41 protein-coding genes and 2 pseudogenes (1 of these 43 running past the window's edge) are annotated in these 57,671 nt (G+C 71.6%); 24 read left to right on the top strand and 19 right to left on the bottom strand.

Annotated elements, in window-relative coordinates:
• Both Vgi01_RS25710 and Vgi01_RS25705 read right to left on the bottom strand, forming a co-directional pair.
• A protein-coding gene (locus Vgi01_RS25710) for a hypothetical protein (protein WP_204292784.1) crosses the window boundary here: on the bottom strand, positions 1 to 538 show its 5' end (the start). It extends 545 nt beyond the left edge of the window; the window shows 538 of its 1,083 coding nt (coding positions 1-538); the start codon lies at positions 536 to 538; its stop codon lies beyond the left edge, outside the window.
• Positions 535 to 2,190: a hypothetical protein gene (locus tag Vgi01_RS25705; RefSeq protein ID WP_204292783.1), complete on the bottom strand. Its 1,656-nt coding sequence runs from the start codon at positions 2,188 to 2,190 to the stop codon at positions 535 to 537. Before Vgi01_RS25705 ends, Vgi01_RS25710 begins: the two co-directional genes overlap by 4 nt.
• A gap of 189 nt (positions 2,191 to 2,379) precedes the next feature.
• On the opposite strand from Vgi01_RS25705, the gene Vgi01_RS31515 reads away from it, so the two are divergent.
• Complete coding sequence (locus tag Vgi01_RS31515; RefSeq protein WP_373307035.1) at positions 2,380 to 3,384, top strand: response regulator transcription factor; 1,005 nt, start codon at positions 2,380 to 2,382, stop codon at positions 3,382 to 3,384.
• A 173-nt stretch (positions 3,385 to 3,557) separates the two neighbouring features.
• Positions 3,558 to 4,172, top strand: a complete 615-nt coding sequence (locus tag Vgi01_RS25695; RefSeq protein WP_239089153.1) for a TOPRIM nucleotidyl transferase/hydrolase domain-containing protein — start codon at positions 3,558 to 3,560, stop codon at positions 4,170 to 4,172.
• On the opposite strand, the gene Vgi01_RS25690 is transcribed toward Vgi01_RS25695, so the two are convergent.
• A complete protein-coding gene (locus tag Vgi01_RS25690; RefSeq protein ID WP_204292781.1) occupies positions 4,143 to 4,655 on the bottom strand; it encodes a hypothetical protein in 513 nt (170 codons plus the stop codon). The two genes, Vgi01_RS25695 and Vgi01_RS25690, sit on opposite strands and share 30 nt — an antisense overlap.
• 223 nt (positions 4,656 to 4,878) lie before the next feature.
• On the opposite strand from Vgi01_RS25690, the gene Vgi01_RS25685 reads away from it, so the two are divergent.
• The 4 genes from Vgi01_RS25685 to Vgi01_RS25670 all read left to right on the top strand — a co-directional run bounded on the left by Vgi01_RS25685 (position 4,879) and on the right by Vgi01_RS25670 (position 9,089).
• Positions 4,879 to 6,840 carry a purple acid phosphatase family protein gene (locus Vgi01_RS25685; protein WP_239089152.1) on the top strand — a complete coding sequence of 654 codons (1,962 nt, stop codon included), beginning with the start codon at positions 4,879 to 4,881 and terminating at the stop codon, positions 6,838 to 6,840.
• Between the two features lie 113 nt (positions 6,841 to 6,953).
• A complete protein-coding gene (locus tag Vgi01_RS25680) occupies positions 6,954 to 7,586 on the top strand; it encodes a hypothetical protein (protein WP_204292780.1) in 633 nt (210 codons plus the stop codon).
• A gap of 64 nt (positions 7,587 to 7,650) precedes the next feature.
• Positions 7,651 to 8,307 (top strand): hypothetical protein, encoded by a 657-nt coding sequence (locus tag Vgi01_RS25675; RefSeq protein ID WP_204292779.1) that lies wholly within the window; start codon positions 7,651 to 7,653, stop codon positions 8,305 to 8,307.
• The gene (locus Vgi01_RS25670) at positions 8,304 to 9,089 is read left to right on the top strand and encodes a HoxN/HupN/NixA family nickel/cobalt transporter (protein WP_204292778.1); all 786 of its coding nucleotides are present in this window, start codon (positions 8,304 to 8,306) and stop codon (positions 9,087 to 9,089) included. The genes Vgi01_RS25675 and Vgi01_RS25670 overlap by 4 nt, the downstream gene beginning before the upstream one ends.
• Before the next feature lie 19 nt (positions 9,090 to 9,108).
• Here the strand turns inward: Vgi01_RS25670 and Vgi01_RS25665 are convergent, their stop codons facing one another.
• Positions 9,109 to 9,855, bottom strand: a complete 747-nt coding sequence (locus tag Vgi01_RS25665; RefSeq protein ID WP_102659065.1) for an SDR family oxidoreductase — start codon at positions 9,853 to 9,855, stop codon at positions 9,109 to 9,111.
• Between the two features lie 81 nt (positions 9,856 to 9,936).
• Here Vgi01_RS25665 and Vgi01_RS25660 point away from each other — a divergent pair, with 81 nt between their 5' ends.
• Positions 9,937 to 10,545 (top strand): TetR/AcrR family transcriptional regulator, encoded by a 609-nt coding sequence (locus Vgi01_RS25660; protein ID WP_102659064.1) that lies wholly within the window; start codon positions 9,937 to 9,939, stop codon positions 10,543 to 10,545.
• Between the two features lie 114 nt (positions 10,546 to 10,659).
• Positions 10,660 to 11,238 carry a hypothetical protein gene (locus tag Vgi01_RS25655; protein WP_204292777.1) on the top strand — a complete coding sequence of 193 codons (579 nt, stop codon included), beginning with the start codon at positions 10,660 to 10,662 and terminating at the stop codon, positions 11,236 to 11,238.
• 8 nt (positions 11,239 to 11,246) lie between these two features.
• Here the strand turns inward: Vgi01_RS25655 and Vgi01_RS25650 are convergent, their stop codons facing one another.
• The 6 genes from Vgi01_RS25650 to Vgi01_RS25625 form a co-directional block, all read right to left on the bottom strand.
• Complete coding sequence (locus Vgi01_RS25650; protein ID WP_204292776.1) at positions 11,247 to 12,290, bottom strand: WxL protein peptidoglycan domain-containing protein; 1,044 nt, start codon at positions 12,288 to 12,290, stop codon at positions 11,247 to 11,249.
• Positions 12,291 to 12,355: 65 nt separating this feature from the next.
• Positions 12,356 to 12,988: a hypothetical protein gene (locus Vgi01_RS25645; RefSeq protein WP_204292775.1), complete on the bottom strand. Its 633-nt coding sequence runs from the start codon at positions 12,986 to 12,988 to the stop codon at positions 12,356 to 12,358.
• Positions 12,989 to 13,061: 73 nt separating this feature from the next.
• Positions 13,062 to 17,237 (bottom strand): ExeM/NucH family extracellular endonuclease, encoded by a 4,176-nt coding sequence (locus tag Vgi01_RS25640; RefSeq protein ID WP_239089151.1) that lies wholly within the window; start codon positions 17,235 to 17,237, stop codon positions 13,062 to 13,064.
• A gap of 184 nt (positions 17,238 to 17,421) precedes the next feature.
• A complete protein-coding gene (locus Vgi01_RS25635) occupies positions 17,422 to 18,114 on the bottom strand; it encodes a hypothetical protein (RefSeq protein ID WP_043722296.1) in 693 nt (230 codons plus the stop codon).
• Positions 18,111 to 19,412: a type VII secretion protein EccE gene (gene eccE / locus Vgi01_RS25630; protein WP_204292774.1), complete on the bottom strand. Its 1,302-nt coding sequence runs from the start codon at positions 19,410 to 19,412 to the stop codon at positions 18,111 to 18,113. The genes Vgi01_RS25635 and eccE overlap by 4 nt, the downstream gene beginning before the upstream one ends.
• 295 nt (positions 19,413 to 19,707) lie before the next feature.
• Entirely contained in the window at positions 19,708 to 21,387 is a 1,680-nt protein-coding gene (locus tag Vgi01_RS25625; RefSeq protein WP_204292773.1) for a right-handed parallel beta-helix repeat-containing protein, read from the bottom strand.
• 141 nt (positions 21,388 to 21,528) lie between these two features.
• Here Vgi01_RS25625 and Vgi01_RS25620 point away from each other — a divergent pair, with 141 nt between their 5' ends.
• Genes Vgi01_RS25620 through Vgi01_RS25610 form a run of 3 tightly spaced genes read left to right on the top strand, consistent with a single transcriptional unit; the run spans position 21,529 to position 23,677 of the window.
• A complete protein-coding gene (locus Vgi01_RS25620) occupies positions 21,529 to 21,912 on the top strand; it encodes a YwqJ-related putative deaminase (RefSeq protein WP_102659057.1) in 384 nt (127 codons plus the stop codon).
• Entirely contained in the window at positions 21,909 to 22,394 is a 486-nt protein-coding gene (locus tag Vgi01_RS25615; RefSeq protein ID WP_204292772.1) for an SUKH-3 domain-containing protein, read from the top strand. Before Vgi01_RS25620 ends, Vgi01_RS25615 begins: the two co-directional genes overlap by 4 nt.
• Positions 22,391 to 23,677: an SseB family protein gene (locus tag Vgi01_RS25610; RefSeq protein ID WP_204292771.1), complete on the top strand. Its 1,287-nt coding sequence runs from the start codon at positions 22,391 to 22,393 to the stop codon at positions 23,675 to 23,677. The genes Vgi01_RS25615 and Vgi01_RS25610 overlap by 4 nt, the downstream gene beginning before the upstream one ends.
• An 18-nt stretch (positions 23,678 to 23,695) precedes the next feature.
• Here Vgi01_RS25610 and Vgi01_RS25605 read toward each other — a convergent pair whose 3' ends face one another.
• From Vgi01_RS25605 to eccCa, 5 genes are all read right to left on the bottom strand, one after another.
• Entirely contained in the window at positions 23,696 to 24,157 is a 462-nt protein-coding gene (locus Vgi01_RS25605; RefSeq protein WP_204292770.1) for a hypothetical protein, read from the bottom strand.
• Positions 24,158 to 24,184: 27 nt separating this feature from the next.
• Positions 24,185 to 25,444, bottom strand: a complete 1,260-nt coding sequence (gene mycP, locus Vgi01_RS25600) for a type VII secretion-associated serine protease mycosin (RefSeq protein WP_204292769.1) — start codon at positions 25,442 to 25,444, stop codon at positions 24,185 to 24,187.
• A 110-nt stretch (positions 25,445 to 25,554) separates the two neighbouring features.
• The gene (locus Vgi01_RS25595) at positions 25,555 to 27,285 is read right to left on the bottom strand and encodes a hypothetical protein (protein WP_204292768.1); all 1,731 of its coding nucleotides are present in this window, start codon (positions 27,283 to 27,285) and stop codon (positions 25,555 to 25,557) included.
• A 34-nt stretch (positions 27,286 to 27,319) separates the two neighbouring features.
• Positions 27,320 to 27,937 (bottom strand): hypothetical protein, encoded by a 618-nt coding sequence (locus tag Vgi01_RS25590; protein WP_102659051.1) that lies wholly within the window; start codon positions 27,935 to 27,937, stop codon positions 27,320 to 27,322.
• Positions 27,938 to 28,068: 131 nt separating this feature from the next.
• Positions 28,069 to 32,031 carry a type VII secretion protein EccCa gene (eccCa, locus tag Vgi01_RS25585; protein WP_204292767.1) on the bottom strand — a complete coding sequence of 1,321 codons (3,963 nt, stop codon included), beginning with the start codon at positions 32,029 to 32,031 and terminating at the stop codon, positions 28,069 to 28,071.
• Between the two features lie 172 nt (positions 32,032 to 32,203).
• Here eccCa and eccD point away from each other — a divergent pair, with 172 nt between their 5' ends.
• Positions 32,204 to 33,592 (top strand): type VII secretion integral membrane protein EccD, encoded by a 1,389-nt coding sequence (gene eccD, locus Vgi01_RS25580; RefSeq protein ID WP_102659049.1) that lies wholly within the window; start codon positions 32,204 to 32,206, stop codon positions 33,590 to 33,592.
• Positions 33,593 to 33,601: 9 nt separating this feature from the next.
• On the opposite strand, the gene Vgi01_RS25575 is transcribed toward eccD, so the two are convergent.
• Positions 33,602 to 34,348 carry an SUKH-3 domain-containing protein gene (locus tag Vgi01_RS25575; protein WP_204292766.1) on the bottom strand — a complete coding sequence of 249 codons (747 nt, stop codon included), beginning with the start codon at positions 34,346 to 34,348 and terminating at the stop codon, positions 33,602 to 33,604.
• A 140-nt stretch (positions 34,349 to 34,488) separates the two neighbouring features.
• Between Vgi01_RS25575 and eccB the strand changes: the two genes are divergently transcribed.
• From eccB to Vgi01_RS25560, 3 genes are all read left to right on the top strand, one after another.
• Positions 34,489 to 35,916: a type VII secretion protein EccB gene (gene eccB / locus Vgi01_RS25570; protein WP_102659047.1), complete on the top strand. Its 1,428-nt coding sequence runs from the start codon at positions 34,489 to 34,491 to the stop codon at positions 35,914 to 35,916.
• A gap of 158 nt (positions 35,917 to 36,074) precedes the next feature.
• The gene (locus Vgi01_RS25565) at positions 36,075 to 36,404 is read left to right on the top strand and encodes a WXG100 family type VII secretion target (RefSeq protein ID WP_013736416.1); all 330 of its coding nucleotides are present in this window, start codon (positions 36,075 to 36,077) and stop codon (positions 36,402 to 36,404) included.
• A 14-nt stretch (positions 36,405 to 36,418) separates the two neighbouring features.
• Positions 36,419 to 36,706: a WXG100 family type VII secretion target gene (locus Vgi01_RS25560; protein ID WP_013736415.1), complete on the top strand. Its 288-nt coding sequence runs from the start codon at positions 36,419 to 36,421 to the stop codon at positions 36,704 to 36,706.
• 81 nt (positions 36,707 to 36,787) lie between these two features.
• On the opposite strand, the gene mycP (Vgi01_RS25555) is transcribed toward Vgi01_RS25560, so the two are convergent.
• A complete protein-coding gene (mycP, locus tag Vgi01_RS25555) occupies positions 36,788 to 38,080 on the bottom strand; it encodes a type VII secretion-associated serine protease mycosin (protein WP_275412582.1) in 1,293 nt (430 codons plus the stop codon).
• Between the two features lie 121 nt (positions 38,081 to 38,201).
• On the opposite strand from mycP (Vgi01_RS25555), the gene Vgi01_RS25550 reads away from it, so the two are divergent.
• The 5 genes and pseudogenes from Vgi01_RS25550 to Vgi01_RS31510 all read left to right on the top strand — a co-directional run.
• Positions 38,202 to 38,594, top strand: coding sequence for a YbaB/EbfC family nucleoid-associated protein (locus tag Vgi01_RS25550; protein WP_204292765.1), 393 nt, complete (start codon positions 38,202 to 38,204; stop codon positions 38,592 to 38,594).
• The gene (locus Vgi01_RS25545; RefSeq protein WP_102659045.1) at positions 38,591 to 38,935 is read left to right on the top strand and encodes a hypothetical protein; all 345 of its coding nucleotides are present in this window, start codon (positions 38,591 to 38,593) and stop codon (positions 38,933 to 38,935) included. Before Vgi01_RS25550 ends, Vgi01_RS25545 begins: the two co-directional genes overlap by 4 nt.
• A 45-nt stretch (positions 38,936 to 38,980) precedes the next feature.
• A pseudogene (locus Vgi01_RS31290) lies at positions 38,981 to 42,976 on the top strand (YwqJ-related putative deaminase); the annotation flags it as partial.
• A 1,153-nt stretch (positions 42,977 to 44,129) separates the two neighbouring features.
• Complete coding sequence (locus Vgi01_RS31285) at positions 44,130 to 44,432, top strand: hypothetical protein (RefSeq protein ID WP_081476327.1); 303 nt, start codon at positions 44,130 to 44,132, stop codon at positions 44,430 to 44,432.
• Positions 44,433 to 44,464: 32 nt separating this feature from the next.
• Positions 44,465 to 46,144, top strand: a pseudogene (locus tag Vgi01_RS31510) (toxin glutamine deamidase domain-containing protein); the annotation flags it as partial.
• Between the two features lie 2,955 nt (positions 46,145 to 49,099).
• Here Vgi01_RS31510 and Vgi01_RS31505 read toward each other — a convergent pair.
• Positions 49,100 to 49,495 (bottom strand): leucine-rich repeat domain-containing protein, encoded by a 396-nt coding sequence (locus Vgi01_RS31505; protein WP_353505523.1) that lies wholly within the window; start codon positions 49,493 to 49,495, stop codon positions 49,100 to 49,102.
• 981 nt (positions 49,496 to 50,476) lie between these two features.
• Between Vgi01_RS31505 and Vgi01_RS31500 the strand changes: the two genes are divergently transcribed.
• From Vgi01_RS31500 to Vgi01_RS25530, 3 genes are read left to right on the top strand one after another with little or no spacing between them, the layout of a single operon-like run.
• Positions 50,477 to 54,634: a C2 family cysteine protease gene (locus tag Vgi01_RS31500; protein WP_373307036.1), complete on the top strand. Its 4,158-nt coding sequence runs from the start codon at positions 50,477 to 50,479 to the stop codon at positions 54,632 to 54,634.
• Between the two features lie 32 nt (positions 54,635 to 54,666).
• Positions 54,667 to 55,509 (top strand): DUF6406 domain-containing protein, encoded by an 843-nt coding sequence (locus Vgi01_RS25535; RefSeq protein ID WP_233196894.1) that lies wholly within the window; start codon positions 54,667 to 54,669, stop codon positions 55,507 to 55,509.
• 45 nt (positions 55,510 to 55,554) lie between these two features.
• Positions 55,555 to 56,313 carry a DUF6406 domain-containing protein gene (locus Vgi01_RS25530; RefSeq protein WP_233196893.1) on the top strand — a complete coding sequence of 253 codons (759 nt, stop codon included), beginning with the start codon at positions 55,555 to 55,557 and terminating at the stop codon, positions 56,311 to 56,313.
• Positions 56,314 to 56,373: 60 nt separating this feature from the next.
• Here the strand turns inward: Vgi01_RS25530 and Vgi01_RS25525 are convergent, their stop codons facing one another.
• Positions 56,374 to 56,913 carry a hypothetical protein gene (locus Vgi01_RS25525; RefSeq protein ID WP_102659044.1) on the bottom strand — a complete coding sequence of 180 codons (540 nt, stop codon included), beginning with the start codon at positions 56,911 to 56,913 and terminating at the stop codon, positions 56,374 to 56,376.
• A gap of 69 nt (positions 56,914 to 56,982) precedes the next feature.
• Between Vgi01_RS25525 and Vgi01_RS25520 the strand changes: the two genes are divergently transcribed.
• Complete coding sequence (locus tag Vgi01_RS25520; protein ID WP_204292763.1) at positions 56,983 to 57,234, top strand: SCO4848 family membrane protein; 252 nt, start codon at positions 56,983 to 56,985, stop codon at positions 57,232 to 57,234.
• Positions 57,235 to 57,671: the final 437 nt, after the last annotated feature.

Raw genomic sequence — 57,671 nt, 5'->3', positions numbered from 1 at the left:
TCGCTGTCACCTCGACCTGGTTGATCCGTACCCCGACCGCTGCCAGCGGGCTGAGCGCCGGGGCCGCCCACGGCGGCACGTTGGGGTCCGCCAGCTCGATGATCAGCAGATCGTCGACGCCCATCTCCTGAGCGCCCAGGTCGAACTCGACCCAGGCGTGGGCCTCCACCATCCGCAGCCGCCCACGCCTACGGCAGATCAGCGCGGCGGCCCGGGCCACACCCTGGGCCCGGACCATGATCAACCGGGGCAGCTCCCGCATGCCGCGGCCGGGTACGACGGCGCGGGACCAGGCCGCCTGCGTGGCACCGTCCACGTGCAGATCGACGCGTACCCGGATCGGCCGCCCGCCGCCGCGTACCTTGAGCATGACCGCGCCGCAGTCGCCCTGGACCCGCCCGACGATGGCCGCGCCCCGGGTGAACCGGTCGGCGACCAGCACCTCGGGGTCGCCGCCGCTGGTGAACACGGCGGGCAGCTCGCGCGGCGCAGCCGGCTCGTCGAAGTCGGTGGCGAACCGGGCACCCGTGGCCGTCACCGCTGCCCTCCGGGCCGGTGCAGGTCGGTGCGGGTCAGCACCGGCTCGCGGCGGTTCCACATCCGCTCCACCGCCTCGAACAGCGGATCGGCGTCGCTCTCGATGTGCCGGAGCGCGACCTGTACGGATTTGAGCAGATGGTCGGCGGGCCAGACCTCCCACTGCGGCACCTGTGGGGTGAACAGGTCGGTGGCGCTGCGGTAGAACCACAACCACAGCCGGGCCCGCTCGACCTGCTCAGCGGAGATCAGCTCCTCGCCGCTGCCGAGCGCGCCGATCGCCGAATCCAGGGCCTTCCAGTACGTCTCCGGGTCGTGCACGACCGTGGACAGACCGCACTCGCTCCACTCGGACCAACCCGCCTGGATCACCGGAATGCCGTACGCGGGAAGCTCGTTGCTCACGCTCCCGCGCACCGTGACGCCGAGGTCGACGAGGCTCCACAGTCCGTTCTTGCTGAGATCCCTGCTGGGCTGGAACACCATGTGCCGGTGCCGGGCGTACCGGGCGGCCACCGACTCGAAGAAGCCGGTGCTGTCGTACCGGAACTGGCTCGGATGGTCCTGGAACAGCCACTGCACCTGCGACGCGCCGCTCGCGAACCGGGCCGTCTCCTCGAACCAGTCGGCCAACGTGGGGAAGGACTGGTGATTGGTGCCGGGGGCGTCGGAGACGGCGTGGTTGAACACCGCCACCATCGGACGCGCCGGGTCGAAGCCCAGGCGCGCCGCGAAATGGGTACGCAGCCGTGCCCGCTCCGCGCTGTTGTTGATGTCGACCGAGGCGCTGGCCCCACCCCGCCACCAGCTCGGGCGGCCCAGGTTGACCTTCGAACGCCAGGCCACCAGCTCCGCGTTGCGGCGTACCTGTTCGCGTCGGGACCAGACCCGCTCGGCGAAGAAGGCACCGATCTGCTGGGTGAGCTCGCCCCGGAAGGTGTGCTTACCGGTGTCGGTCTCGGGAAACAGGGCGTACGCCTTCAGGCACCCGGTCTGCTGGGTGTGCACGACCGGCACCCCGGCGCGCCGGGCGGAGTCCACCGCCAGGCCCCAGTGGTCGTAGTCGACGTGGCTGGTCACCAGCGCCACCACCGACTCGTCCCCCAGCAGCGCGTCGTACGCCGACGAGATGGCCCGGGCCAGCGCCTGCCGCCGCTGGTAGCGCGGATCGGCGGTGGGATCCTCGGGCGGGCGGGGACGCTTCGTCACCCGGCAGTAGGTGGCGCTGACGAACTCCGCAAGCGTCTGCTCGCTGATCGCCGGTCCGGGGCGCAGCGGCCTGCCGAACAGCTCCAGCCGTACCTCGCTCGGCGTGGCGGACCGGGCCGGCCCGTCGACCAGGCGGTACAGGTCGATGACCTCGCTCGCGCCGTACGCTTCGGCGAGCCGCCGGACCAGCTGCACGTCGAACTCGGTCCAGAGCGCGTCGTGCCACATCTGCTCGACCCCGGTGACGACGACGAGCTGCGCGGGGACGATCCGGCGGATCGCGTTTGCCACCGCCAGGTTCCGCAGCGCCACCCGGATGTCCTGGTGGAACACCTCGACGACCAGGTACCGCTGGGACGACGTCGATCCCAGGTTCTTGCGCCAGTACACCGAGGCGGCGTCGAGGAACCCGTCGAACGCCTTCTTGTCAGCTCTGAGCCACACCCGAGACCCGTCCTCACCCCGTAACGGCAACCAGCGTCGGGACTGTACGGTCCGGTTACGCACGGCAGCCGAACAGCCGGTGACCAGCCGGTGAAGCCCTGTCTCCCCCGGATGGGGGAGAGGTTCGAGTCGTGATTTCCCGACGATCGGGGAGGCGCCGGCGGGCGGCCCGCTGGCATGCTCGCGGGTATGGCGATCCCGGACCTGAAGACGACCGATCCGGCCGACGCTGACCCCCGTGGCGGGCCGGCCAGGTGGGGTGCGCCGCTGGTGCTCGCGGCGGCGGTCGGAATGCTGCTCGTGGCGACCCCGTGGTGGGGAGTGAACGGTCTCGACGAGACCTCCAGTCCATGGTTCGTGGATCTGGAACGGCTGGTGCTCGGGCTCGCGAATTTCGCGGCGGTCGCGGCGGTCGCGTTGTCCCGGTACCGGCTCGGGGCGGCCTGCGTGGTGGCGACCGTCCCGTGGGTTCTCTCGCCGTTGCTGGGTGCAGTCGCCTGGGCCTGGTGGTCGGCCGTGCTGGCCGTGCTCGGGATCGCTGTCCTCGACGGTGCGCGCCGGCTCTCCCTCGCCATGGCGGCCCTGGCCGTCACGCTCGCGGTGGTGTACTGCACCACCGGGATGTACTGGCATGTGCCGATCGTCGGGCCGGTCAACCTCTTCTCCCGTGAGCCGGATCGGTGGCTCGACGAGACGCGCCTGATCTACCTTGCGTTCTATCTGGGCGCGGTCGGCGTCGTCGTGCTGCTCGCCGCTGTACTGCGCCGACGTCGCGCCGCTCGCCTCAGATCGATCGCCGCCACTCCCGCAGCGGCAGCAGCGCCCATGCCACCTGCGGTCGAGTCGCCCGAGGTGACCGGGCCGGGGGTGGTCGAGGCTGAGTCGTCGGTGGGACCGGTCGGATCGGAGGTGGCCGAGGTCGGACCGCAGGCGACGCCTGTTGGGTCGGCGGCCGTCGGGGCCGGAGCGCAGGTGTTGACCGGGCCGTGGGCTGAACGGATCGCGACACTCACTGCCCGGGAGCGGGAGGTGTTGCTGGCCGTCGCCCGGGGCCGATCCAACGCCGAGGTGGCCGCGGACCTCGGCATCGGAGACGAGACCGTCAAGACCCACGTCTCCGAGGTGCTGCGCAAGCTCGGCTGCCGCGACCGCGTACAGGCGGTGATCGCCGTATACGAATCAGGCCTGCGATAGGGCGACCCGGCCGGTCCCTCTCGGTGATCGACTCCGTTTCGCCGAAACGGCGGTATCCCGCCGTCGCGAACCCCGCCATTTCGCCGAAACCGCGCGCCGGCGAACCGGACCCCAATTCGCTCGGCTATCCGGGGGCGGGTCGGCATGATGGGTCTGAGGTCGGGGAGGTGGAGGTGCGGATCGAGGTCGCCACCCTGCGGGACGCCCGAGCGGTGCTGCTTGTCGAAGGGGCCAGCGACCTGGTCGCCGTGCAGACGCTGGCGCAACGCCGGGGACGGGACCTGGCCGGCGAGGGCGTACGGGTGCTGGCCATGGGCGGGGCCACAAACATCGGGCACTACCTGGAGCAACTCGGCCCACGTGGCAGTGACCTGCGCCTGGCCGGCCTCTACGACGTCGCTGAGGAGGGCTTCGTCCGGCGTGGGCTGGAACGGGCGGGTCTCGGTGTGGCCCCGCTCGCTGAGCTGGGCTTCCACGTCTGTGTGCGTGATCTGGAGGACGAACTGATCCGGGCGCTCGGCACCGACGGGATGCAGGAGGTGCTGGCGGCCGAGGGGGATCTGCGCTCGTTCCGGCTCTTTCAGCGGCAGCCTGCGCAGCAGGGCCGCGAACTGCCGGCTCAGCTGCGCCGGTTCATCGGCACCCGGTCCGGCCGCAAGGAGGCGTACGCCCGACTGCTCGTGCAGGCGCTCGACCTGGAGCGCGTGCCGCGCCCGTTGGACGCGGTGCTCGCGTCGGTGGCGCCGCCGAGCGGAGCGTCACCAGCGCGGGAGCACCGAACCGGTTAGCCGGCCACCGAAGCGGTAGACCACACACATCACGTCCCGGTCGCCGTCGGCCCAGGTCTCCATCGTGGGCATCGCCGGGTAGAAGCGCAGTGCCTGGCCGGTGTCGTCGGGCCAGGTGCTGGTGAACAGCGCTCGGCAGGCCGACCAGGCGAACTCCCGTAGCGCCACCGGATCCCAGTCCGTGTCGTCGGCGTGCACGAAGCCGTACGCCTGGTTGTCGGCACCCAGTGCGCAGGGCCGGTAGCGGACGACGACGCCGCCCGCCTCCGGCAGGTGGGTCGGGTCATCGAAGCACTCGCCGCCCTCGATGTGGAGGAGGCCCGGCGTCTGCGCGTCGACGAAGGTCTCGTCCTTGACGACGGCCTGGGCCGACATGGCGCTGCCGGCCATGGTGGCGAGCAGTCCCGCCGTGCAGAGCAGGGCGACGACGCCCCGCAGCGGACGGCGCGAAAGGCGACCGGTGACAGTGTCCTGGTTGGTCATAGCGCGTCGATGGTAGGAACGCGATCCCTGCCGGCGAGCTACTCGCAGGTGTCGGCGAGGTGACGCGACGGCCAACACCGACTGGTGGGGCAGGCGACGCGGCGAGTGTTCATCTGCTGGAAAGGATCTTGTGGCTGTCCGGTTGAGCGGGACTGGGCCAATGACGACGGCGCGCCGCCCGCACAACCGGTGGTCGGGCGCCACCCACCTCCTCATTTGAAGGGTGACCAGAGTCGTGACCGACCAGAAGCTCCCCTGGAGCATCGGGGCCCGTCGGGCGAAGATCGTGGCGATCGGTGCCGCGGCACTGCTCGCCGGGGGCGTGGCCCTCAGCCCCGCCGCCTTCGGTGATGCAACGCCAGCCAAGTTCCCCGCCGCCGAGATCCACAAGCCGTCGCCGGTGCCGGACCGGATCATGTTGACCCCCACCGCCACCCCGTCCACCTCGCAGCGGGTGACCTGGCGTGCCGAGGCCACGGCGGAGTGGGCGCGTGCCGAGCTCCTTGAGGCACCCCGGGCGCTCGTCGGTGGTGTGCCGGCGTCCGGAAGTACGGTGACCCGCCTCGCCGCCCTCTCCAGCACCCCGGTCAACACTTCTCTGGGGTACGCCTCGACCTACCACACCGTCGAGTTCACCGGCCTGAAGCCGGACACCCGGTACACGTACCGGGTCGGCGACGGCACCAACTGGAGCGAGTGGATCGACTTCACCACCGCGGCCAGCGACTTCGAGCCGTTCTCGTTCATCTACTACGGCGACGCGCAGAACAACCTCGACTCGGCGGTGCCCCGGGTGTTCCGGCAGGCGTTCGCCGAGCGGCCCGAGGCCAAGATGATCATCAACGCCGGTGACCTCATCGACAACGCCAACAGTGAAGAGCAGTGGGGCCAGTGGTACAAGGCCAGCGGCTTCATCGACGGTCAGATCAACAACATCTCGGTGCCGGGCAACCACGAGTACAGCGGCGGGCTGTCGCAGTTCTGGCGGCCGCAGTTCCCGTACCCGGACAACGGTCCGGGCAACCCGGAGCTGAAGCAGACCGTCTACTACGTCGACTACCAGGGCGTACGCTTCATCGCCCTGGACTCCAACCACCAGAGCAACAGCGCGCTGATGGCCGCCCAGACCACCTGGCTGGAGGGCGTGCTCCGGGACAACCCCAACAAGTGGACGGTGGTCACCTTCCACCACCCGGTCTACTCGACCACTGGCACCCGCAACAACCCGCAGGTCCGGGCCCAGTGGGGCCCGCTGTTCGAGCAGTACGGCGTGGACCTGGTGCTGCAGGGCCACGACCACTCGTACGGCCGGGGCAACGTGGCCACCAACCGTCGCTCGGCCGCCGTGCACGAGGGCACGGTCTACGCGGTGTCGGTCTCCGGCGGCAAGATGTACGCCCTCAACAACGGTCAGAACTGGACCGGCAACGGTGCCGAGGTGACCAGCACCAGTGAGAACACTCAGCTGTACCAGCTCATCGACGTCTCGCAGGGCACTCTGCGCTACGAGGCCCGGTACGCCAACGGTGAGCACCACGACGGGTTCCTGATCCGCAAGAACAACGAGGGCGAGCGGACCGTCAACGAGCTGCGTACTCCGTCGAACACGACGGGCCGGCAGGTCACTGTCGACCGGACCAGCGTCGCGGTCAAGGGCGAGGTCAAGGTCTCCGCGTACGGCTACGACCCGGCCGAGAAGGTCGCGGTCTCCCTGCGCAAGCTCGGCAACACCCCCGGCCAGGCCGAGATCCCCGTGGCCAACCTGACCGCGGACCAGCTGGGCCGGATCAGCTACCAGCTGGCGATCCCCGCCTCGGCCAAGGCCGGCGGCACCTACGAGGTCTTCCTGTCCAGTGCCAACCAGCAGATCACCAGCCCGGCGATCACGCTCAACGGGTGGCGTGCCGACGTCCAGGCCCGCGCGCACTGCGTCGGTGCCACCGCGTACGTCTCGGTCACCGTCCGCAACGGCGAGGGCGAGCCGCTGAGCGTCGAGATGGTGACCCCGTACGGGTCGCGGACGGTCTCCGGCGTGGCCGGTGGCAAGTCCGCCAGCCAGGCGTTCAACAGCCGGGCCACGGCGGTGCCGGCCGGCGTCGCGACCGTCGACGTCACCGGGATCGTCGACGGTGACCCGGTCACCATGCGGGTCGAGGCTGCGTACGAGGCGGCCAGCTGCGAGTAGTCCGGGTGCGGTGGCGGTGCCTGAACGGCATCGCCGCCGCCCTCCCGCCGGTGGACACGCGTTCCTCCGGCTGAACTTCCCTCAACTGCCCTGAGTGGCGATGGAGCATCGAGATGAACACATCAAGTCGTAGGCGGCTTTTCGCGGTGGGCGCCGCTGGTGCCCTGCTGGCCGGATCGGTGGCGGCGGGATCACCCGCGTTCGCCGCACCGGGTGACAGCGCCGACGTGTCGGTGACCGTGGACATCGAGGAGATCAAGGAGCCGGGGGTGCTGGCGATGTCCATCGCCGGTGACTCGGTGACGTTGGCCGAGGACGGGTCGACGTTGCTGGTACGTCAGTTCGTCGGCACCCTGCCGACGGTGACGGTCACCGACACCCGTACGCCCGACGAGGTACCGGCCGGTGCCGCGTGGGCCGTGCTCGGCAGCGCCACCGACTTCGTCGGCGGCGCGGGTCAGGCGCCGATCGGCGCGGGGCACCTGGGCTGGAAGCCGAAGCTGATCGACGGTGGCGACAGCGGCCTGGTCAGCGAGGGTGAAGAGGTCGTGACCGTGGTGGACGAGCCGACTCAGCCGGGCAACAACGTGGGTCTGGTGGACCAGGAACTGCTGGTCTCCACCTTCGACTCGGGTGCGGTGGCCGGCGGCGCGTACACCGTCAACGCCGATCTGTTCCTGCGGACGCCCGCGGACGTGGCGGCGGGTGCGTACACCTCGACGCTGACCCTGTCCCTGTTCGAGTGAACATCGCGGGTGTGGGGGTCCGCAGGCGGCGAACCCCCACACCCGTGGTCTGCCGGAGACGACGATGAATCACCGCAGCAAGATGATCGGCGCTCTGCTCGCCGGCGGTACGGCCCTGGCGGCGGCTGTCGGGGGCGGCGCGCCGGCCGCCGCGCATCCCTTCGGCCCGCCGACTACCGCTCGGGTCGTCGTCGACGGCTCCCGGGTCGACATCTCCTGGCAGCCCGCCGAGGACGACTGGGTGGCGCTCGGCCAGTCACTCGGTGCCTTCGAGGACCCCAGCGCCGGTCCGGTGGCCACCCAGCTCACCGGCGAACAGAAGCTCCAGCAGTCCGCCGCGGTGCGCGACTACCTGCGCGAACGGATCACCGTCAGCCAGCACGGCCAGCCCTGTCGCGGCGAACTCAAGCCGCTGGACGGGCTGCTCGCGCAGGGTGCCCGACTGACCTTCGACTGTCCCGCCCCGGTCCGCACGCTCGACATCACGTTGACCGCGTTGACCGACCTCAACCAGGCGTACCGCACGATCCTGCGCGCCGAGTCGGCGAGCCCGGCCGAGACGCTGTACACCGCCGCGGCCGACACCCACCAGGTCGACTTCACCCAGTCCGGCGGCGGGCTCGGACCGGCCACCGCGCTGGCCTTCGGCGTCGGCGCTGCCGCCGTGCTCGGTGTGCTGCTCGTACTCCTTTCCCGACGACGTACCCGGAGCACGGCATGAACGGCCTCAACAACCTCGACCAACGACTGCTGGCACTCTTCGACAACTCGGCCCTGTTCTGGTTGGCCCTGGTCGTGGCGGTGGGCGTCGGCGCCGCCCACGCCGTGGCACCGGGGCACGGCAAGAGCATCACCGCCGCGTACCTGGTCGGCACGCATGGCCGGTATCGGGACGCGCTGCGGCTGGGCGTCATCGTCGCGGTGATGCACACCTTCTCCGTCCTGGTGCTGGCGCTGGTCTGGACCGCGTTCAGCGGCGCGGCCAGCCTCGGCACCACGACGATCACGGCCGGGCTTCAGGTGCTGGCCGGGCTCGTGGTGATCGGCGTCGGCGCGCACCTGATCCGCCGCCACCTGCGGCGTCGCCACGCCCACGCCCACACCCACGACCATCACCACGGCCACGACCATGACCACGGCCACGATCACCACCATCACGACGAGACGGTCGATCCGTGGTCCCGTCGGGGCCTGGTCGCGCTCGGGCTGTCGGGTGGGCTGCTGCCCTCACCGTCGGCCTTTCTCATCCTGGTCAGCGGACTGCTGACCGGTCGCGCCGTCGGCGCGGTCGTGATCGTGCTGGCCTTCGGGGCCGGGATGGCGTTGACCCTGACTGGGGTCGGGGTGCTGACCATCCGGGGGCACGCCCTGTTGGCGGGCCGAAGCAGCAGGTGGGCCCTGCTGTCCAGCGTGTCGGCCTGGACTCCGGCGATCGCCGGGGTGGCGGTCTGCCTGGGCGGCTGCCTCTACGTGGCCGCCGCGGTCTCGACGCTCACCGCGTGACCTCGGCCCTGCTCGTCGGTCAGATTGCGCCGCCGTTGGCGTAGAGCACCTGGCCGTTCACCCAGCGTCCGGGGCCGGCGAGGAAGACGACCAGCTCGGCGATGTCGTCGGGCGTCCCGATGCGCTCCATCGGCGGTTCGGCGGCTATCCGGGCCAGCGTCTGCTCGTCCTTGCCGTCGAGGAAGAGTTCGGTCGCGGTCGGGCCGGGCGCCACCGCGTTCACCGTCACGTCCCGTCCGCGCAGCTCGCGGGCGAGGATCAGGGTCATCGTCGAGACGGCGCCCTTGCTCGCCGCGTAGGCGCTGTAGCCGGGGCGGGCGAACCGGGTCAACGAACTGGAGAAGTTGACGATGGCCCCGCCCGGGCGCACCCGCCGCGCGGCCTGCTGGTCGACCACGAAGGTGCCTCGTACGTTGATCCGCAGCATCTCGTCGAGCTGGTCGAGGTCGAGATCCGCCAGCGGGGCCAGGGTCATCATCCCCGCGGCGTGCACCACCACGTCGACGCCGCCGAACTCACGTTCCGCGGTGTCGAAGAGGGCCGCCACCGCAGCGGGGTCGGCGACGTCGGCGGGGACCGCGATCGCCGTCCCACCGGCGGCACGGGCGGCCGTCACGGCTTCCTCCGCCGCTTCCTGCCGGCCGCGGTAGTTGACCACGACCGCGTACCCCTCGGCGGCCAGCCGTTCGACCACGCGGCGTCCGATGCCCCGGGAGCCGCCGGTCACGACCGCGACGCGGCCGGTCGTGCTGAAAGTGGTGGTCATGCTGCCTCCTGAAGCTGATTTGTGTACGCTGTGTCCATATAACTCGTCACGTAGACACAGCGTCCATATAGCGGAGGAAAAGTGGCGCAGCTCACCCCAGACTACGAGGCTCCCCGTCGGCGTGGGCGCGGTCGCCGCCCTGCTGACCAGGTACGCGCCGAGATCCTCACCGCCGCCGGCAACCTGCTGCTGGCCGAGGGCATGGCGGGCTTCACGATCGAGAAGGTCGCCGCCCAGGCCGGCGCCAGCCGCATGACGATCTACAAATGGTGGCCCTCCAAGGGTGCGTTGGCCCTCGACGGCTACTTCGCGGTGGTCGGCCCGGTGCTGGCGTTCCCCGACACCGGTGACATCGTCGCCGACCTGACCAGCCAGCTCACCGCGTTCGTCCACCTGATGACCGACACCTCCGCCGGTCGGGTGGTCAGCCAGCTCATCGCGCAGGCGCAGATCGATCCGGACCTCGCCGCCGTCTACCGCGAGCGCTATTCGGTCCCCCGTCGCGCGATAGGCGTCGAGGCCCTCACCCGGGCGGTGGCCCGAGGACAGCTGCGTCCGGACATCGACGCCGAGTCCGTCGTCGACCAACTCTGGGGCGCCTGCTACCACCGGCTGCTGATTCCGGACCAGCCACTCACCGAGGAGTTCGCCGCCACACTTGTCGACAACCTGATGCGCGGCCTGCGCTGACCTTCGCCGGGGCGGCGTCGATGGCGCGAACAGATGCACCGGTACGCGGCCACCGTCGATCGGGCCGTACGCCACGGGACAGCTGAAACGCCGACGGCGGTCGATACTGAGGAGATGACGCGGCTGGTTCGGATGCTGACTCTCGTGGCGCTCGGGTCGGCGTTGGTCGCCTGTGACCGCGCGCCGGTGGACACCCCGACAGCGTCACCGACGGCACCCTCCCCGTCGGCATCCCCCGGCGACCTCGCCGTCCCACCACTGCGACTGCCCAGCGTGGCCCCCGACGGCACCTGCCCGGCCGCCGAACCGCAGCGCTGGAGCAAACCGGGCCAGGCACAGCGGGTGCTGGGGCCCGGCCCGGTCCACCCGATCGCCGACTACTTCAGCGGCGGAGCACTGCCGCTGCGCCCCAGCGACCGGCAGGCCGACGGCAGCTACACGGTGAAGGTGCGCTGGCTGGCCGCCGACTACACCGGCCCGGTGCTGGTACGCGCGGGACGCATCGACGCACCGGGTGCCGCCTCGGCCCAGTTCTCCTACCTCGGCGAACCCCGCCACGACGGCCACCATGCCGTGCTGACCAGGCCGGACACCGACCTGCCGGGCACCACCACTGTCGACGGTCCAGGCTGCTACGCGTACCAGGTCGACGGCACGTCGTTCAGCTACACCATCGTGTTCCGCGCCGGCTGAGGCTCAGCTCAGCCGACCGGGGTGGTCCGGCGGCCCTCGGCCCGGCCCTCTTCCCGCGCGCTGGCGAGCAACTGTGCCAGCCGCCGCCGACGGCGCCGGGTGATGACCCGGTAGGCGAGCACGAGCAGGCCGAGCAGGAGCAGCAGCGCCAGTTGCGGCCAGGGCACGATCCAGGTGGTGACGGTCGCGGTGCCGGGTCGGATCTCGGCGTCCGTCGGGTCGCCGCCCTGAACGGCGGGCGTGACGGAGACGGTGGTCTTGAGTCGGCCGAGCCCCCAGACCCCGTCGACCTGGGTGTCCACCACCTGTACGCCGCCGGGCAGCGTCTCGGTGACCTGGGTCGGGCCTTCCTGCGTGACCAGGCCGAACAGTTCACCGACGGACACCGTTCCGCTGCCGGTAAGCGCGACGTTGCCGTCGTTCTTCGCGGTGTAGCCGACCTTGAGAGTGCCGGCGGAGAACGGGTTCCACGAGGGCGTGTAGGTGGTGCTGAGGTCACTGATCGCCACACTGGCGGTGACCGTGCCGCTGGCCCGCAGCATGACCCGGAAACCGACCCGGCTCTCCACGGCGACGGTGCCGCCGGTGCTGGTGACGGTCGCCGCGATGCCCGCCGGGTGGTCGCCGGGGGTGGCGTCTTCGGGCACGGTGATGGTGAACGGCACCACCTTCGTACCCTTGGCCTCGACTGTCACCTTCTCCTGGACGGTGATCCAGGTGCCACCGTCCACCGACTTCTCGTTCGAGGGCAGCATGTTGAAGCGGCCCTTGTCGGTGAGGTATCCGTCGGCCGCCTTGAGGGAGAAGACCACCGCCGAGTCGCTGAAGTTCCGTACCGCGAGGTGCTCGGTCACCACCTGGCCGGGGTCGAGGGTCCGTTCGATGAACCGGCGGCCGTCCGGGCCGTTGCGGTCGGCCGGCTGAACCGCCCAGGTGACCGCGGGACTCGTCGGTTCCGCCATCGCGCCGGTCGACGAGATCGGCACGACGGCAAGCACCACAGCCAGCACGGCGAGCATCCGGGTCAGTGCTCGCAGCGGGGTTCGGATCATGGCGGTTTTCCTTTGCGGGAGGAGCGGGTGGGGGAGCCACGCCCAGGTGGCTCCCCCCGATGGATCTACTCGAACAGCGACAGGGTCAGCGTCGAGGTGTACTTGCCGGCGGCGACGTCCGCCGGGGTGCGCAGGAACAGGTTCGCGTTGACGGTGTACTCGCCACCGGCGACCGCTCCGGAGTCGAAGGTCGAGACCAGCAGTTCCTGGTCGACCAGACCCACGTTGTTGCCCGGCTGGGTCGGCTCGTCAAGTACGGTGACGACCTCTTCACCCTCGCTGACCAGACCGGTGTCCCCACCGTCGATCAGCTCCGGCTTCCAGCCCAGGTGACCGGCGCCGATCGGCGCCTGATTCGCGTCGCCGACGAAGTCGGTGGCGCTGCCCAGCACCGCCCACGCGGCACCCTCGGGCACCTCGTCGGTGGTCCGGGTGTCGGTGACCGTCACCGTCGGCAGGGTGCCGACGAACTGACGGACCAGCAGCGTCGACCCGTCCTCGGCAAGCGCGACCGAGTCGGCGGCGACCGTCATGGCGAGGACACCCGGCTCGCGGATCTCCTCGATGTCGACGGTCACCCGTACGTCGCTGCTGTCGACCGGCTCGGCCGAGGCCGGCGCGGCGAGCGCCACCGACCCGGCGAGAACGGCGCTGGCCGCGGCGGCCGCGAACAGTCGCCGGTGGTTCCTTCTGTGCATGCGTTGCTCCGTTGTGCGTATCTGCTCGATGGGGGGTGGGGTGGCGGCAGGATCGCCGCCACCCCTACGAGAACTAGCCGCAGGTGATCGCGGCGTACGCCGACTCCACCTGGATCGTCGCCGGCTGGCCGTTGACGGTACCGGTGATCTTCACCGTCGAGGTACCGGCCGCGACCGTCTTCGCGCGGCTGTTGAACGCCTGGTACGCCGTCTTGCCCGGGGCGACGTCGGCGACGACGCGCGACCCGTACGGCGTGACCAGTTCGATGCTCAGCGCCACGTCGTCGGCGTTGCGGGCGCTGACCGAGACGTACGCGTTGCTGCCGACGCACTGGGTGCGGGCCTGCACCTCGACCTCCCACGCCGGGCCGCCCTGCCCGATGGTGGAGCGGGGCGTGGTGTCGGCGGTGACCGGCGAGTTGGCGGCGAGGTAGTCGACAAGCATGGTGAGGTCGTTGTCGCCGGTCGTCGCCGGGTTGGTGCCGCCGCCGAGCGTGGTGAAGTTGTCCCCACCGGAGGCGAGGAACGAGTTCACCGTCACCCGGTACGTGGCCGCCGGGTCGATCGGTCCACCGTTGAGCTGCATCGAGGTGATCCGCGAGCCGCGCTCGGCCTGCGGGTCGTAGGTGTAGCTGAAGCCCTTCGACACACCCAGCCACAGCACCGGCCGGGACGCGCCGGTCGGCTGCCACTGCTGCTCCAACACCTGCTTGATCTCCGCACCCGTGTAGGACTTGGTGACCACGTCGTTGGAGAACGGCTGGACGGAGAAGGCGTCGGCGTAGGTCACCGTGCCGTCGGTGCGGTACAGCAGGTCGGCCCGCAGACCACCCGGGTTCATGAAGGCGATCTGGGCCCCACCCCGACCGGGGGCGGAGGTGCCGGCGAGCTGCACGTCGGCGATGAAGTTGCCGAGCGCCGACTCCCTGCCCCGGTCCTCGTTGCCGTCGGTGTAGGCCCGACGGATGTCGGCGGTGATCTCGCCCAGCTGCCGCTGGCCCAGCTCCTGCGCCCGCACCTTGGCGGTGGCCACGATGTCGGCCACCGTCGGGTCCTGCGGCGCACCGACCACGTCGACGAGCGAGGCGTCGGCGGCGGTGACCGAGTTCGACTCCGGGTCGAAGGTCAGGGTGACCTTGCCCAGCCGCTTGCCGTAGTCCTCGGCCTGCACCACCGGACGCAGCTTGTCGGTACCCGGAACCGGGACCTCGAAGGCGTACGGCTGGTGGGTGTGGCCGCTGAAGATGGCGTCGATGGTGGCGTCGACCCGGGTGAACTTGCCGAAGACCGGGTCGTTCGCCAGCGCCTCGGCCGAGTCGATGTTCTCCGTGGCGGCCCCCTCGTGGGCGAGCAGCACCACCACGTCGGCCTCACCGTTGGCGGGGTTGCCGTCCTTGAGCTGACCGGCGACGAGGTTGGCCTCGGCCACCGGGTCGCGGAAGGTGATGCCGGCGATGCCGTCCGGGCTGACCAGCGAGCCGGTCTGCTCGGTGACCACACCGACGAAGCCGACCTGGACACCACCGATGCTGCTGACCGAGTACGCCGGCAGCGCCCGGGTGTCGTCCCGGTACACGTTGGCACCCAGCAGCGGGAAGTCCGCCCGGTCGGTGACCCGACCGGTCAGGTCGGTCATGCCCTTGTCGAACTCGTGGTTACCGACCGCCGAGGCGATCAGGCCGGCCGCGTTCAACGCGTCGATCGTCGGGTTGTCGTCGTCGATCGCCGAGATGAAGGTGGACGCGCCGATGTTGTCGCCCGCCGACACGAACGCGGTGTTCGGGTTCTGCGCCCGCAACTGGTTCACCAGCCCGGCGAGCTGAGCCGCCCCACCGGCCGGCTGACCACCCACGGTGGCCGGTGACTCCAGTCGGCCGTGGAAGTCGTTGATGCTCAGCAGTTGCAGGTCGACCGGGCTGGCCCCGGTGTTGATCCCGACGACAAGCGGGTTGTGGTCGCTGGCCCGGTACGGGTCCGGTGAGTAGAAGGCGGCCAGCCCGTCGTACTGGAAGGCGTACGACTCGACCGCGTTGATCTGCCACACGTCCACGCCGGTGACCCGATCGGCAAGCGACGGCGAGGCCAGCGCGTGGTCGAGCGAGCCGGACTCACCGTTGAAGACGTAGCTGGTCTTCCCGGTGTTGTTGAGGTTGCGGTAGTCCCTGCCGTAGAGGACCTGCATCGGGTCCTCCTGGGTGTACGCGTTGAAGTCACCCAGCAGCAGCACGTTGTCGGTGTCGCTGTCGGCCTTCACCTGGTCCACGAAGGTGGCAAGCGCGGTGGCCTGCCGGACCCGGTCACCGTTCCAACCACCCTGACCGTCACCGGTGTCGGCGTTGTCGCCGGAACCGGCACCGCTCTTGGACTTGAAGTGGTTGGCCACCACCACGAAGTCGAGCGGCCCGGCGGTGAAGGTCTGCGCGATCGGCTCGCGGGCGTTGAACCAGACGCTCTCGTCGTTCACCGACCGCGACGCGCCCTTGGGCTGCGCCTTGGCCGGCTTGAAGATGATCGCGGTGGTGATGAAGTCCTGCTGGGCGGCGCCCGGCAGCTCGGTCGGGGTGCGAACGTAGTCCCAGGTGCCCGCGCCGTCCGCCGTGTTCAGGGCGGCGACCAGGCGCTTGAGCGCCCGCTGCGGGTCCGAGGAGCTGAACCGGACCGAGTTCTCGATCTCCTCCAGTGCGACCACGTCGGCGTCCAGCGCGCTGATCGCCGAAACGATCTTCGCCTCCTGCTTGGCCAACGCGGCCTCGTTGGCCGCGCCACGCGCGTCGCCACCGAAGTGCACGAAGTAGTTCAACACGTTGAAGCTGGCCACCCGCAGGTCGCCGCCGACGTTGACCGGGGCGGCGGTACGCGGGTTGGTGACCTTGAAGGTGGTCCGGTCGCCCGGACGGGTGTCCGCGTCGACCGGGCGGGTGGGCTGAAGACGCCACTCTTCGAAGGCGTACGACAGCACCGACGGCCCGAACGCCTCGACCGAGTCGCCGACCCGCAGCGGGCTGTCCTTCGACACGTACGGCGGCAGCAGCCCGGCGGTGGACAGGTTCGTCGTCCTGCCGTCGTCGAGCAGGATGCGGCGGGCCTTGTTGTCGGCGGCGATCTGGCGGGCCTCCGCCGAGCCGGGCCGAGCCACATCGGTCGGGGTCAGCGCCGGCTTGTCACCGGCGGCGAGGGCCACCTCGCCGTAGCGGTTGGTGTTGTAGACCTCGGAGACGGCGTACGCGCCGACCGGGGCGACGAGCATCGACTCGACCGACTCGCGCGCGTCGTCGGTGAGCGGAAGCTCCACCGGGACCGGAGCGGGCAGCGGCGCACCCTGCTCGCACACCTGCACGTCGCCACGGGTGGCGGTGCTGAGCTGGGTGAGCCCGTTGAACTCGCTCGCCGTACCGCTGACCCGGACCCGGTCACCGATCGTGACCGCCGGGTGGTTGGCGGTGTTCGTGGTCAGGTAGACGAAGATGCCGTCCGAGGCGGTGCCGGCGGCGACCGTACGCTCCCCGCCGCTGCCCGCCGTCTGCACGTACACGCCGTTGTAGCCACCGGTGCGGTGGTCGGCGGTGACGACGCCCTCGACGGTGACCCGGCTGCCGGCCACCGGCGTGGTGGTGCCGGAGCCCTGGACCTGGGCGATGGTGTGGCTGACCGCGACGTCACAGCCGACGTCCGGGTCGCCCGGTCCCGGGTCGCCGCCAGCGGTGTTGCGGACGCCGAAGCTGTTCGGAGCCGGTGCCTTCCAGACCCCGTCGATCTTCTGGAGCGAGTGCCCGACGGGGGTGCTGCTCGACTCCTTGACCCCGATGTCGGTGCCGGCCATGCCGTTCGCCGGTCCGCCGACAGCGGTGAAGGTGCCACCGTAGGTGATGAACTCGCTCACCGAGTTGCTGGGCGAGACCAGCGCGACACCGTCGGGATCACCGTTCTGGATGCCGTTGACCGGGTACTCGGCGACGACCACACCGGACTCCGGCACCGTGCCGGTGAGCGTCCGGGTGTTGTACGCCGCCCCGTTTCCGCCGTTGTAGAGGACGATCTGCCAGCCGCTCAGGTCGAAGCCGACCGGCGCCTCGATCTCGATCGCCTCGCCGACGTCGGTGCCGGCGTTGTCATAGTGGATCTCGCTGAGGAACGGTGTAGCTGACGCGGGCGCGGCGAAAGCGGTGGTGCCACTGCCCAATAAGAGCGCGGTGGCGGTGACCAGTACGCCCGAGATTGTGAGTTGCCGCCTGCTTTTTCGTAGCTGCATCTGCTGGGCCTCCGCGGGGCCTCCGAGGGTGTTAGACCGGTGGAGGATAAGCGGCACAAGTGTCCGCGCGGGAGCCACCAGATGTACTTATTCGCGAAACGAGGCGGTAGCCGTCACGGCATTGGCCTGCGTGATCGTGCGCGAATCGCGATATTGACAGTGAATTCCGGAGCCGTCCGGCGGCTCAACCCCCGCGGGCGACCGGCCCGATCAGTTGCCGTTCGGTGCCGGTCATGCTGAGCATGACCCACTGCACCTTTCCCTTCGTGATCAGGCCGACCATTTCCGGATGGAGCTGGGTGAACCAGCTCTGCACGCTGACCAGGCCGAGGGCGTTCGCCGCGGTGGCCGCCTCGGGCGCGGTGAGTCGCTGGAGCACCACGATGTCGCTGCGTACCAGCACCTCGACATCCCAGCCGGCCAGGTCGTCGCGGACCACGAGGGTCGCCCGCCACGGCGCGCTCAGGTTGGTGTCCGGCCCGGTCACCGGGCCGGTGTCGATCACGACGAGCTGAGGCTCGGTCGGCGTCGCCGGCAGCGGTGGCGGCACCCCGGGCGGAAGGAACGAGGCGATCTCCCGGCCGATGACGCAGCGGCGCAGGAAGGCGTCCCACTCCTGCTCGCGAGCGGTCTGGATGAACAGCCGGGCACCGAGCGCCAGGGCCCGGAAGGCGAGCAGTTCCGCGGCGCGTACCCCGCCGGTCAACATCAGCCGGGTGGGCTCGGCCCGGAACAGCCGCAGGCCGACCGGCTCCTGCTGGCGATTGCGGCCCACCACCAGCCCGCCCCCGCCGGCAACCAGGCGCAGGCCGGCCACCGTGGGCCCGTCGGTGACGTGCAGGCCGATCCGGCTGCCCGGGAAGGAGACGGTGTTCACCGCAGGAAACCTCCGAGCGGCAGGGTGGCGGCGACGCCCCGGGCATGCTCGCCGTCGAGTCGTTGCAGGCGACCACCGTGACCACGGATCGCCTCGTGCAGCGCGGCGTCGGCGGCGGTCAGGGCGGCGGCGTCCGCACCGATCAACCGGAAGGCCACCTCCACCACGGCGTCGTCGGCACCCCCACGATCCGGTTCCCGGGCCACCGCGATCGACACCACGGCCGCCGCGGCGGGCAGCCCACGCAGCAGCGGGTCCACGTTCCAGACCCGGTCGGGCCAGTCGAGCAGCCGGTGGCAGCTCTGCGGAGTGCCCTGCGCCGACCAACTGCGCCACCCTTCCCGGGCCAACGGGCGGTCACCGACCACCGGCTCACCGGTCAGATGGGTCAGGTTGGCGACGGCGGCCAGCACCTCGTCGCGGTTGAGCAGACGGGCGGTCACCCGATCCTGGCGAAGCTGGCGTCGGGTCCGGCGGATCGCCGCGGTCAGCGCCGGCCGCAGGTCACGGTCGGCATGAAAATCGGGGGTACGGGGTGCCTGCAGCACCACCCACGCCTGCCGGCTGGCGGGCACACTGCCCTCGGTCAGCTCGCGGTACGCCCGCTCCACCGCCGCCGCGCGCACCCGGGGTGCCGGGGTGACCTGGATCAACACCTGCACCGTCACCGGTGGCGCCTGGGGATCGGTCGCCGGAAGCAGTGACACCGGGGGTGGCAGGGACTGCGGAGAGCCCACCAGCAGGGCACCCTCGGTCGGGTCGACCTCCAGCACGGCGCTGAGCCCACCCCGGTGGGTCAGCAGCACGGCGGGTTGGTCGTCGATCTCGACCTGTTCGAGCTCGACGCTGTTCTCAAGATGGGTGAGCAACTGCCACCGGGTGTCCGGCCCCGTCGCGGCGAGCTGCCGGCGGCGACGCCGATAACCCCACCAGAGGATCAACCACTGGTACATCCACCGACCGCGGTAGCGCAGCACGGTCGGGGCGAGCAGCAGCAGCACCGCAGCGCCGACCCCGACGGTCAGCAGGGTGCCGTGCCCGGCCGCGGCCAGCACCCCCGCCGCGCCGGCCTGCCAGGCGACCAGCTGAGCGACGTGGATGCCGGCGATGCGCAACGGTCGCCGGTAGGGGCGTACCACCGGGGCGGTCGCTGCCGTGGGCTGTGCCTGATCTGCCGGCGGCGCGGCGTCGGTCGCCGCAGTCCGAGCGGCCGGGGCGACCTGCGCCGCCTGCGCTGCTTGGGCCGCCTGCGCTGCTTGGGCCGCCTGGGCCGCTTGGGCGGCCTGGGCCGTCGACACGGCGGCCGACGTCGGGGTGGCGGCCTGGCTTCGGTACGCGGTGCCGACCGTCGCCCGGCCCTGTCCCCGCTGGGTGGCCCAGGCCTGTCCCGCGGTCCCACCGACCGTGGGTGCCGGAACGCCGGTCTGCTGCGCAGGGACCGCTCGCTGTGCCGGAACGCCGGTCTGCTGTGGAGGGACAGCGCGCTGTGCCGGCGGTGCCGTGTCCTCCGGCTGATGCTGCCAACCCGGATCCCCCGGTCGCGCCGCGCCCGGATGAGTCACCGCGCGCCCCTCCCTGACCGGCCCGACATGATCAACGGCCGATCGCGGTACGCACGTCGGCTACGGTCACGGTACGCAACTCGTCGAGACTGGGTCGCTGGCCGGACTGGCGCAGCCGCTGCGCCTGCGCCTTGCGTACGCCCTCGAACAGCTTGCGGGCCTCGCGGGCGTTGCCGAAGTTCTGGTCCCGCTCGATCGTGCCGAAGTGCTCCCGGAGCACGTCGGTCACGCCCTCGGCGAGCAGGTACTCGTCGCCACCGGCCATCCGCTCCACGATGACGACGAGCTGGTCGGGACTGTAGTTGCCGAACTCGATCGTCTTGGCGAAACGGGAGGCCAGGCCGGGGTTGGCGTCGAGGAACTGGAGCATCTCGCCGGTGTAGCCGGCGGCGATCACCGCGATCTCGTCGCGGTGATCCTCCATCAGCTTGACAAGCGTGTCGATCGCCTCCTGCCCGAAGTCACCGCCACTGCCGGAGGACCGGGACAGGGTGTACGCCTCGTCGACGAAGAGCACGCCACCGCGCGCCTGCTCGAACGCGGCGGCGGTCTTCTCGGCGGTGTGGCCGATGTACTGACCGACCAGGTCCCGCCGCGACACCTCGCGGAACGGGCCGCCGGGCAGCGCACCCAACGCGGCGAGCAGGTCACCGTAGATGCGGGCCACGGTGGTCTTACCCGTACCGGGCGCACCCGCGAAGATGAGGTGATGGCTGACCGCACCGACCGGCAGCCCGGCGCTGCGTCGCCACTCGTTGACCTGGATCTCGTCGATGAGGGCGCGGACCTCGTCCTTCACCGACTCCAGGCCGACCATCTGTTCCAACTCGGCCAGCAGCTTGTCCACCCGGGCGGTGTCCTGCGGGGTGGCGGCCCGCGCGGCGTCCGCACCGTAGGTCGCCTTCCGGCTCGCCGTACCCTCCACGATGGTCGGCGCGGCCCCCTCGGCGACCTCGATCGCCGGCTGGGCGGTGTTCTCGGTGGTGCACTCCTCTACCGTGCCCTGGCAGCCACGGGCGAAGGAGATCGCCGGCCCACGCGTGTCCCGGATCCGGCAGCGCCGCAGCACGGGGACGCTCTGGTGCACCACCGCCACCCCGGCGTGCCCGGTCTGGGAGATGTCGCAGGCCTCGATCGTCGGCCGACCGTACTGGTAGATGTAGATGCCTCGGTTGCCGCAGCGGGTCACCGTGCTGGTGCGGATCGTCGGGGCGGCCCCGATGCGCACGATGATGCCGTCCTCGCTGAGGTCGGCGAACTCGCAGCCCTCGACGGTGCCGTCGGAGTCCTCGACGACCAGGCCGTACCGCCCGCCGGTGACCCGGCAGCGGGTCAGGGTGAACTCGGAGCGGCCGGCCACCTGGATGGCCGCACCGAAGCCGGCGCTCAGTTCGCAGCCGCTCATGGTGAGCGTGGCCCGGTCGCCCACCACCACCGGCGCGTCGCCCGCCTTGAGCACGAGGTCGCGCAACTCCAGCCGACCCGAGTTGCAGGAAACCGTCGGGTACGCCCCGGAGGAGGCGTCGATGGTGACCGTTCCGACGCCCTGCGCGGCGACGACGGTGACCGCACGGTCGTTGACGAACAGCGCCTCGTAGTAGGTGCCAGGGCTGACCGAGACGACTGTGTCGTCGCCGGCCACCGCCAGAGCCTCCCCGATGGAGGGGTAGGCGCCGGGCTGATCCGGGGCGACGAGAAGGGTGCGCGTCATGACTCCGGGCTTCGTACGGCGATGAGGGGTTGGGCCGACGATATCCCAGCCGGTCCATGCCATGGAGCCCCGCTCGCTAGGCTGCGTCGGGCGCCCTGGTCGACTTCTGGTGCCGGGACACTCTCGACTGCGGGGGGACGGATGACCGAGCTGCGGACGCTGCCGCTGGTGGCGGGTGCACTGCTGGTCGACGGGACCATCCACACGCACACCTCCGTACGCGGCCGGACGGCACCGGAGTTGCATCCGATCGTCCGGCGGTTCCTGCACGGGCTGCCGGTCGGGCAACGGGAGCGGTTCACCGGCTGGTGCGCCGAGCCGGTGCTGATATCCGACCGGCTGTACGCCGCCGAGGCGGACGGGCCGCCGGTCGACGCCGCCCGGGCCCGCGCGCTGCTGTGGGGGGCGAAGGTGCGACTGACCCGGGTACGGGAGGAGGGCGACCCGCGGCACGGCGAGGTCCAGCCGCCCTGCCGATCGTGCGCCGCCCTGCTGGACTGGTGCGGTATGGAGGCGTTGACATGACCGAGCGCTTTCCGCCCCAGGTGGCCGAGATCCTCGCCGCTGCCGGCTGGTCACCCGGACGGCGCGACGAGGAGCGGGCCCGCGAGTGGGCGCTGCGCATCGCCGCCGACGCCACCCCCGACGGCCGCCAGCACGTCATGACGACTGCCGCGGTGCAGGCGTACGCCGAGTTCGGTGGGTTGCGGCTGCACCCGCAGGGTGAGGGTGAGCAGATCGCGCCGAGCGACATCCACCTCGACCCGTTCCGGGTCCGCCATTGCGTGGAAACGCTTGCGGAGTTGGCCTCGGTGACCGGGGCACCGCTCAGTCCGCTCGGTGAGGAGGGTGACGGCACCGGCATCCTCGCCATCGACGAGCAGGGCCGGGTGTTCGTGCTTGATCACACGGGTGACTGGTTCCTCGGGGAGAGTGTCGACGAGGCGCTCGGCACGCTGCTGCTCGGCCGCCAACCGTCCCGGGTACGCGAGGACGGCAGCTGGTGACCGACCCGCAACCGATCACCGCCACCGGCTGGCAACCGACCACCGTCACCGAACGCGAGCTGCTGGCCGCCGCCGAGCAGGAGGACGACACGGCATTCCTCGCCGCGCTCGCCTCCGGGCCGTTACTGCTGCCGGTGCCGGCGGCGGCGACCGCCGGAACGCCGGTGCCCTGGCCGACGGGGCACCACGAGGGCGTCACCCACGTGATGGCTTACACGTCTCCGGCGGCGATCGCCGCCGGGCTGCCCGGCCAGGACGTCACCTACCGGGTGTCGGTGCTGACCGACCTCGCCGTCGACTGGCCCGACGAGCGCTGGATGCTGGCCGTGAACGCCGGCCTGCCCATCGCCGTACGGCTGACCGCCGACGAACTCACCAGCCTCGCCGCCGCCCTGGTCGAGGCGGAACGGCCGCTGCGGGAGGCGGTCCGCCAACAGGATCCGGACGCCCTGATGTCCGCGCTGCTGCGGACCGAACTCCTGCTCCCCCTGCGGCCCGACGGGCCGGCGACCCGTGACCTCGGGGATCCCGATTTCCCCTGGTGGTGTCTGCCGGACGAGCAGGGCCGGCCGAGCCTGCCGGTGTTCACCTCGGAGGCCCGGCTGCGGCAGGCGCTCGGCGATCACGACCTGGTGGCGGTCAGCAGTCTCCAGCTCACCGAACACTGGCCGGACGCCTCCTGGCAGTTGTCGCTCAACCCGGAGACACCGCTGGCCGCGGCGCTGCCCGGCGAGGCGGTGCTGACCCTACGTGACTGGCTCGGCGAGCTGCGTCACGTCCTCGACGACGCCGCCGAGCAGGAGCGGACCCGGCGGGTGAGCGCCGCGTACGCCGACCCCTCGACGGTGGGCGTACCTGCGCCCCGCCCAGCGGCGGAGCCGACGGTCGACAACGTCGACGAGGGCCCCGATCCGGACGTCCCGCTGCGGCTGCAACTGGTCATCCCGCACCGCTACCTCGCGTCCTATCTCGACGACGGGTACGACCGCGCGGCCGGCCTGGTGCACGCCTGGTACGGCCCCGGGCGGGACACCCCGGTCCGGCTCTACCGGCGGCTGGGACTGCTCGGCCCGGGCTCGCCCTTCGAGGAGTCGGACGAGTGGGTGGCCGTGCTGCGCTGGCCGCCCGACGAGAGCACGCCGCCGGAGTGGGGCCAGGGGCAGCCGCGCATGGAGTCGTTGGCCGTCCCGGACGGTACCGAACTGCGCTGCCTGCACCAGGACGGCCGGGACGAGTTCCTGGCCCGCTTCGACGCCACCGCCCGCCGCTGGTCATCCGCCTGACCGGCCTGGACGTCGGGGTCAGCGCCGTCGGCCGGCGAACCAGGCGCGTGCCGGCGGGCTCTTGACCAGGGCCAGTGCCACGCCGGCCAGCCCGCCCACGACAAGTGGGGTGACCATCGTCGGCTCGAAGGTCAGTTTGCCCTGCACCAGCAGTACGACGATGACGACGACGAACAACCCGAAGGTGAAGCCTGCCGGCACGGCCAGCCCCTGTGCGCTGTCACCGGTCCACGCCATGAGTATCCCGAGCGCGGCGAGCAGCACCATCAGCAGCGCGATCGCGAGCACCCCCGCGCCGATGCCGACCACCAGGACGCGACCCAGCCCGGTGCCCTCGGCGGCAAGCATCGCCCGGAAGAAGGCGATGCCGGCGATCAGCCAGGTCACGATCGACGGCACCATCAGGACGACGGCAAGCGTGACGACGATCGGCCGTCGACCGGGCGGCGGCGGAGACGCTCCGGTCGGGGTGGTCGACATGGGTGTGACCTCCTGAGGTCCGATGGCTCAGCCGGGAGGCCGCCGCCAGACGTCGTCCGTGGTCTCCGCAGGCTGGCCCGGGTCGTTCGGCGGCCCATCGCCGAGAGCGGTTCCCACCGGCACGGGCTCGTGGTCGTGGTCGTCGGCGAGTGCGGCCTGTCGACGCCGCGACCGGTCGCGCAGCATCCAGACGGTGGCGACGCCCCCGCCGACGAGCACGACGAGGATGGCGGCCCACACGAAGATCAGGATGCCGTCCTCGCGTTCGCGAGGGTTGACCTGCCACGGTTCGAGTTGGGCCGACGGTGGGGCACTGGCCCGTGGGCTGGCCCGGCCGTCGGGCTCACCGGTCAGTGCCGTGCGCAGGTCGAGCACGCCCCACCCGTAGTCCAGGTCCCGGCCGGGGTCACCGGCGTCCCGGGCGGTCTCCAGCAGCCGCTCGAACAGCTCGTACGCGTTCAGGTCCGGGTACTTGGACTTGACCAGGGCCATGGCACCCGAGACGAGCGCGGCGCTGCTGCTGCTGCCGAGCGAGGTGACGTACTTGTCGCCAGGTGCGGCCTGGACGATGTCTTCACCCGGCGCGGCGATGCTCACCTCTTCGGCCGGCAGGGCGGCCTCCTTGCTGATGACGCCCTTGCGGTCGGTGCCGTTGACGGCGATCGTGGCCGGGTGCCGGGCCGGGTTGCTGATGATCATGTCCTCGCGGTTGCCCACGGCGGCGACCACCACCACGTTGCGCTGGTACGCCCGAGCGACCGCGCGGTCCAGTTCCTCGTTGAAGCTGCTGCCCAGCGACACGTTGATGATGTCCGCGCCGTTGTCGACCGCCCAGTTGATCCCGGCGGCGAGCGCCGTGGGTGCGATCAGCGGGCTCCGCTCACTCTTGATCGTCACCGGCAGGATCTTGGCCTTCGGCGCGACGCCGAGCACCCCGTCGCCGCCGCCCGGCCCATGTCCGTGCCCGGCGATCAGCGACGCCATCCCGGTGCCGTGGCCCACCCGGTCGACGCCACCCTTGGTGTCGTCGTCGTAGAGATCCGCGCCGGGCAGCAGGTTGTTCTTCAGGTCCCGGTGTTTCGCGTCGACCCCGGTGTCCACCACCGCCACCACGACACCCTCGCCCTGGGTGATCTTGTGCAGCTCGGGCAACTCCAGGGCCTTGACGTGCCACGAGTTGTCGCGGGTGGAATCCGCCAGGGCCGGTGCCGCGGGCAGGGTCAGCACCGCCAGGGCACTCACGGTGCTGAGCGCCAGGACGGCAGTCGGTCGGGTGAGGACACGCATGCCCGTCCTACCTTCCTTTGTGGTTCGTTCGTCGCGGGACGGCCGAAAACGGGCGTTCACCGCATGGTACGGGCCAGTCACCGATGCTGCGGTGACTGGCCCGTCCGTGTTCAACTCTGGCCGAGCGTCCTGCCCTGCTCCCGAGGCCGGTGCTCCGCCGGTGCCTCGACGACCCCGACGGCGGAGGACTCGGTGACCCACAGTTCGTCGTCGCCGTCGCCGTACTCCCAGGTCTCCTGCTCCAGGTCGTGCTGGGCGCCCTTGCGCGGGCCAGGTGCGGCCGCAGCGCCGCGCCGGCCGCTGAGCGACGGACCCGGCCCGGTGGTCGGTGCCGGCCGTGGGGCACCGGTACGACCACTCAGAGCGGGCCGACCGGCACTGCCCGGCGCACCCGGACCGCTGGCCCGACCACCCGGCGGGGTGGCGGGGCGGCTGCCGAGCGGCCCGCCCGCCTTGGACGGGGTGCCGGGGGTCGCACCGCGTTGACCACCGAGGCTCGGCGGTGGCACGGCGGGCCGACCCGAGGCTGCGCCCCGCTGGCCGGACGGTGCCGTGGAGCCCGGTAGACGCGGGCTGGACGGTGGCGGGCTGGCCGACGGCTTCGGGCGAAGCGCACCGGTGCCAGGACGCCCGGGGGCACCCGTGTTGCCCGGCAACGTCGGACGGTTCGGTGCGGGCCCACGCCGGCCGCTGGCCGGCGCGCCGGAGCCGCCGCCCGCACCGGGCAGCGTCGGACGGTTCGGTGCGGGGCCGCGACCACCACCCGGCCCGGAAGCGCCACCCGAGCCCGGCAGGGTGGCCCGAGGTGCGTTCGGCCGGCCACCCGGGTTCGGCGTGCCCGGACTGCCGCCGCCAGGCCGTTGTCCCGGCGGCACCACCGGCGGTACCGGCGGGCCGGGTGTTCCGGGCGCGTTCGGCGCGGCGGTGACCGGCGGCGGGGTGGGCGCGGGTCCCGGCGGAGCCACGGTTGCGGTGCCACCGGCGAGGTCGACGCCGTCGGGCAGCGTCGGCGCACCGGGCTGCGGCGGCCGAGCACCCACCTCCGGCTGGGTCGGTTGCTCCGGCCGGTTCGGCATCTCCGGCCGGTCCGGCCGCGTGCCCCGCGCACCCGGCGGGACGGCACCCGGCCGGGTCGGGCCGCCGGTTCGCCCCGGGCCGCCGGGTGCGGTCCTGCCGTCGAAGAGGGCCGCCTCGGTCGGGCCCTTGAACTTGCCGCCCCGCGAGATGTTCGAGATGTACACGTCGATGTACATGTCGGCGAGCGGCTTGGTGATGTTCTTGGCGCGCTTGTGGAACTCCTTCTGGACCTCCTCGTACGACTTGTGCTTGTCGCCGAAGATGTCGCTGAAGGTGATCTTGGCCTTGTCCTTCTCGTAGACGTCCTGCTGATGCTGCTGCTCGGCCTTGTACTCCAGCCAGAGCTGAGTCATCTCCCGCTGCGTGGTCGAGATCTTGCGCGCCAACTGGTCCAGACCTGTGGCGTTGCTGCTGGCCACGTTCTTCCACTCGTCGAGCGAGTGCAGGGTGGCACCCACCTTCGACATGAAGACCCGGGAGGCGGGAGAGTTCCACCTGGCGCCGAGCGCGTCGGCGTGCCGCTTGAGGTTGTCCCTGGTCGACTCCAGCAGACTCGCCGCCCGCCGCCACATCTCGGCGAGCGCCACGGTGCGCTCGTCACTCTCCTTGCGGACGTACTCCCACATCTGCTCGATGGTGACGCCGTCCCAGTCGGTGGGCTGGTACGGCGTCGCCTGGGCCGCGCGGTCGGCTGCGTAGTCATCGCGCATGCCCCCGTACGCCGGGTAGCTGATCGGCCTGTAGCCGTAGTAGTCGTCGGTCATCCCCGCTCCTCAGGTCCCCCGCTCCTGGCAGCCGTCATCGCAGGTTGGACTGGTCCAGTCGGAATTCCTCGCCGTGCATGCGCTGGTCCTCGGCCTCGATCTGGTACGCGCCCGGACCCTCACCCACGGTGTCTCCCGCGGCCCACTTGGGTGCCTGCTCACGGGTGTCCTCGGTGGGGCAGGAGTCCATCCCGTGGTACGGCCCGACGACCTCCGGATTTCTCGCCTGCTCGGGGATCTTCTCCATCGGGTCACCCTCCTGCTGCCACTTGCCGCTGAGGGTGTTCTGGCCGTCCACCGCGTTGAAGGCGTTGTACACGTCGTCGTTCGTGGCCTCGGCCATTGCGTCGCCCAGCAGGTATTCGCCGGAGATGGAGGTGGCCGCCGCGCTGAGCGCGGTCAGACCCTTGATCACATCGCCCATCAGGTGCGACACGGCCATCCGGCTCTCGTCGTGCCGGCCCCGGAAGAACGCGGCCTCTTTCATCCCGCCGCCGCCGAAGGGCGCCTGCACGGTGAGCATCGGTTGCAGACCGTTCTCGAAGCTGGGCTGGAAGTTGGTGTCCAGCTCCTTCTGAATGGCCCTGGCGAAGTCCTGCAACTGGTTGACGTCGACGTCGATGTTCTCGTTGACGAGCCACTCGCCGCCCATGGTCCCTCCCCCGTCCCGCTCACACGGTGCTGGCGCGGCCGACCCGAACTCCGGCTACCGGAGCGACCCGACCGCGTACCGTAGGTCCACTCTGGCCGACGGTAGTCCGGTCGGGCAACCCCGTACGCCGCCTATGCACGAGGCGGAAGATTCACCAACTGCACCAGTCGGGTGCCACCCCGTCGGGACACCAGCCAGCCGCGACCCGGCGGCAGCGGTCCGGGCCGTACCGTGCCGAGCAGCACACCCTCGTCGCGGTTGCCGGACATCACGATGCCGGGGGTGCTGATCTCCCGCAACCGCATCAGCACCGGCTCGTAGAGCGCCCGGCTCGCGCCGCCGGTGCGGCGGGCGATGATGAGGTGCAGACCGATGTCCCGGGCCTGGGGCAGGAACTCCAGCAGGGGTGTCAGTGGGTTGCTGCCCGCGCCGGCGACCAGGTCGTAGTCGTCGACAAGCACGTACAGGTCGGGGCCCTTCCACCAGTCCCGGGCCCGCAGCCGTTCGGCGTTGATGTCCGCCGGCGGCAGCCGGTCCCGCATCACGGCGGCGACCTCGGTGACGATGCTCTCGGTGATCTGCGCCGTCGAGCCGTACCCGATGACGTGCGGGGTCTCGATGTCGCCCAGCAGGCTACGCCGGTAGTCGACGATGACCAGCCGCGCCTCGGTCAACTCGTGGCTGTCGACGATGGTCTGCGCCAGCGCCCGCAGGAAGGTGCTCTTACCCGACTCGCCGTCGCCGAAGAGGATGAAGTGCGGGTCGGCGGTGAAGTCCAGGTGCACCGGCGCGAGGTCGACCTCGGCGATGCCGATCGGGATCCCGGCCTGCCCGGTGTGCGGCAGGCTGCCGTACGGGACGTTCGGCGGGAGCAGCCGGATCGGTGGGGCACCCGGGCCCTGCCAGGCGGCAGCCAGGTCGGTGGCCAGCTTGCGGGCCCCCTCGGGCAGTGTCTCCGTTTCCTGCGCGCCGTCGATGCGCGGCAGCGCCGCGAGGAACTGCTGCCCGTCCGGCGTGATGCCGCGCCCCGGTGCCTTGTCCGGCACGTTGAGCGCCGCCCGACGGTCCAGGTTGGAGTCACTGGCGTCGGCCAGCCGCAGCTCCAGGCGGGTGCCGAAGACGTCCCGTACGGCCGGGCGGAGGTCCATCCAGCGGCCGGCGGTGACGATCAGGTGGATGCCGAAGGACAGCCCCCGGTTGGCGATGTCGTTGATCGTCGGTTCCAGGTCCTCGAACTCCGCGCGCAACGTCGCCCAGCCGTCGATGATCAGGAAGACGTCGCCGAACGGGTCGTCGCCGTGCTGTCCGTGCCGACGGGCCCGCCGGTACTCGGCCATCGAGTCGACACCCCGCTCGGCGAAACGCCGCTCCCGCTCACCCATCAGCAGTTGCAGCTCGGCGACCGTACGCCGGACCAGGCCCGCGTCCAGCCGGGTCGCCACCGAACCGACATGGGGCAGGTCCCGCAGCGACGACAGTGCGCTGCTGCCCAGGTCGAGGCAGTACACCTGGGCTTCCCGGGGAGTGTGGGTCAGCGCCAACGAGGTGACCATGGTGCGCAGCAGGGTGCTCCGGCCGCTCTGCGGCCCGCCGACGATCACCGCGTGGCCGGCCGCGCCGGCCAGGTCGAACCAGAGCACGTCCCGGCGCTGCTCGAAGGGCTTGTCGACGATGCCGACGGCCACCTGCAACTCGCCGAGCAGACCGGCGTGCGCCACGGTCACCCCACGGGCCGGGTCGGCGGTCAGCGGCGGCAGCAACTGATCAAGCGTCGGCGGCTCGGCCAGCGGCGGAAGCCACACCTGGTGGGCCGGCTTGCCCCGGCCGGCGAGCCGCCCGACCAGGATGTCCAGCACGCTCTCACCGACCCCGTCGGCCGGCTCGGGCGGCTGCTCCTCCTTCGGCGTACGGGTCACCGGCGGGGCGACGTAGCTGGTGGTGTACTCGCGTACCCGGTCCTCGCCGTCACCGGCCGCCACCGCCGCGGCGGTCTTGCTGCGGTAGGCGCCGGAAACGTACGCGGCCTTGAACCGGACCAGCGGCTCGGTGCCGAAGCGCAGGTACCCGTGCCCGGGAGAGCGGGGCAGTTCGTACGCGTCGGTCGCGCCGAGCACCACCCGCGACTCCATCGCCGAGAAGGTCCGCAGACCGATCCGGTACGACAGGTGGGTGTCCAGCCCGCGCAGCCGCCCCTCCTCCAGCCGCTGCGAGGCCAGCAGCAGGTGCACGCCGAGCGACCGACCCACCCGACCGATCTGCACGAACATGTCGATGAAGTCGGGCTTCGCGGTGAGCAGCTCGGAGAACTCGTCGCAGATGATCAGCAGGCTCGGCAGCGGCGACAGCGGAGCGCCCGCCGCCCGCGCCTTCTCGTAGTCGCGCTGGGAGGCGTAGTTGCCCGCCGACCGCAGCAACTCCTGCCGGCGGACCAGCTCGCCGTTGATGGCGTCGGTCATCCGGTCCACCAGCGGCAGCTCGTCGGCCAGGTTGGTGATCACCGCGCTGGTGTGCGGCAACCCGTCCAGCCGGGTGAAGGTGGCGCCACCCTTGAAGTCGACAAGGACGAAGTTGAGGTTCTCCGACGAGTGCGTCGCGGCCAACGCCAGCACCAGGGTGCGCAGCAGCTCGGACTTGCCGGAGCCGGTGGCGCCGATGAGCAGCCCGTGCGGGCCCATGCCGTCCTGCGCCGACTCCTTCAGGTCCAGCTCCACCGGCCCACCGTCGGCACCCACCCCGATCGGCACCCGCAGCCGGTCCCGATTGGGTCGCGGCTGCCAGGCCCGATCGACGTCGAACTCGTACGGGTCGCCGATGTCGAGCAGATCGGCCAGGCCCAACTCACCGGTCAACGGGGTGTCGCCACCGCCACGGGAGGCAGCCGACAGCCGCAGCGGGGCCAACTGCATGGCCAACGCCTCGATCTCCGCCACCTGGCAGTCGTCGGCCCGACCGATCTGCGCCGAACCGTCGACGGTGACACCGTGCAGCTGACGATCCGCCGCCACGTCCAGCACCAGGCGCGCCCGGTCGAACATCCGGGGTGCCGGGCTGGACAGGTCGAGCAGGGTCACGCCCTCGACGCCGCCGTCGGTCATCAGGTGATCCGAGCCCGCGGTGTCGCCCCCGTCGATGATCACAAGTACGTGCGGCCCGCCGACCTGGGACGATCCGCCGCTGGCGTTGAACCGGGGCCGGCTGGCCAGCACGTCGTCGAGCATCGCCTCCAGGCCGGTCACCGAGGACGACACCAACCGCAGTTGACCGAGCGCGTCCGTACGCGACGGGTGCAGCGCGTGCGGCAACCACTTCGTCCACTCCCAGTCGGCCCGGCGCTCCGCGGAGACGCAGACCGCGACGAGCATGTCGTCTGGGGCGTGGAAGGCCGTCGTCTGGGCGAGCAGGGACCGCACCAGGCCCCGGGCCGCGTCGATGTCGCCGCGCAGGTGTACCCGGGCGAACCCGTTCAACGCCATGGTCACCGGCAGGTCCGGCACCTCGCCGTACGTGGTGAGGAACCGGCGCAGCGCCAGCGCGCACATCGGCTCCAGCTTCTCCAGCGACGTGGCCGGTGGCGGCACCAGCGGAGTGGCCAGTTCCTGCGGCCCGAGTCCGATCCGGACGGTGGCGAAGTCCACGTCGCCGCGTCGCCGTTCCCACAGCCGGGGCCCCAGCGGCAGGGACCAGAGCGTGTCCGGATCCGGGTGCCGGTAAAAGGCGGCCTCACGCTGCCGACGGACCGTCTTGAGGACGCGTCGGCGCTGCCGCGACAGGTGCGCCATGTACTCCCGGCGCTTCTGCAGCATCTCCTGCTTACTCGGGCCGCCGGAGTTGTTCGTCAGCTGCGCGCCGAGCATGCCGATGGCAGAGAGTCCGAACAGGCCACCTGTGACATAGCCGAGGGTCGAGCCGCCGCGACCGGCGAACATCAGGGCCATCGCGAAGGAACCCGCGAGCATCGGCAGCAGCATCATCATCTGCCCCCACGCCTTACCGCTGGGTGCAGGCACCTCCGGTGGTGCTTCCAGGAGCACCTCGCCGGAGGGATACTCCGGTTCCGGCTGTCGGGCGGGTCGTTTGACGACGACCGTGCTCACGTGACAGACCTCCGTTGCCTCTCCTGGGCGTGGTGGTCACGCCCGGCACCCCCGCACGCTCGGCCACCGCCGCGAACCGGCACCCCGCGTCACCGGCACATGGTAGGTAGCCTTCTCCCGTCAGGACAGCCGCGGGCCGCATCGGCCCGCTCCTCGTATCGAGGGGTCGTCAGTGGTCACCCAGGCCGGAACCGGACTCGCGCGTATCGCCGTCGCCGCCCCCAAGCGGCGACTGGATCTAGCTCTGCCCGAGCATCTGCCGCTCGTCGGGCTGCTGCCGGCGGTGCTGCGTCAAGCCGACGAGGAACCCTCGGACGGCACCTCCCACGGTGGCTGGGCACTGCGTCGAAGCGACGGCAGCGCCGTCGATCTGACGCGTACGCTGGCCGCCCAGAACGTCCGCGACGGCGAGACGCTGCACCTGGTGCCGCGCCGCACCGAGTGGCCCGAGTTGGCGTACGACGACCTGATGGAGGCCGTGGCCGACGGTGCCCGCCGCCGTGGCGTGGCCTGGACCCCGTTCGCCACCCGGTTGACCGGCCTGATCGTGGCCGGCGTGCTGCTGCTGCTCGGGCTGGCCGTGATCGTGACCTCTGAGCAACCCGGTTGGCTCGGCGGTGCGGTGGCCCTCGGCGCGGCCACGCTGTTGCTGATCGGCGGGATCGTGCTGTCCCGGGCGATGGCCGACTCCCTTGCCGGTGCGGTGCTCGCCGCCGCCGGCCTGCCCTACGCCTTCGTCGGTGGGGTGCTGGTGATCGGCACCGGCGAGTCGGTGTGGGCGTTGGGCGCACCGCACATCCTGCTCGGTTCGGCGGTGCTGCTGCTGTCCGGGCTGCTCGGCCTGCTCGGCGTGGGGGACGCGACCCGGGTCTTCGTGGCGGCGGTCTTCGTCGGGTTCTGGGGCATGGTGGGCGGGCTGCTCGCCCTCGGCTCGATGGATGCCGCGCAGGGCAGCGCCGTGGTGATCAGCGCGGTCGTCCTGCTGCTGCCGGCCATGCCGCTGCTGTCCGTACGACTGGGCAAGATGCCGATGCCGGCGTTGCCGCGTACCGCCGACGACCTGCTGCGCGACGAGCCGCAACCGAAGCGGGAGGTGATCTACCAGGCCACCGCCCGAGCCGACGAGGTGCTCACCGGCATGATCTTCGGCGCGTTCCTGGTCACCATCGGCTGCCTGGTGGTGCTCACCGCGACCGGCACGGTCGCCGCGCTACTGCTCGCCGCCGTGATCTCGCTCGGCTACCTGCTGCGTGCACGGCTGGTGACGACCGTCCGGCACCGGGTTCCGCTGCTGGCGGTCGGCCTGGTGGGCCTCGGCCTGCTGCCTCTGGTCGGTGCCGCCGACGCGTCCACCGCCACCCGGGTCCTGGCGGTGCTGCCGGTGGCGCTTGTCGCGGCCGGCATCTCGGCTGCTGCCGGGCTCGCCTACAGCCGCCGTGCCCCGTCGCCCCGGCTGGCCCGGCTCGGCGACGTGCTCGACATCCTGCTCCAACTCGCCGTGGTGCCGGTGGCCTGCAGCGTGCTGGGTCTGTACGCGTTCATGCGGGCGATCAACGGCTGACCGGCAGGGTCACCAGTCGAGGTCGCTCGCCTCGGTCATCTCGCCGCCCCGGATCAGGTTGACGACGGCCGAGTCGAGATCCGGCCCGACGAGGAACTCGTCGGCCCAGTGCAGCAGGAAGACCCGCCCCCGGGCGTCCATCACCAGCTCGGAGGGGCCGTCCTCGTTGTTGCCGATCGGGTAGACCGGGGTGCCGTACTCCTCGGCGAAGCCCCGCGCCCCCTCGGTCACCACCCCGCCCCGGGTGGGATGGAGGTAGCTGGTGAAGCCGGCACCGGCTCGGCCGGTCCTGCCGAACTGCGGCAGCGTCAGGCCACCGAACTCGACAAGCGCCGCCCGCGCGGCCGGCGGGCAGTCCAGGCCGGCCAGGTCGTCGGCGAACCGGACCATCCAGTGCTCGACCGCCGAGGTGACGTCACGGCCGGGAAACCAGCCGGCGGACTCCAGCACATGGCGTACGTCCGGCGGGAACCGGCCTTCGGCGGCGCGGCGACTCGCGTACCGCTCGGCGATGGTCTGCTCGGGCAGGGACGGCCACTGGGACACCTCGCCGGTCTCCCGGTCGATGACCGCCCGGGGGTAGCCGGTGGCGGGCGGCGGAGCCGGCGGCCCGTCGGTGGCGGCAGGCGCAGGTTCGGCTCGCCAGGCGACATAGCCCAGGTCGAACTCGTGCAGGAAGACCTCGGGGGCGGGCTCGGTGCGGCCGGCACCGGCCCACTGGCGGGCGATCTCCAGGGCCTCGTCGCGACTGATCATCGTTGCGCTCCTCGGGCTGCCGTGGTCGACGTCGACGGTCGGCGTCGAGTGCGGAGACCGGCTGGCTCGACATCGTGCCTATGGTAGGCACCGCGGTCCGGCGGTCGTGACCGCACGGCGTACGCCAGGGGGAGGGTGCCATGCCGTCGCGGCGGGATCAGGTCCAGTCGTACCAGTTCTTCGTGCAGCGGATGACCTCTGCCCTGGTGGCGCGGGAGCCGGACCCGGAGGCGGCGCCGTTCCGCCGGCTGGGTGGTGCCGGCTTCGCCAGCGTCATGGTGGCGGTGCTCTGCCTCGCGGCGGTGGGCGTGTACGGGCTGCTGCGTCCGGGTGGGGCGACAAAGTGGAAGGACGGTGCCGGGGTCATCCTGGAAAAGGAGACCGGCACCCGGTACCTGTACCGGGAGGGCCGACTGCATCCGGTGGTCAACTACGCGTCCGCCCTGCTGGCCCTGGAGTCGGCCGCCCCGACGGTCTCGGTGTCCCGCAACTCGTTGGTCGGTACGCCTCGCGGACCGCGCATCGGCATCCCGGACGCACCGGACGCGTTGCCGGCGCCGAGCCGGATCCTGGACGGACCCTGGACGCTGTGCACCCAGCCGGCCCGGGACCCGGCCGGCGGGATCGTCGCCACCACAGTGCTCACTGTCGGCCGGGCACCCGTCGGTGGCCGGGAACCGGGCGACGCCGCCCTGCTGGTCCGCGACCGTAAGACCAAGCGCCTGCATCTGGTGTGGCGCGACCACCGCTACGAGATCCGCAACGACAAGGTCGTGCTGGAGGGTCTCGTGATGACCGCCGAGCCGGTGGTGGAGGTCGGTGGGGCGTGGCTGAACGCGTTGCCTGCCGGTGAGCCCATCACCCCGCGACGGGTCACCGACCGTGGCGCTGCCTCGACGGCGCTGCCGGACGCCCGAGTCGGTCAGGTCTACGTGGTCAGGAGCCAGAACGACAGCCGCCAGTACTACGTCGTCGAACGGGAGCGGCTGGTCCCGATCACCCCCGTCGAGGCGGACGTCCTGCTTGCCGACGGCGAGACGCAGGCCGCGTACCCGGACGGGACGAAGCCGGCGCCGATCGACCTCGCCGCCGGTACGGCCGCAGCCGCACCGAAGGCGTCGGCACCGCAGCAGGGGCGGCACCGCGCGCCGGAGCAGCGACCCGACATCGCCCGACTGAGCGGGAGCGACCCGGCGATCTGCGCCGCCTACCAGCCGGATCAGGACGAGCCGACGGTGCTGCTCGACGCCCAGGTCGAGCCGGTACGCGAACCGGTGCGCACCCGGGAGCAGACCGGCAGCGGCATACCGCTTGCCGACCGGGTGGTCATCGAGCCCGGCTACGGTGTGCTTGTCGCCGCGCTCTCGTCGCCCGACCAGGACGGCGGCACCCTGAACCTGGTCACCGATCTGGGCTACCGCTATCCGCTGGCCTCCGAGGGGGTGCCGGCGATGCTCGGTTACTCGGGGTTGCGGCCGATCCGCCTGCCCGCCAGCCTGGTGGTTCGCCTACCTGCCGGGCCGGCGCTCGATCCGACCACGGCGAAACAGGTCATCGACCCGGAGTGACGAAAACCAGCCACATTGGAGTGGCACCCTGGTCCGCGGTCTAGCGCGGGCTCGACGCAACCCGATACCTTTTCAGTGACGATGGTGCGTAAGCGCTGACTGACAGACCGCCCCCGGTGTCGCGGGGCGATCCAACGAGGACGGGGGTGACTTCCGCCATGTCGATGCGTACCGACACCGGCTTGATGCTGAAGACCGAGGGTGACGTCGATGCCGTCGCCGATCGGCTCACCAGCAACCTGAACGGGCTGATGGACCAGCTCGCACCGCTCTACGACCAGTGGAAGGGTGCTGGTGCGGGTTCGTTCCAGCAGGTTCGTGAGCGGTTCGACCAGGACATGGCCCGGCTCAACGTCGCGCTGCGCGCGATCGCCGAGGCTGTCGGCTCCGCCGGTAAGGACTACGACGTCAGTGACGAGGAGATCCGGGCCGACATGGACAGCGCCGGTGCCACCGCCGGTCAGATCACTGCGGCTCTGAAGCTCTGACGGGGGGAATCACGATGGAAATCCGGTACAACTTCGCCGGTCTGAACGCGGCTGCCGACAGCTGCGGCAGTTCGGTCCGGAACATGACGAGCGAGCTGGAGGGCCTCAAGTCGGGCATCGCCCCGCTGCTGGCCACCTGGGACGGCGACGCCCGCGAGGCGTACTTCCAGCGTCAGCGCGAATGGGAGTCGGCCGCCAACGACCTGCGTGACCTGCTGGGCAGGATCGAGCGGGCGCTGCGCGAGTCGGCGGGCAAGATGCAGGCCCGCGAGGCGGCCAACCGCGCCAAGTTCGGCGGCTGAGTCACCCGAACGCTGCACCCGATGGCCCGGCCGAGCGCCGGGCCATCATCGTCCGCACCGCAGATCGCGCCGGTGGTGCGGTCATTCCCGTGAGGTCGAGGTGGGCACCCGGAAGAAGACCTCCTCCGGCTCGTCGATCTCCGGCCGGTCGTCCGGTGACGCGGCGGGCCGGGTGGGCCGCCACCGGGTACGCCGCCCGCGCGGCAGCAGGGCCGCCAGCACCGCTACGCCGACCGCTACCGTGGCCAGGCCCAGACCGATCCAGAGGGCCAGCCGGCCGAACAGCGCCCACCGTTGCTCGCGGGCCTGTGCCGCCGCGTCCAGGGGCACCTCGGGCAGCGGCGGCTGCTCCACCGGCTTCGCGCTTGTCAACCGTTCGGTGACCGCCCGGTACGGGTTGACCACTCCGCTGCCGTAGCCGCGTGCCGCGTCACCCCGGGCCGGGTCGGCGGTGGCCAGGATCCGCCGCGTCACCTCCTTCGCCGACAGGTTCGGCTCGGCGGCACGGATCAGGGCGGCTGTCGCGCTGACCATCGGGGTGGCGAAGCTGGTGCCGTCGTAGGCGGCGTGCCCGGTCAACCTGGTCGCGGCGACCACCGCCCCACCCGGAGCGACGATGTCCACGTACGGCCCGATCTGGGACTGGCGGATCCGGGCACCGTTCTGGTCCACGGCACCGACCCCGATGACCCCGTCGTAGCTCGCGGGGTAGGGCACCGGGTCGGGTCGGGCACCGTCCTGATGCCGGTTGCCGGCGGCGGCGACCAGCACGACGTCGTTGTCCACCGCGTACTTGATCGCCCGCTGCACGTCCGGGTCGGGGCGGTAGAGCGTCACCGACATGTTGATCACGTCAGCGCCGTCGTCGACCGCGCGCATGATGGCCTGCGCGAAGACCGCGCCGCCGACGGTGGCGCCAGCGGTGTCCGTGCTCTCGTTGGCGTTGCGTTCGCTGACCCGGATCGGCACGATCGTGGCGTCCGGCGCCAGGCCGTGGAAGCCGACGCCCTCCTGCCGGGCGGCGACGATGATGCTGGCGACCGCCGTACCGTGCGAGACGCAGTCCACGTCACCGCCGGGTGCATTACGCAGCGCGTCGAACCCGCTGTCGACCCGTCCCGCCAACTGCGGATGGCTGCTGTCGGTACCGGAGTCGATCACCGCGATCCGTACTCCGGCGCCGGTGCTGAACGGCCACACCCGCTGCGGCGCGAGCCACCGCTGGTGCCAGGGCGTCTCGGTGTTGACCTCGCCGGGATCGCTGGGATTCTGACAGATCTCCGGAGCGGCGTACGCCGGTGCGGGAAGCGTCAGCGCCGTGGTCAGCAGCGCCCCCACCAGGGCGAACGTCGTGATAGGACGGCCACGGGCCATGCTGCTCACCTCCGGTGCGCCGGTGCCGGTGAATCCTAACGACCCCTCGCCCATCCCCTGATGGGGCGCGCATTCAGTATGGTCGAGTCGTCATGGGCGCGAACGGGGGAGGGACACCGCCATGGACGTGCAGGCGCTGCGTGCCCGCGCCGACGAACTGATGGCTCAGTTCGAGCGGATGCGTTCCGGGGTCGGAGACCTCCAGCAGCAGCTCAAGGCCGTGCAGGCGACGGTCACCTCCGAGGACGGTCTGGTCACGGTCACCGTCGGGCCGCGTGGTCAGGTGACGAAGGTCGAGTTCGATCCGCGCATCTACCGCCGACCGAACTCCAAGGAACTGTCCGCCACGGTCACCGAGACCATCCACCGCGCCACCGCGAAAGCGATGGCCGCCGTCGAGCAGCTCTTGCGGCCGTACGTGCCGGACAGCCAGTTCCAGGCCTACATCGACCACGACCTCGACGGCATCTTCCGTCAGCTGGACAGTGACCTGCCCGGGGAGGACAAGCGATGACCGAGCTCCGTGAAACGTTCGTCAAGCCGGATGCCGCCCTGGAAGGGGCCAGCACCCTCAGCGCCGCCGGTGCCCGGCTGGCCGCCCGCTGGCGGGGCCTGGCCGGCACGATCAACACGCTCAACGGTGCTCGCCCCTGCCCCTGGGGCGACGACGAGCCGGGTCAGGCGTTCAACAAGGACTACCTCGGCGGTGAGCAGCCGGCGCAGAAGGTGCTCGACCTGGCCGCCGGTGTCGTGCCCGTGGTCGAGCAGATGGGCCCGACGGTGAAGGGCGCCGTGGAGGGCACCGTCGACGTCGACGACATGGTCAAGACGCTGTTCGGGGGCGAAGGTAAGTAACCGCCGGTAGGCGACGGTCGAGATCGGATAGAGGGGCGCGCGCCGGTGGCGGTACCCAATCCCAAGCACTCGCTGGGCGAGTACGGCTGGGTCTGGGATGCTATCTGCTGGGTCAGCGCCGGTGAGGCGTGGCCCAGCGGCGACGAGGACCGGATGCGCGAGCTGGCCGATGCCTGGCAGTCCCTGGCCGACCTGGTCGGTGAGGTGCTTACCGAGGCCGACCCGGCGGTCATGAAGATCCTGCAGAGCTGGGGTGGCGGGGCCGGCGAGGCGTTCGGTGCGCTGTGGAACCAGGTCGGCGTCGACCCGAACACCGGCCTGCCACTGATCCAGGAGATCGCCGCCGCGTACGCGTCCGGCTGCGACCAGGCGGCCCTGGAGATCGAGTACGCCAAACTGACGGTGCTGATCGCCGTCATCATCACCGTCATCGCGGTCTTCGTCGCGTTGCTTATGGCCTGGCTGGGCGGTGTCTCGGCCGGTGCGATCCCGGGCATCCTGGCGGCCGGGCGGCAGGCGGTCACTGTCGCCTTCCGGCGGCTCATCGCCCAGATGGGGCGGCAGCTGCTCACCCGGGCGGGACTTCAGGCGGCGCTGCGGACCGCCGGCGGTCGGGTCGGGCAGATCGTCACCAGTCAGGGCTTCCGGCAGGGCCTCAACCGGCTCGGTCTGGAGCTGATGGAGGAGATCGGCGAAGAGCTGATCATCGACGTCGGTGCCCAGGCGTACCAGATGCGCAGCGGCGAGCGGCGGCAGTGGGACGGGAACCGGACGCTCACGGCGGGCGTGGGTGGCGCGTACGGCGCCGTGCTCGGTTCCGGCATGAACTGGGCCGGCCGGCGGGTGGCGCCCAAGATGCCTGTCTCGTTCAGCCCGTCCCGGTTGTCCTTCCCGGGCAGCGGGCTGGTGCGCTGGGGCGGCACCAGCATCGCCTCGGGTGCCCAGAACGCGCTCATCTCACCGGCCGCGAGCGTGCTCGCCAACGCCAGCGTCAACCAGCAGCTCGTGCTCCCCGGCGCGGACGCCTTCCTCGGCGGATTCGCCAGTGGTGCCGGCCGCACCGGCGCGACCCTCGCCGGTGGTGCCACCGGAAACCTGGGTGCCAAGGTCACCAACCTTGGTCTCGACCGGCTGAGTGGGACCACCACCCCCGGTGCCGGCCTGGGCGCGGGCCTCAACCCGTCCCCCGGCGTCGGCGGGGTGGACCTCGGCAACCTCGGCAGCACCACCGGCGCCAACGGTGCGACCAGCACCGACGGGGGTGCCACCGGCGCCAACGGTGCGACCAGCACGGACGGGGGTGCCACCGGCGCTGCCGGCCGCGGCACCACCGACACCGACATCGGTACGGGTCAGCACGGCGGCGGCACCGTGCCGCAGAGCGGGGCGGGTTCCATCAGCCTCGCGCCGTCGGCGGACCCGGTCGTCGCCGCGCCGGCCGACGGTGCCACCTCGTCCAGTGGCCCCGCCACCACGACCGAGGGTGTGGACCTGGCCAGCGTTGCCAGCGACCCGACCTCCACAGATGTCGTGTCGCGCGGTGACGAGTCCGGCACGGCTGGACGCGACGACGCGGCCACCACCGGCGGTCGGGTGCCCACCGACGGCACCCCGGCGACTGCCGAGCCCGTCGGAGACACCAACCGGGACAGCACCCCGGGCGACCCCGCGACACCGGTCGCCGACACACCCGCCGACCGCGCCACCTCCGACTCGACCGAGCAGGCCGGCCCGGCGGAGCGCGCCGACAGCGGACCGCCGACCGACCAGGCCGCCGCCGGAGCCCCGGACACGGCCACCGACACCACCGGCGACCGGGCACAGAATTCCCCTGTCGACAGCCGTGGCGACCGGGCGCCGAGTTCCGCCGCTGACACCACGGGCGACCAGGCACCTAATTCTGTCGACACCACAGGTGACCGGGCTCAGAGCGCGCCTGTCGACGGCACCGGCGATCGGGTTCAGACCGCTCCTGTCGACACGTCGGCGGGTAATGCCGGAACTGTGCCGGTCGACGCCTCGGCTGGTGCCGGTCGTACCGTCGGTGTTGGTCCGGTTCCGGACTCCGGGGTCGGCGCGAGCGTCGATGGTCCCGGTGGCCCGGCCGTCTCCGGGGTTGATCCCCTGGCCGCGGAGATCGCTCCCGCTGTGGTGCCGGGTGCACCACCCGCGAGCCCGGTGGCGGGAGCCACCCCGGGCAACGTCACTCCCGCCACCACGCTGAACCCGGCGCAGACCACCGCCGTACCGTCCGCGACCACCCCAGCCGCCACCCCGACGGCCCCCGCGCCCACCACCCCGACCTCCGCACCTGGCACGCCGACCGCCGGCACGTCGACCACCCCCACAACGTCGACCTCGCCCACGTCGACCACGCCCGCCACCGGCAACACCGGTACGCAGCCGACCCCGAGGGCACCGGCCATCACCACGGCCCCGAACTCGGCGGGATCGGTCTCGCTGACCCCGCCACCCAGCGCCGCCCCGGTGACCCAGCCCGATGCCGCTTCCGTGGCGCAGCCCGACGTTGCTTCGGTGACGCCGCCTGACACTGCTTCGGCGCCGCAGTCCGACGGTGTTTCCGTGGCCCAGCCCGACACCGGTCCGGCGGTGCGGCCGACGGTGCCGGCCGAGACGGCAGGCACCGATTCGGCGACCACCACCGCGACCACCGACCCGACGGTCACGCCCACAGCCGCGACCACCGACCCGACGGTCACGCCCGCCTCCCCGGACGGTGCCACGGATCCTGCGGCGCGCCGGGCGGACCAGGCCGACCAGTCGGCCACCGGCGGGCCGGTCGTCGTCGCGGTGCCGGGCAGCACGGGGACGCTCCAGCCTGGTGGCCCGACCGCGCCGGACACCGGCCGGGGTCCGGTGAACCCGGACACCCTCCGGCGGTCCGAAGGGCCGACCGGCAACGGCACCCACAGCTGGCAGTTGTCTCCCACCGCTGTGGACGGCGACCCCACCGGCCCGGACGCGGAGCAGGCCCTGATCGAGGCGTCCCGGACCCTCGCCGAGGCCACCCGGCAGGCGGTGAAGGACGGCACGATCTCCCGGGCCAAGCAGCCCGGCACGTCAGGTGCCCTGATGATGTCCGACGGTGGCATCACCACGCACACCAGCATGACCGCGGACAAGGGCACCAAGCCGCCGACCCAGCCGTCCGTGCACCCGCTTGCGCAGGCCGCGCTGGATCGCACGAAGGCGGCGTTGCCGGACGGAACCGGCAGCGGGCACGGTAAGTGTGCCGAGGTGGCCCTGGTCTCGGATCAGCTCTACCGGCTCGAAACGCAGTGGCGCGACGCCGGTGAGCCAGGCTCCTTCGAACAGTACGCACGTGACGCCTTCAACGGTGCCAAGATCCTGACTCATCAGGTCAAACCGGCTCAGCAGAACGACACCGTCTACAAGCTGGGGCACCACCGGCCGCCCTGCCGCTCGTGCGCACACTTCCTGCCACAGTTCGGCATCGAGCCGATCGTGGACCCGGAGCGGGACGCCCGGACCTACCAGCCGTCGGTCCCTGGCGTGGTGGGCAACGGCCCTCCGCTGAGCGACAACCGACCGTACGGCGACCCGAACGGCCTGGTCCCCCCGGTGCAGGCCGACCAGCAGACGCTCGACGCGGCCGTGCCGCGCGATGCGGCGACCGGTCGACCGCTTGTGCACCCGGATCCGCGTGTCGGATCGTGGGCGGGCCTGGTCAACGACGGCGGTCCGACCGTCCCCGGACGCGACAACAACTGTGCCGACGTCGGGCTCTCCGTCCTGGACACCTGGTTCGGTCGGCCGGAGGTGGCCGCCCCGACCGCCACCTCGGCCGAGGTGGAGGCGGGCAGCACGGCGCGGCAGGAGCAGGCACTACGCACGGAATTCGCCCACCAGGGCACCGGCACCGCCGGCCTGGACGCCGTCGCCGACGCGCTGCGTGCGGCCGGCCCCGGCTCGGCGGCCCTGATCATCACCACCCGTCCGGACGGCAACGGTGCACACACCTGGAACGCGGTAAACCACGACGGCACCATCATCTGGCTCGACGCCCAGAATCAGCTGATCTCCGACACCGACCCGGTGCACGGCGATCCCGGCAACGTCTGGTCAATCGTCCTCGACGCCGAGGGTGACCCGCACCGCCCCGCAGCGACGGACACCGACATCCGGCCACCAGCCCCACCGGACTCGACAGCACCCGACGACACTTCCGCCACCACCCCCGACCCCAGTAGGCCCGACATGCCGGGCTCGCCGATGGAGGTGCAGCCCGGCCATGTCGATGAGCAGGGAGGAAGCCCGGCAGGTCTGGCCGGTACCGGATTCGACGGGCTGAGCGACGCCGACGCCGCGACGCCCGAGGGCGATCCGGCGGCGAGCCTTTACCTGGACGGCCTCGCGGAGCCGGATCAGGCGACCCTGCACGAGGCGCTCGCCGACGCGCAGCGCGACGCCGACCAGATCCTGGCCGACCTGCACGGCGTGAACGCCGAGGTGAACGCCCGGCTCGGGCTGACCGGGGCGGACGCGCTGAGCACGCTCGGCGAGCAGCATCGCGTCAAGGGCGCCGAGTCGCTGGCCCGCAAGTTCCGCACCGAGCTGGAGCCGCTCGGCTACGACCTCGGTTCCGCGCTGGACACCGTCAACGACGTGGTGCGGTTCTCGGTGCAGGGGCCGGAGACCGAGGCGTACGGGCCGGCGGTGGACGCGGTCCTGTCGTCGTTGGAGGCACAGGGCTACCAGGTCACCGACCTGAAGAACTTCTGGCACCCGGGTAACCGGTTCTTCGGGTTGAACTGCACGCTGACCTCGCCGACCGGGCGCACCTTCGAGTTGCAGTTCCCGACCGCGACAAGCTACGCGATCGGCAAGCAGACCCATGTGCCGTACGAGGTGATGCGTGACCCGGCGCAGACACCCAGCGCCCGGGTGCACGCCTTCCTCGACATCCTCACGATCAACAAGGCGAACGGCATCGCGGCACACATGCCGGGCGGGATGGACTCCGGGCGGTTCGACACCCCGAAGAACACGAGCTTCGCGAAGTGGATGTCCTCGGCCCGGCAGGAGAGTATCCGTCAGTCGTACCTCGACTGGCTCGGGCAGCAGGGCCAGACGTTCGCCGACGTGCTCGCCGCGCGAGGATTGACGGCGTCCGACCTGCCCGGTCTGGATCCTGACCTGATGGGGGGCCCGCATGACGGCGCTGACGTTCGGCTACTTCCTCCTGCGGAGACCGGACGACCCGACGGGCCCGCCGGTCAACCTGATCGCGGAGGCGGAGAGTTCGGGGCCGACCCAGGCGGTGATCTGGGACCGTCCGACGGGCGCGTGGACGTTCCGCCCGGACGTGGCGGCGGCGATCCTGTGGGCGAATCCGGAGCGTCACGAGATCGAACGGGTCGACCGGGCGACGGCGGAACGCCAGACGGCGCACTTCACGACGGTGCCGCTGCCGACGGAGACCGAGTTGACGGAGATCTGCCGCCAGGCGACCTGAGCACCACCCCTGTCGCGTCCGAGACCCCGCCGGTGCCTCCGGGGAGCGACACGACCGCCGGCGCCACCGACGCAGGTCGGCATGCGGTGCCGCTCGGTACCGATCGCGGGTTGTCACAGACGAGACGGATCGGGCCGGGTGAGCTCGCGCCGCTGGAGGATCCGAGCTTCCACTGGGACGTCGAGCAGGCCCTGCGAACGCCGCAAGGCCACGCTCTCTTCGCCGACCCGTCCACCAACCCGTACGGTGGACTGATCAACGATGGCGGACCGGGTCGGCCCGGCCGCGGCAACAACTGTCTGGACTGCTCACTCTCGGCGTTGTCCAGCTTCTACGGCGACCCGCAGGTGTCCTTCCCCCGCTGGTCGGACGTGCGACCGGACGGCTCGATCGACACCGTCACGGGTGAGGCGAGTGGTCTCGACCGGGCAGAGTCCTGGCTCGGCGGCACCTGGGCCGGCGGCCCGGCCGGACTTCCCACCACGCCCGCTGAGCGCGCTGCGGCGGTCAGCGCACAGTACGTCCGACTGCATCAGCACATCGCCGAGGCCGGCCCCGGCTCAGCGGCCTTGGTCGTGGCCGAATGGGTCAAGCGGGATCGCCGCACCGGAGACCTCCTCCTCGACAACGGCAACGTTCAGGTCGAGGATTCACACGCCCTGGTTCTGGTATATCCGCAGGGTGCCGAGGGGCCGGTCTGGTGGGATCCACAGCGGGGGATGACCTGGCCACAGCCCCCGACCGCGTACGTGGCGCAGACGTACGCGCTGTGGTCGATGACGCCCGCGGTGGAAGGGATTCCCGATGACGGAGGAAGAGGCGCTGACGCTGATCAAGCGCCTACTGGGTACGCCGAACGAGATCGAGCTGCATCCGTTCGAGTTCGGTTGGCTGGCGAAGGAACAGCTGTCTCCGCAGGAACGGGCGGAGGGTCGGCAACTGGGCCACGGGAGCTACATCATCGACCGGAGCGGGGTGATCACAGCGCAGATGAGTCTGCCGGTGCCGCTGCTGATCATGGAGTACACCCAGGCGCGCCGGGCGGGCCGGATGACGGGTCGTCAGGTCTGGCCGACGGTGACACCGACCGACTGACCGCGACCGCGCCGTCGCTCGACGAGGGTCGACGGTTCGGGCCGGGCGAACTGGCGCCGCTGGAGGACCCCCGCTTCCACGACGACCTGGCCGCCAGCCTGGCCACCCCGCACGGGTACGCCGTCTTCGCCGACCCGTCCACCCACCCGTACGGAGGGCTGGTCAACGACGGTGGGCCGGATCAGCCGGGCCGGGGCAACAACTGCCTGGACAGTTCGCTGTCGGCGCTTGCCAGCTTCCACGGTGACCCGCAGGTGTCGCGCCCACGGTGGCCGGATCGCCTTCCCGACGGCTCGATCGACAGGCTTTCCGGTGAGCGGGGCGGCCTGGAGCGGGCCGAGGCGTGGATCGGTGGGCAGTGGATCGGCGGCCCGGACGGTCTGCCCACCGACCTGTCGGCCCGTACCGAGGCGGTGGCCGCCCAGTACGCCGACCTCTACCAGCAGGTGGCCGACGCCGGGCCGGGGGCGTCGGCGCTCGTGGTCGCCGACTGGCTGCTTCTCGACGACGCCGGCAACGTCGTCCTCGACGACAACGGCCAACCGGAGGTCGACGGCTCGCACGCCTTCGTGATCGTCTTCCCGGCCGACGCCGATGCGCCAGTGTGGTGGGATCCCCAGACGGGCACGGCGTCGGTGGACATGCCGGCCGGCGAGGTGCGGGACACCCATGCCCTCTGGACGATGATGGTGCCTGACGGAGAGGGGCGAGTTGACCGAGGACGAGGCGTTGACGCTGATCAGCCAGCTGCTGGGGACCGGGAATCCGATAGTGCTTCGGGAGTTCGAGTTCGGCTGGCTGGCCCGGGAGAGGCTCTCGGAACAGGAACGGTCCGCGGGGATGGCAGTGGGGCAGGGCAGCTACATCATCGACCGGACGGGAGTGATCACGGCTCACTCCAGCCTGCCCCCGAGGCGGATCATGGAGGAGTACACCCAGGCGCGACGCGAGGGCCGGATCAAGGGTCGGCAGGTCTGGCCCCAACCGGAACCGACGGCCTGACCGACCCGGACGGCCGGACCGACGCCGGCTCCACAGCCGCGGACGGCCGGACCGACGCCGCCGACCCCGACGGGCCGCCCGCGCCGCCGGGGCCCGACTCCGAACCGACCCCTGCCGACGGGCCCGACCTGCGGCAGGCCGCCGCCGGTACGACCTTCGGCGGTGCGCTGCTCGACGCCGATGCGGCCCGGACCGCGCAGGCCGTGCAGGAAGCGCTGACCGCCGGCCCGCTGCCCGAGCAGGCGAGCGTGGACCCGGCCGCCGCCACCGTCACCCTGGACACGGCCGACGGCCCCTACCAGGTACGGATCGTGCTGGCCGACCCTCCGGCGGGCGTACCGGCCGTGCCGGTCGCCACCGTCGGGTACACCGCCGACGGTGCCGTGGTGCAGGTGTCCACCGGCGCGCATCCGGACCACGTCCGGCGGGCCGTCTCCGCGATGCTCGCCGAGGTGGACACGGTCGCCCAGGAACGCGCCGTCGACCTGCGTACCGACGCCACCACCGCGCTCGCCGAGGGTGCCCGACCCGAGTACGACGGCACCCGCGTCCTCACCGCGCGGGACATCGGCCGCCTCGCCGAACTGCGGGTCGTCCTCGCCGACAGCACCGCGACCACCGACCCGGCCCGCGCCGGCCAGCTGCAGGCCGAGGCGTTGAGCCTGCTCGTCGCCTCCGGCCTGCTGGAACAGGACCCGTCGCATGCCGTGCACGGGCTCGGTGCCAACGTCCCGGTGGTCGGAGCGGAGGCGGCGCAGGCCCGACTCGACCTGATCCGCAGCCACCTGGGTCCGGCCGCCCCGGCGATCGAGAACCTGATCGGCCAGGCGACCGGGCAGCAACTCGTCGCGGACCTGCGGGCCGCGCAGTCGGCGATCCGCGCCGAGGCCCGTACCTGGGCGCAGCAGGCCACCGCGTCGCGCAACGCCGCCGACCTCGCCCTGACCACCAGGGTCGACGCCACCCTGGACATCGCGCCCGAGCACGTCTTCGGCCGGCTGGTGATCGGTGGCGGTTGGGCCGCCACCGCCGACTTCGTCACCATGGGCGGCGCTGCCGACACCGGCATCGGCCTGCCGCCGGTGCTCTGCGTGTCGCAGGGCCACGACCCCTGGGCGGAGCGACAGGCCCTGCTGATGGGCCAGATCCCGTCGGAGCTGGAGCTTCCGGGGATGCCGTTCCAGCCGGCCGACCTGGCCGAGGCGGGAACCCAGTTCACGCCGTCCGACGTCTTCGCCGACGCGGTGGGCGCGGCGCGGGCGCTCAGCGGAATGCCGACCTACCAGGGCACGGCGACCGCGATCACACCCCGCCCGGCCGACGCCGTGGGCTGGCCGGACGGCGCGAACTTCCGGGTGACCGTGGGTGGGCGACAGTTCTTCACCGCCTCCGTCGATGTCGCGTCCGGGCCCGGACCTTCTCGGGTGCCGAACGCGCCGGCCACCGCAGGCGGCCAGTACGTCGACCCGACGACCGGCTACCGGGTCGACCGGTCCGGACCGACCCTGGTGTTCCGCGCCCCCGACGGCACCGTGGTGGACCCGGACACCCTCCCGGCGACGGTACGAACCGTCCTCGGTGCCGGCGTCTCCAACGCACCGCTGCTGGCCGACTTCGACGGACGGCCGACGGATCCCCTGGTGGTCGATCCGACCTCCGGCTACGCCGTGGACCCCACGACCGGGCAGGTCTTCGACCCCGACGGCGCGTCGGTCGACCCCGACACCCTCTCCGACGAGGTACGCGCCCGGCTCGGTTACGCGTCGGACGGCTCGTTCGCTGATCCCCGCCCGGCCGCGCCCGCCGTCGACTTCGGCGGGCAGAACCTGGCCGACGCGTACCGCCCCGGTGACCGGGTGCTCGTCTTCGGCGCGGGTGCCTCCGGCGCGTGGGACATCGAGCAGGCGGTGGCCTCCCAAGCCGGCAACGTCGACTGGTCGGCCCGGGCCATGCCGCCGCCGCCCGACCAGCTGACCGGCGACCCCGGCCACGACGCCGAGGCGCGGCTGCGGTTCAGCTTCGGTGGTGGCTACAACCGGCGCAACACCCTGCCGGAGGTCGGTGCCTACGCTGAATCCGTACACGGCCAGGTGGAGCAGTCGCTGCGGGAGATCGTCAGCCTGCGGCACACGGTCGACGGCGAGTTCCTTGTGGAGTTCACCGACGGCAGCCGGCAGGCGTACGACCGGGTGGTCTTCTCGATCGGGCAGGCACCCGAATATCCGGGGGGCGTCGCCGACCTGCTGTCCGAGGTGGATCTGTCGCCGCTGCACGGTCCGGCCACCGCACACGACGGCCCAGCCGACGTGTTGGGTCTACGGGACACCAGCGGCCAGCTGCGGGTCCTCGGTGGGGCCAGCGTGGCCGGTCCGCTGCTGGCCAGGGTCGGCCCGGCGCTACGGCAGACGATCGTGGACCAGGCCGCCGCGTTGCCGGACGATTCGCGGGGCATCCCGCCCAGCATCCGGTTCCACGCCCAGCGGATCGCCGAAGCGAACCTCGGCGCACCACCCGTGCCACCCGGCGCACAGCCAGCCGACGGCACGGGCCCGGACACCTCAGGTGTGCCGTCAGACCTCGTCCCAGCGGGCGACACCGAGCAGTCGCCAACCCCACTGGATGTCGAGCCAGGGCAGGGGACCGTACCGCTCGTCGAGTTCCCGGCCGAGCGGCGGCATCTCGACAGCGACGGGCCTGCCGTCGATGTCCTGCCCGACGCCCTTGGCGACGACCTCGACGGGGTTGCCCCACAGCTCGACGTAACGCAGGGCGGGCAGCTTCCGGCTGGCGGCGAGGGCCTCGGCACCGGCGGGCCCGACGCCACAGTTGGCCAGGCCCAGCCACCGCAACCGACCCAGGTGCGGGGAGCCGGCCAGCGCGGCGACGCCGTCGTCACCGATCGGGTTGTCACTCAGGTCGAGGGCGACCAGACGCCCCAGGCCGGCGACACCGGCGACGTCCGGCATCAGCCCGGCCGCGTCGACAAGGGTCAGGTGGCGGACGGGCAGGTGGGCGAAGACCTCGGCACCGCGGTCGACGAAGGTGCGGGCGGTCATCGTGACCAGCTCGACGAGTCCGTTGCGGACCTTCCAGTCGACGAGCAGGTCGGCGACCGGCGCGGCGAGCCGCGGGACGACTCGTCGGTACCGCAGGGCGGCGGCCCGGTCGGGCCGGGTGCCCGCCAGGTCGATGCGGATCACCTCGGCGTGGTCGGGGTCGGTGGCCTCGATGGCGTCGGCGTAGCGCCGGCGCAGGTCGAGGTCGTCGGGGTCGGCCAGGATGGCGGCGTACAGCTCGGCGGGCGTGGCCATGACGGCAGCGTATCGACGGCCGGCTCGCTCACCGCCAGTGCCGTGCCCGGCTCGACCTTCCACGGCCTGGGTCGACCGGACGCCGACGCCGACGCGGTCCTGGACGCCGCGCGGGTCGCACTGCCGCAGGTCGCACCGTACGCGCAGGTCGACGCCGTGGTGCCGGTCGGCCCGGACCGGTTCGAGATCCGTCCGGCCGGGCAGCACCCGCTGACCGTGCGGCTCACCGCGGGGCCGTTGGCCGACGGTGTGGTGGCCCAGTCGGTCCGCAACCCCGACGGGACCTTCACGGTCACCGTGTCGGAGCGGGCCGGGGACCAGGCGGTCGTGCGGGCGCTGGCGCATGAGGTCGCCGAGTTGGTGGCACTTAACGAGTCCGGCCGGGCGCTTGTCGGCCCGCTGGACCCGGGCAACGTACGCGGCCCGATCGACGCGTCCGGGCTCACCGCCCACGATCAGGGCCGGCTCGCCGAGATCCGGCTGCTCGCCGCCGGGTACGCCACCACCGACGCCCCGGGCCGGCTGGCCGTACGCGCCGAGATCGACGCCCTCGCCGACCACCTCGGCCTCCGCGTGGGCGACCAGGGAGTCCGGGCCCGGTGGGCGCTGCTCCCGCGCGACGTGCTGGCCCACCTGATGCAGCTCAGCGTTCCCGCCCTCAACCCGGAAGCGGTGTCGGCGGTGCTCGCCGGTGCCCCCACCCTCACCGAGGTAGAGCGGGTCCGGCTGATCGACTACCGGTCCCGGCTGGCCCCCGACTTCCAGGTGCCGCAGTCGACGGAACTGACCGCCCGGCTGCGGGAACTGGCCGCCGAGGCGGAACACACCCAGTCCGGCATGCCGCGGATGCCCGCCTTCGCAGGGCAGATCATCGGCATCCCGCCGGCACAGCTCGACCGCGTCCGCGCGGTGGACCCGCAGCTCGCCGACCGGCTCGCCCGCGAAGGCGTCTACGTCGACCTGACCGGCCGCTACGACCTGCGCCCGTACATGGCGGACGTGCCGGCGATCGACCTCGGTGCGGCGCGGCCGGCGTACGACCTGAGCACCGAAGCCGGTCGGCAGGCCCAACTGCACGAGGACCGGCAGCGGTCCCGGGCGGCACTGCGTGCCCTGCGCGGCGGTCAGGCCGCGACCCTGCTCGCCGACCACGACTTCCACTACCAGGGCACCGCCCGCTGGATGGGGCTGGTGCCGGATGTCCTGACCGACGTGCTGCGCGGCATCACCCCCGTACCGCCGACCCCGGCCACCCCGGCGGAGAGCGCGTCGACAAACGGGCCGTCCGGCGACACCCAGGTCGTGGCCGACCGGGTGAGCCTGCCACCGGATTCACCGACCACACCCGGCCCGGCGTACGGGCCGGCGCTGGACGCCCGGACCGGGCAGTCGGCACCGCTGTTCGACGGTCCGCCCCGGCGCGAGGACGTGCAGCAGGGCGCGCTCGGTGACTGCGGCATGATCGCCGTGATCGGGGCGGTCGCCGGGCACCTGCCGGACACCATCACGCAGATGTTCCACCCCAACCCGGACGGCTCGGTCGACGTGCTGCTGCACGAGGCGAGCGGTCCGGGGCAGTCGGTCACCCCGACCGGACGCCAACTGCGGGTCACGGTCTGGCCGGACGTGCCGTTGCACGCCAACTCGAACGGTCGCAGCGCCTACGCCGACCAGTCGACGGTCGGCAGTTCCTGGGCGTCGCTGCTGGAGAAGGCGATCGCGGCGGTCGACCGCACCTGGACCCAGCAGCGCCACGACCAGTGGCAGCAGCAGTGGAGCGCCCGGCCCGGCGCCGACCCGCACCAGGCCGCACCGCTGGGCTACGCCCGACTCGGCAACGGCAGCAGTCGGCTGGTGCAGGCGGAACTGCTCACCCAACTCACCGGCCTGCCCAGCAGCGTCAGTCGACTCGATCCGACGCCCGGCCGGGAGGCCGAGGCGGAAGCCCGGTTGGCCACCCTGCTCTCCGCGGACAGCCCGGTGATCACCGGAACCCTGCCGGCCGCCCAGTACCCCGGCAAACCGCCGTACGGACTCATCCCTGGCCACGCGTACGAGGTCGTGTCGGTGACGAACGGTGAGGTGCAGCTGCGTAACCCGTGGAACGCCAGCCACCCCACCCCGATGCCGGTACGCGCCTTCCTGGACCTGATGAGCCCCTGGTACGGGCACGTCGAGGTGGCGCAGAGCAGCGTGGCGGCGCTGCCGGATTCCGACTTCCACGGGCAGGGCCGACCGGCCGGCGATCCGACGGCGGTGCTCGACCGGGCGCGACTGGTGCTGCCCACCCTGGCCGACACGATCGGCGCGGACCAGATCGCCGCCGTCGACCCGAACGTCTTCGAAATCCGGGCGGGTGGCCTGGCACCGCTGCGGATCCAGGTCACCACCGGCGCGCTCACCGGCACGACGGTGGCGCAGACGACCCGCAACCTCGACGGCACCTTCACCCTCACCGTCTCCGACCGGGCCGTCGACGCCGTGGTGGATCGCGCGGTGGCCCACGAGTTCGCCGAGTTGCTGGCCCGACACGAGAGCGGCCAGGCCCAGGTCGGGCTCTTCGACCAGGGCACCCCGGAAACGCCCATCGACCCGGCCGGCCTCACCGCCCGCGACCGTGGCCGGCTGGCCGAGCTGCGCGTGCTGGCAGCCGGGTACCCGAAGACCGACCCGAGCACCCGTCTGGTCCTGCGCCGCGAGATCGACGCGCTTGTCGACCAACTCGGCCTGCACTGGGGTACGCCGGAAGCCTCAGCCCGCCTGGCACTGCTCCCCGCCGACGCGTGGCACCACGTCATCCGGCTGAGCGTGCCGACGATCACGCCGGAGGCGGTGGCCGGAGCGCTCGCCGCCAACCCGGACCCGAACCGGGTCGAGCGGTTCCGGGCGATCGACTACCGCGCCCGGCTGGCACCCGACCTCCAGCCGCCCTCGGCCGCCGAGATCACCAACAAGCTGCGCGAGCTGGCCGTGCACGGGGAGCAGAGCCAGTCCTCGCTGCCCCGGATGCCGGCTTTGGCCGGGCAGGTCGTCGCGCTGCCACCGGCAGCGCTGGACGCGATCCGGCAGACCGATCCGCAGCTGGCCGACCGGCTCGCCGCCGAAGGCGTCTACGTCGACCTGACCGGCCGCTTCGACCTGCGCCCCTACACCCTCGACGGTGCCCCGGAGTTCCCACTCGACGTGTCGGCGCCCGCGTTCGACCTGACCACCGAGAGCGGTCGCAGGTCACTGCTGGCCGAGGACCGCAGTCGGGTCGCCGCCGCCTTCCGTGCCGCGTACGGGTCCAACCCCGCAGCGACGGCGGTGCTCAGCACCCATGGCTTCCACTACGTGACCGACGCGCGGCTGATGGCACTGGTCCCGAACGCGCTTACCGACGCGCTGCGGGCGATGCTGCCCCCCGATCCCAGCACCATCGTCGATGTCGAGATCGAAGTCGAACCGACGGTCAGCGGCACCGAGGTGGCCGTGGTCGCCGACCGGGTCACCCTGCCCGACCCCGACCCGAACTCCCCGGTCGGATACGGCCAGGCACTGGATCTGCGGACCGGGCAACCGGCACCACTCTTCGACGGCCCGCCGCAGCGGGAGCAGGTGCGCCAGGGCGCGCTCGGCGACTGCGGAATGCTCGCCACCATGGCCGCTGTCGCCGGTCACCGCCCGGATGCGCTGGCCCAGCTCTTCCAGCCGAACCCGGACGGCACCGTCGACGTGCTGCTGCACGAGAGCGTGCTGCACGGCGGTACGTCCACTCCCACCGGACGGCGCCTCCGGATCACCGTACGGCCGGACGTGCCGCTGCGGACCGACCCTCCCGGCAAGTCCGCCTACGCGGACCAGTCGCGGAACGGCTCGGGATGGGCGTCGGTGCTGGAGAAGGCGCTGGCGGCGGTCGACCGGACGTGGAGCATGCAGCGTCGTGTCGCCTGGCAGCAGGACTGGACTTCCTGGCACTCCAAGGACGACCCGCATCGGGCGGCTCCGCTCGGCTATGCCCGGCTGCATGTCGGCAGCACGAGTGATTTCCAAGCCGAGCTGATGACACAGCTGACGGGTGCACCGAGCCGGACGTCGCGCTTCGACATCAGGCCAGGGCAGGAAGCCGCCGTCGCTGCTCGACTTGCCGCCCTCCTGGCCGCTGGAAGCCCGGTGATCGTCGGCAGCTTGCCTCAGAAGAGCTACCCACCGGGACTCACCAACCTGCCGTTCGGGCTCTACGCCGAGCACGCCTACGAGGTGGTGTCCGTGACCAACGGCCTGGTGCAACTGCGCAACCCGTGGGGGAGTGAGCATCCCGCGCCAATGCCGGTGCGGGACTTCCTGAACCTGATGTCGCCGCACCACGCCCACCTGGACATGGGTGGCACGAGCAGCGCCTCGCAGACCGTCTCGGTGACGAGCCAGGATGTCCCGCCGACCCCGCCGACCCCGCCGACCCCGCCGACGGTGCCGCTGACGCCGTCGGTCCCGGTACCCCGGTCGGCGGAGCCCGCGGCCAGGGCCGCGAGCGACAGGCCGCGCCGGCACACCCTCGGCCGTACCGACCTGGAAGACGAGCGGGCCGACATCAGCTACCTCGCGCTGCTCGACGGCAGCGGTACCGTGATCGGCTTGAGCGTCCTGCTGTCATCCGGAAGCGGCCAGCGGGAGGCTCGCTGGACGACAAGCGGAGAGTCGGGCATCGGCGGGTCGGTGCCCGTCGGTCGGGCAGAGGCCGAGCGGATCGCCCGTGAGGTGCTCGGGTTTAGGCTGCCGGAGGAGTCCGCGTTGTACGAGATGATCGACGGCTGAAGATGCCGGCCGCAGGGACAGGGGGACAGCCGTTGCGATCCTTCACCGCGAAGACCGCCATCCGTAACAACATTCCCACCGACATCGGCCCGGCTCGCCTCGGGGCGCGCTGGGTGGACGTCGGGCCACCAGTGCGTGCCGAGATCGTGGTCATGCCGGAGTGGGACGGAGACGTCTCACGGTACGAGGTGACACTCGGCGAGACCTTCCCGGTGGGCGAGGAGACCTGGCGCTTCGCGGATCTCGACATGACCAGCGAAGACGCGTGGCAGATCACGATCCGTCGGGTCGACGAGGACGAGGTGATGGAGCCGCCCACCGGTCACCTCTGGAAGCCGGCACGGTTGCGCCCGTACGGAGAGCTCGACGAGGCACAGGTCCAGTCGGTGGAGGCGGCTCTGGGGCACCCGCTCCCGGCGGACTACGGCAACTGGCTACGCCAGAACAATGGCGCGCAACCCGAGGTCGAGCACCACATTCCCGGTAAACCGTTCTCGCTGCTGCCCGAGCGTCCGCTGTTCGGGGTGCACCCCCAGTACCCGCCCTTCGACCTGGTGCACGCGCAACGCGTACATCGGGATCCGTGGTTGTCGCGCGACTGGTTGGTGATCGCGAATCCGTTCGGTGGGCTGCTGGTGGTCCCCGCACTGACGGACATCCCAAGGGTCTATTTCGTACATGAAATGGATCTGCTGGGTCCGCCCGGCCCGGCCGGCTCAGCCCTACGGGAGCAGAAGCTGCGCGCGGTGGCCTGGTCGATGGGCGAGTTCCTCGGACGGTTGACCCCGAAGGAACTGGACGACCAGCCGCCGGTCCAGATGTTGCCGCCCGGCACCTTCACCGACCCCCGCAACTACCAGGACGGGCCGTTCTGACCAGGTCCGCCGTCGCGCCCAGCCGGGAGAACCGGGAGACAAGCGTTGCGCTCGTTCACTGATGTCGCCGCCATCGCGAACAACGCCACGGCGATCCTGGGACCGGCTCGGCTCGGAGTTCGCTGGGTCGACATCGGGCCACCCGTACGCGCCGAGATCATCGTCATGCCCTCCTCCGGCGAGGACTCCTCGCACGACGTCACGCTCGGCGGGACGTTTCCCGTCGGGGAGGAGACCTGGCGCTTCGCCGACCTCGTCATGCCCAGCCTGGACGAGTGGGAGGTCACCGTCCGCCGGGTGGACCACGGCGAGGTGCCGGAACCACCCACCGGCAGGCCGTGGGAACGGGCCCGACTCAGCCCGTACGGCCAACTCGACGAGGCGCAACTCCAGGCTGTCGAGGCGGCCCTCGGGCAGCCGCTTCCGCCCGACTACCGCGACTGGCTGCGCCGGAACAACGGGGCGCAGCCCGAGGTGGACCACCATGTTCCGGGCGTTACGTTCACCCTCATGCCGGAGCGTCCGCTGTTCGGGGTGCACCCGCAGCACCCGCCCACCGACCTGGTGGCGGCGCAGCGCGTACACCGTGATCCGTGGTTGTCGCCGGACTGGCTGGTCATTGCGCGGCCGTCCGGGGGTCTGCTGCTGGTCTCGACCGCGCAGCCGCAGGACAGCAGGGTCTACTTCCTGCCCGAGCAGGACATGGTCGGTCCGGCCTCAGTCAACCGGGCGAGCAAGCTGCGACCGGTGGCCGGGTCCATGCCCGAACTCGTCGGCCGGCTGACTCCGCTCGATCACGTGTAGGCGAGCAGAAGTCCTACGCCCCGACCGGCTCAGCCGAGTCGACCGGCGGTGCCGAGTCGCTCAGCTGAGCCGTGCCAGCATTTCGGCGTAGGCGCCGCGGACCGCAGCGAGTCGGTCGCGGCGGAACCGGCCCGGCTCGCGCTGGTGCAGCTGCCGGCCCCGGTCGCTGGCGAAGGCGTTCGCGGGGATCTCGTCGCCGCCGTCCGAGGCGAACTTGCCCACCTCGTCCAGTGCGGCGACGGCCCGGGTGAGCGCGGCGCGGGCCCGCTGGCCGGCCTCGCCGGCGGATTCCGCCGACACCGATCCCGCGTACGCGTCGGCGACCAGGAGCCACTCGCCGGGGTCGAGCAGCTGAGACGGTTCGTCGCCGCCGTAGCGGAACCCGCCGCCAGTGCTCCCCGGTGTGGCCGGTAGCCGGAAGACGAACTCCCGTTCCGCGCCGCAGCCTTCGCAGGTGCCGGTGTAACGGCTGGCCAGGTCACCGTCGACCAACGCGACGACGGCACTGTGCCGGGGGAAGCGGGTCGACCCGCACGAACAGGCGTGCAGGTCCATGTAGAGGTGCGCCTCCGCGCTGGTACGGCTGAGCGGCGGATTCATACGCTCAACCGTACCGATGCAAGAGCTTCTGCACCGCCCCCGGTAGCGCCGCTGGCATACTCGCCGACCATGGTGTTGTCGCGAGGCTGGGCGGTCTTCCTCACCGGGGTCGGGGTCTGGACCTGGGTGATCTGGCCGCGCTTCGCGCTGGCCATCTGGAACGACCCCAGGTCGTGGAGCCGCGGGGTGGTCGGGGACTGGCCGGCGACCGGCTTCTTCTGGGTGCACGCCTTGCTGATCGGCGCCTCGCTGGCCATCGGCACGGCCGTCGGCCTGCTCGGCGTCCGCGCCTGGCGAGCAGCACGCCGTCGTACGCCCTGAGCGGGTTCGATGTCTGGGCGGCACGGGGAACCGCGCGGGGTTCTACACCGTGAGGGGGACCGTTCCCGATCGATTTGACGATCAATCCACCCGCCGCGTAAGTTTCTCTCTGCCAGCGCGGAACGGGCGAAACGGGACGAAAGACCCGGTAACCCCGCTCCGACGATGGCACCGGGTTCTACTGAGGATCTCCTCGGTGAGCTCGGTCCGGGTGGTGCTCTTCTGGTTCGCCGCGAGGCGGATTTGGCGGAGCGAAACCGACCGGGTAAGGTTCACGACCGGCAGGGCACCGGGCGAGCTTGCGGGAGACCGCAGCGGCCGGCCTGCCAAATCCGATGAACTGGCGAAGCGGATCTCCGCTGCGCCGGATCGCGGGTGCCGAACCGCATGAAGCGTGACACACCGGGACACACCGGTTGACACGGGCCAGACGGTGA

The organism is Micromonospora gifhornensis (assembly GCF_016863515.1).
In the GTDB taxonomy this organism is placed as follows: domain Bacteria; phylum Actinomycetota; class Actinomycetes; order Mycobacteriales; family Micromonosporaceae; genus Micromonospora; species Micromonospora gifhornensis.
This window is presented reverse-complemented; position numbering and strand designations above follow the sequence as displayed.

What these genes read in the sequence shown, in the direction of transcription:
- Vgi01_RS31505 (WP_353505523.1), bottom strand. Translation starts at nt 49,495, where the DNA reads ATGCCGGACGTCGCCGGTGTCGCCGGCCTGGGGCGTCTGGTCGCCCTC.
- Vgi01_RS25550 (WP_204292765.1), top strand. Translation starts at nt 38,202, where the DNA reads ATGGACGTGCAGGCGCTGCGTGCCCGCGCCGACGAACTGATGGCTCAG.
- Vgi01_RS25575 (WP_204292766.1), bottom strand. Translation starts at nt 34,348, where the DNA reads ATGATCAGTCGCGACGAGGCCCTGGAGATCGCCCGCCAGTGGGCCGGT.
- Vgi01_RS25525 (WP_102659044.1), bottom strand. Translation starts at nt 56,913, where the DNA reads ATGAATCCGCCGCTCAGCCGTACCAGCGCGGAGGCGCACCTCTACATG.
- Vgi01_RS31515 (WP_373307035.1), top strand. Translation starts at nt 2,380, where the DNA reads ATGGCGATCCCGGACCTGAAGACGACCGATCCGGCCGACGCTGACCCC.
- eccB (WP_102659047.1), top strand. Translation starts at nt 34,489, where the DNA reads ATGCCGTCGCGGCGGGATCAGGTCCAGTCGTACCAGTTCTTCGTGCAG.
- Vgi01_RS25680 (WP_204292780.1), top strand. Translation starts at nt 6,954, where the DNA reads ATGAACACATCAAGTCGTAGGCGGCTTTTCGCGGTGGGCGCCGCTGGT.
- Vgi01_RS25640 (WP_239089151.1), bottom strand. Translation starts at nt 17,237, where the DNA reads ATGCAGCTACGAAAAAGCAGGCGGCAACTCACAATCTCGGGCGTACTG.
- Vgi01_RS25655 (WP_204292777.1), top strand. Translation starts at nt 10,660, where the DNA reads ATGACGCGGCTGGTTCGGATGCTGACTCTCGTGGCGCTCGGGTCGGCG.
- Vgi01_RS25675 (WP_204292779.1), top strand. Translation starts at nt 7,651, where the DNA reads ATGAATCACCGCAGCAAGATGATCGGCGCTCTGCTCGCCGGCGGTACG.
- Vgi01_RS25605 (WP_204292770.1), bottom strand. Translation starts at nt 24,157, where the DNA reads ATGTCGACCACCCCGACCGGAGCGTCTCCGCCGCCGCCCGGTCGACGG.
- mycP (WP_204292769.1), bottom strand. Translation starts at nt 25,444, where the DNA reads ATGCGTGTCCTCACCCGACCGACTGCCGTCCTGGCGCTCAGCACCGTG.
- Vgi01_RS25590 (WP_102659051.1), bottom strand. Translation starts at nt 27,937, where the DNA reads ATGGGCGGCGAGTGGCTCGTCAACGAGAACATCGACGTCGACGTCAAC.
- Vgi01_RS25665 (WP_102659065.1), bottom strand. Translation starts at nt 9,855, where the DNA reads ATGACCACCACTTTCAGCACGACCGGCCGCGTCGCGGTCGTGACCGGC.
- Vgi01_RS25520 (WP_204292763.1), top strand. Translation starts at nt 56,983, where the DNA reads ATGGTGTTGTCGCGAGGCTGGGCGGTCTTCCTCACCGGGGTCGGGGTC.
- mycP (WP_275412582.1), bottom strand. Translation starts at nt 38,080, where the DNA reads ATGGCCCGTGGCCGTCCTATCACGACGTTCGCCCTGGTGGGGGCGCTG.
- Vgi01_RS25690 (WP_204292781.1), bottom strand. Translation starts at nt 4,655, where the DNA reads ATGACCAACCAGGACACTGTCACCGGTCGCCTTTCGCGCCGTCCGCTG.
- Vgi01_RS25645 (WP_204292775.1), bottom strand. Translation starts at nt 12,988, where the DNA reads ATGCACAGAAGGAACCACCGGCGACTGTTCGCGGCCGCCGCGGCCAGC.
- Vgi01_RS25670 (WP_204292778.1), top strand. Translation starts at nt 8,304, where the DNA reads ATGAACGGCCTCAACAACCTCGACCAACGACTGCTGGCACTCTTCGAC.
- Vgi01_RS25545 (WP_102659045.1), top strand. Translation starts at nt 38,591, where the DNA reads ATGACCGAGCTCCGTGAAACGTTCGTCAAGCCGGATGCCGCCCTGGAA.
- Vgi01_RS25650 (WP_204292776.1), bottom strand. Translation starts at nt 12,290, where the DNA reads ATGATCCGAACCCCGCTGCGAGCACTGACCCGGATGCTCGCCGTGCTG.
- Vgi01_RS25625 (WP_204292773.1), bottom strand. Translation starts at nt 21,387, where the DNA reads ATGACGCGCACCCTTCTCGTCGCCCCGGATCAGCCCGGCGCCTACCCC.
- Vgi01_RS31285 (WP_081476327.1), top strand. Translation starts at nt 44,130, where the DNA reads ATGACGGCGCTGACGTTCGGCTACTTCCTCCTGCGGAGACCGGACGAC.
- Vgi01_RS25620 (WP_102659057.1), top strand. Translation starts at nt 21,529, where the DNA reads ATGACCGAGCTGCGGACGCTGCCGCTGGTGGCGGGTGCACTGCTGGTC.
- Vgi01_RS25565 (WP_013736416.1), top strand. Translation starts at nt 36,075, where the DNA reads ATGTCGATGCGTACCGACACCGGCTTGATGCTGAAGACCGAGGGTGAC.
- Vgi01_RS25560 (WP_013736415.1), top strand. Translation starts at nt 36,419, where the DNA reads ATGGAAATCCGGTACAACTTCGCCGGTCTGAACGCGGCTGCCGACAGC.
- Vgi01_RS25595 (WP_204292768.1), bottom strand. Translation starts at nt 27,285, where the DNA reads ATGACCGACGACTACTACGGCTACAGGCCGATCAGCTACCCGGCGTAC.
- Vgi01_RS25615 (WP_204292772.1), top strand. Translation starts at nt 21,909, where the DNA reads ATGACCGAGCGCTTTCCGCCCCAGGTGGCCGAGATCCTCGCCGCTGCC.
- Vgi01_RS31500 (WP_373307036.1), top strand. Translation starts at nt 50,477, where the DNA reads ATGCAGCTCAGCGTTCCCGCCCTCAACCCGGAAGCGGTGTCGGCGGTG.